Origin of the sequence: Methylobacterium sp. NPDC097929 (assembly GCF_049543375.1) — a bacterium.
Classification (GTDB): domain Bacteria; phylum Pseudomonadota; class Alphaproteobacteria; order Rhizobiales; family Beijerinckiaceae; genus Methylobacterium.
Window position 1 is genome coordinate 1 of record NZ_JBMVEP010000019.1, and the last position, 52,617, is coordinate 52,617.

General features: G+C 70.0%; 47 protein-coding genes and 1 pseudogene. 27 read left to right on the top strand and 21 right to left on the bottom strand.

All coding sequences use genetic code 11. The features are described from left to right. A pseudogene (locus ACPCJR_RS24505) lies at nucleotides 1-83 on the top strand (IS5/IS1182 family transposase); the annotation flags it as partial. 45 nt (nucleotides 84-128) lie between these two features. Further along, nucleotides 129-428: a type II toxin-antitoxin system Phd/YefM family antitoxin gene (locus tag ACPCJR_RS24510; RefSeq protein WP_391515992.1), complete on the top strand. Its 300-nt coding sequence runs from the start codon at nucleotides 129-131 to the stop codon at nucleotides 426-428. A 307-nt stretch (nucleotides 429-735) separates the two neighbouring features. Here the strand turns inward: ACPCJR_RS24510 and ACPCJR_RS24515 are convergent, their stop codons facing one another. Continuing rightward, complete coding sequence (locus ACPCJR_RS24515) at nucleotides 736-2,154, bottom strand: hypothetical protein (protein WP_391515990.1); 1,419 nt, start codon at nucleotides 2,152-2,154, stop codon at nucleotides 736-738. Between the two features lie 293 nt (nucleotides 2,155-2,447). On the opposite strand from ACPCJR_RS24515, the gene ACPCJR_RS24520 reads away from it, so the two are divergent. From ACPCJR_RS24520 to ACPCJR_RS24550, 7 genes are all read left to right on the top strand, one after another. Further along, complete coding sequence (locus tag ACPCJR_RS24520; protein WP_391515988.1) at nucleotides 2,448-3,113, top strand: hypothetical protein; 666 nt, start codon at nucleotides 2,448-2,450, stop codon at nucleotides 3,111-3,113. Continuing rightward, entirely contained in the window at nucleotides 3,100-3,543 is a 444-nt protein-coding gene (locus tag ACPCJR_RS24525; protein WP_391515986.1) for a transcriptional regulator, read from the top strand. Before ACPCJR_RS24520 ends, ACPCJR_RS24525 begins: the two co-directional genes overlap by 14 nt. A gap of 89 nt (nucleotides 3,544-3,632) precedes the next feature. After that, a complete protein-coding gene (locus tag ACPCJR_RS24530; protein ID WP_391515984.1) occupies nucleotides 3,633-4,343 on the top strand; it encodes a di-trans,poly-cis-decaprenylcistransferase in 711 nt (236 codons plus the stop codon). Between the two features lie 75 nt (nucleotides 4,344-4,418). Next, nucleotides 4,419-4,949, top strand: coding sequence for an ankyrin repeat domain-containing protein (locus ACPCJR_RS24535; protein WP_391515982.1), 531 nt, complete (start codon nucleotides 4,419-4,421; stop codon nucleotides 4,947-4,949). A gap of 85 nt (nucleotides 4,950-5,034) precedes the next feature. Then, nucleotides 5,035-6,540, top strand: coding sequence for a glycerol kinase GlpK (gene glpK, locus ACPCJR_RS24540; RefSeq protein WP_391515980.1), 1,506 nt, complete (start codon nucleotides 5,035-5,037; stop codon nucleotides 6,538-6,540). Then, nucleotides 6,540-7,700, top strand: a complete 1,161-nt coding sequence (locus ACPCJR_RS24545) for an alpha/beta fold hydrolase (RefSeq protein ID WP_391515978.1) — start codon at nucleotides 6,540-6,542, stop codon at nucleotides 7,698-7,700. Before glpK ends, ACPCJR_RS24545 begins: the two co-directional genes overlap by 1 nt. Before the next feature lie 155 nt (nucleotides 7,701-7,855). Continuing rightward, nucleotides 7,856-8,119 (top strand): hypothetical protein, encoded by a 264-nt coding sequence (locus ACPCJR_RS24550; RefSeq protein WP_391515976.1) that lies wholly within the window; start codon nucleotides 7,856-7,858, stop codon nucleotides 8,117-8,119. 328 nt (nucleotides 8,120-8,447) lie between these two features. On the opposite strand, the gene ACPCJR_RS24555 is transcribed toward ACPCJR_RS24550, so the two are convergent. Together ACPCJR_RS24555 and ACPCJR_RS24560 are read right to left on the bottom strand one after the other, a co-directional pair. After that, nucleotides 8,448-9,587 carry an HPP family protein gene (locus tag ACPCJR_RS24555; protein WP_391515974.1) on the bottom strand — a complete coding sequence of 380 codons (1,140 nt, stop codon included), beginning with the start codon at nucleotides 9,585-9,587 and terminating at the stop codon, nucleotides 8,448-8,450. Nucleotides 9,588-9,758: 171 nt separating this feature from the next. Beyond that, a complete protein-coding gene (locus ACPCJR_RS24560) occupies nucleotides 9,759-10,319 on the bottom strand; it encodes a TetR/AcrR family transcriptional regulator (RefSeq protein ID WP_391515972.1) in 561 nt (186 codons plus the stop codon). A 110-nt stretch (nucleotides 10,320-10,429) separates the two neighbouring features. On the opposite strand from ACPCJR_RS24560, the gene ACPCJR_RS24565 reads away from it, so the two are divergent. Next, the gene (locus ACPCJR_RS24565) at nucleotides 10,430-11,713 is read left to right on the top strand and encodes an MFS transporter (RefSeq protein ID WP_391515970.1); all 1,284 of its coding nucleotides are present in this window, start codon (nucleotides 10,430-10,432) and stop codon (nucleotides 11,711-11,713) included. Nucleotides 11,714-11,717: 4 nt separating this feature from the next. Here the strand turns inward: ACPCJR_RS24565 and ACPCJR_RS24570 are convergent, their stop codons facing one another. The 4 genes from ACPCJR_RS24570 to ACPCJR_RS24585 all read right to left on the bottom strand — a co-directional run bounded on the left by ACPCJR_RS24570 (nucleotide 11,718) and on the right by ACPCJR_RS24585 (nucleotide 16,510). Further along, nucleotides 11,718-12,476, bottom strand: coding sequence for a glycerophosphodiester phosphodiesterase family protein (locus ACPCJR_RS24570; protein WP_391515968.1), 759 nt, complete (start codon nucleotides 12,474-12,476; stop codon nucleotides 11,718-11,720). Continuing rightward, complete coding sequence (locus ACPCJR_RS24575; protein ID WP_391515966.1) at nucleotides 12,473-12,946, bottom strand: RidA family protein; 474 nt, start codon at nucleotides 12,944-12,946, stop codon at nucleotides 12,473-12,475. The genes ACPCJR_RS24570 and ACPCJR_RS24575 overlap by 4 nt, the downstream gene beginning before the upstream one ends. A gap of 85 nt (nucleotides 12,947-13,031) precedes the next feature. After that, the gene (locus ACPCJR_RS24580; RefSeq protein WP_391515965.1) at nucleotides 13,032-15,194 is read right to left on the bottom strand and encodes a peptidase domain-containing ABC transporter; all 2,163 of its coding nucleotides are present in this window, start codon (nucleotides 15,192-15,194) and stop codon (nucleotides 13,032-13,034) included. Continuing rightward, complete coding sequence (locus ACPCJR_RS24585; protein ID WP_391515963.1) at nucleotides 15,191-16,510, bottom strand: HlyD family secretion protein; 1,320 nt, start codon at nucleotides 16,508-16,510, stop codon at nucleotides 15,191-15,193. The genes ACPCJR_RS24580 and ACPCJR_RS24585 overlap by 4 nt, the downstream gene beginning before the upstream one ends. 514 nt (nucleotides 16,511-17,024) lie before the next feature. Here ACPCJR_RS24585 and ACPCJR_RS24590 point away from each other — a divergent pair. From ACPCJR_RS24590 to ACPCJR_RS24610, 5 genes are all read left to right on the top strand, one after another. Further along, nucleotides 17,025-17,243, top strand: coding sequence for a hypothetical protein (locus ACPCJR_RS24590; RefSeq protein ID WP_391515961.1), 219 nt, complete (start codon nucleotides 17,025-17,027; stop codon nucleotides 17,241-17,243). Nucleotides 17,244-17,515: 272 nt separating this feature from the next. After that, complete coding sequence (locus ACPCJR_RS24595) at nucleotides 17,516-18,415, top strand: AraC family transcriptional regulator (RefSeq protein ID WP_391515959.1); 900 nt, start codon at nucleotides 17,516-17,518, stop codon at nucleotides 18,413-18,415. Nucleotides 18,416-18,615: 200 nt separating this feature from the next. After that, entirely contained in the window at nucleotides 18,616-19,806 is a 1,191-nt protein-coding gene (locus tag ACPCJR_RS24600; RefSeq protein ID WP_391515958.1) for an aspartate aminotransferase family protein, read from the top strand. A 28-nt stretch (nucleotides 19,807-19,834) separates the two neighbouring features. After that, complete coding sequence (gene argF, locus ACPCJR_RS24605) at nucleotides 19,835-20,785, top strand: ornithine carbamoyltransferase (RefSeq protein ID WP_391515956.1); 951 nt, start codon at nucleotides 19,835-19,837, stop codon at nucleotides 20,783-20,785. 328 nt (nucleotides 20,786-21,113) lie between these two features. Then, nucleotides 21,114-22,700, top strand: a complete 1,587-nt coding sequence (locus tag ACPCJR_RS24610) for a DNA methyltransferase (protein WP_391515954.1) — start codon at nucleotides 21,114-21,116, stop codon at nucleotides 22,698-22,700. Nucleotides 22,701-22,711: 11 nt separating this feature from the next. Here the strand turns inward: ACPCJR_RS24610 and ACPCJR_RS24615 are convergent, their stop codons facing one another. Continuing rightward, the gene (locus ACPCJR_RS24615; protein ID WP_391515952.1) at nucleotides 22,712-23,140 is read right to left on the bottom strand and encodes a VOC family protein; all 429 of its coding nucleotides are present in this window, start codon (nucleotides 23,138-23,140) and stop codon (nucleotides 22,712-22,714) included. Between the two features lie 245 nt (nucleotides 23,141-23,385). Between ACPCJR_RS24615 and ACPCJR_RS24620 the strand changes: the two genes are divergently transcribed. The 4 genes from ACPCJR_RS24620 (at nucleotide 23,386) to ACPCJR_RS24635 (ending at nucleotide 28,972) form a co-directional block, all read left to right on the top strand. Then, entirely contained in the window at nucleotides 23,386-24,192 is an 807-nt protein-coding gene (locus ACPCJR_RS24620) for an SDR family NAD(P)-dependent oxidoreductase (protein WP_391515951.1), read from the top strand. Beyond that, nucleotides 24,192-25,562, top strand: coding sequence for a dihydrolipoyl dehydrogenase (locus ACPCJR_RS24625; protein ID WP_391515950.1), 1,371 nt, complete (start codon nucleotides 24,192-24,194; stop codon nucleotides 25,560-25,562). The genes ACPCJR_RS24620 and ACPCJR_RS24625 overlap by 1 nt, the downstream gene beginning before the upstream one ends. Nucleotides 25,563-25,776: 214 nt before the next feature. Beyond that, nucleotides 25,777-28,401, top strand: coding sequence for a histidine kinase dimerization/phosphoacceptor domain -containing protein (locus ACPCJR_RS24630; protein WP_391515948.1), 2,625 nt, complete (start codon nucleotides 25,777-25,779; stop codon nucleotides 28,399-28,401). A gap of 19 nt (nucleotides 28,402-28,420) precedes the next feature. Beyond that, nucleotides 28,421-28,972: a biliverdin-producing heme oxygenase gene (locus tag ACPCJR_RS24635; RefSeq protein ID WP_391515947.1), complete on the top strand. Its 552-nt coding sequence runs from the start codon at nucleotides 28,421-28,423 to the stop codon at nucleotides 28,970-28,972. A 59-nt stretch (nucleotides 28,973-29,031) separates the two neighbouring features. Here the strand turns inward: ACPCJR_RS24635 and ACPCJR_RS24640 are convergent, their stop codons facing one another. Together ACPCJR_RS24640 and ACPCJR_RS24645 are read right to left on the bottom strand one after the other, a co-directional pair. Next, nucleotides 29,032-30,174 (bottom strand): lysylphosphatidylglycerol synthase domain-containing protein, encoded by a 1,143-nt coding sequence (locus tag ACPCJR_RS24640; protein WP_391515945.1) that lies wholly within the window; start codon nucleotides 30,172-30,174, stop codon nucleotides 29,032-29,034. Further along, nucleotides 30,167-30,538 (bottom strand): hypothetical protein, encoded by a 372-nt coding sequence (locus ACPCJR_RS24645; protein ID WP_391515943.1) that lies wholly within the window; start codon nucleotides 30,536-30,538, stop codon nucleotides 30,167-30,169. Before ACPCJR_RS24645 ends, ACPCJR_RS24640 begins: the two co-directional genes overlap by 8 nt. Before the next feature lie 263 nt (nucleotides 30,539-30,801). Here ACPCJR_RS24645 and ACPCJR_RS24650 point away from each other — a divergent pair, with 263 nt between their 5' ends. Both ACPCJR_RS24650 and ACPCJR_RS24655 read left to right on the top strand, forming a co-directional pair. Next, nucleotides 30,802-32,148, top strand: a complete 1,347-nt coding sequence (locus tag ACPCJR_RS24650; RefSeq protein ID WP_391515941.1) for a capsule biosynthesis protein — start codon at nucleotides 30,802-30,804, stop codon at nucleotides 32,146-32,148. A gap of 162 nt (nucleotides 32,149-32,310) precedes the next feature. Continuing rightward, the gene (locus ACPCJR_RS24655; RefSeq protein WP_391515940.1) at nucleotides 32,311-32,601 is read left to right on the top strand and encodes a hypothetical protein; all 291 of its coding nucleotides are present in this window, start codon (nucleotides 32,311-32,313) and stop codon (nucleotides 32,599-32,601) included. Between the two features lie 17 nt (nucleotides 32,602-32,618). Here ACPCJR_RS24655 and ACPCJR_RS24660 read toward each other — a convergent pair whose 3' ends face one another. From ACPCJR_RS24660 to ACPCJR_RS24695, 8 genes are all read right to left on the bottom strand, one after another. Beyond that, the gene (locus tag ACPCJR_RS24660; RefSeq protein ID WP_391515938.1) at nucleotides 32,619-33,992 is read right to left on the bottom strand and encodes a sigma-54-dependent transcriptional regulator; all 1,374 of its coding nucleotides are present in this window, start codon (nucleotides 33,990-33,992) and stop codon (nucleotides 32,619-32,621) included. A gap of 180 nt (nucleotides 33,993-34,172) precedes the next feature. After that, the gene (gene fliN / locus ACPCJR_RS24665; RefSeq protein ID WP_110352408.1) at nucleotides 34,173-34,520 is read right to left on the bottom strand and encodes a flagellar motor switch protein FliN; all 348 of its coding nucleotides are present in this window, start codon (nucleotides 34,518-34,520) and stop codon (nucleotides 34,173-34,175) included. 5 nt (nucleotides 34,521-34,525) lie between these two features. Next, complete coding sequence (locus ACPCJR_RS24670) at nucleotides 34,526-35,152, bottom strand: flagellar assembly protein FliH (protein ID WP_391515937.1); 627 nt, start codon at nucleotides 35,150-35,152, stop codon at nucleotides 34,526-34,528. Next, nucleotides 35,149-36,204 carry a flagellar motor switch protein FliG gene (fliG, locus tag ACPCJR_RS24675; RefSeq protein WP_391515935.1) on the bottom strand — a complete coding sequence of 352 codons (1,056 nt, stop codon included), beginning with the start codon at nucleotides 36,202-36,204 and terminating at the stop codon, nucleotides 35,149-35,151. Before fliG ends, ACPCJR_RS24670 begins: the two co-directional genes overlap by 4 nt. Nucleotides 36,205-36,246: 42 nt before the next feature. Beyond that, on the bottom strand, nucleotides 36,247-37,869 hold the full coding sequence (gene fliF / locus ACPCJR_RS24680; protein WP_391515933.1) for a flagellar basal-body MS-ring/collar protein FliF: 1,623 nt from the start codon (nucleotides 37,867-37,869) through the stop codon (nucleotides 36,247-36,249). A 235-nt stretch (nucleotides 37,870-38,104) separates the two neighbouring features. Next, nucleotides 38,105-38,380, bottom strand: a complete 276-nt coding sequence (locus tag ACPCJR_RS24685; protein ID WP_009865968.1) for a DUF1153 domain-containing protein — start codon at nucleotides 38,378-38,380, stop codon at nucleotides 38,105-38,107. 141 nt (nucleotides 38,381-38,521) lie between these two features. Continuing rightward, entirely contained in the window at nucleotides 38,522-39,193 is a 672-nt protein-coding gene (locus ACPCJR_RS24690) for a flagellar hook assembly protein FlgD (RefSeq protein ID WP_391515931.1), read from the bottom strand. Between the two features lie 109 nt (nucleotides 39,194-39,302). Then, nucleotides 39,303-39,965 (bottom strand): flagellar hook-length control protein FliK, encoded by a 663-nt coding sequence (locus tag ACPCJR_RS24695; protein WP_391515930.1) that lies wholly within the window; start codon nucleotides 39,963-39,965, stop codon nucleotides 39,303-39,305. A gap of 1,111 nt (nucleotides 39,966-41,076) precedes the next feature. Here ACPCJR_RS24695 and mnmA point away from each other — a divergent pair. From mnmA to ACPCJR_RS24715, 4 genes are all read left to right on the top strand, one after another. Further along, nucleotides 41,077-42,234, top strand: coding sequence for a tRNA 2-thiouridine(34) synthase MnmA (mnmA, locus tag ACPCJR_RS24700; RefSeq protein WP_391515928.1), 1,158 nt, complete (start codon nucleotides 41,077-41,079; stop codon nucleotides 42,232-42,234). 132 nt (nucleotides 42,235-42,366) lie between these two features. After that, nucleotides 42,367-43,023, top strand: a complete 657-nt coding sequence (locus ACPCJR_RS24705) for a class I SAM-dependent methyltransferase (protein ID WP_391515926.1) — start codon at nucleotides 42,367-42,369, stop codon at nucleotides 43,021-43,023. A 53-nt stretch (nucleotides 43,024-43,076) separates the two neighbouring features. After that, nucleotides 43,077-43,910, top strand: a complete 834-nt coding sequence (locus ACPCJR_RS24710) for a TVP38/TMEM64 family protein (RefSeq protein WP_391515924.1) — start codon at nucleotides 43,077-43,079, stop codon at nucleotides 43,908-43,910. 123 nt (nucleotides 43,911-44,033) lie between these two features. Continuing rightward, entirely contained in the window at nucleotides 44,034-45,578 is a 1,545-nt protein-coding gene (locus ACPCJR_RS24715) for an ATP-binding protein (protein WP_391515922.1), read from the top strand. A gap of 36 nt (nucleotides 45,579-45,614) precedes the next feature. On the opposite strand, the gene ACPCJR_RS24720 is transcribed toward ACPCJR_RS24715, so the two are convergent. Beyond that, the gene (locus ACPCJR_RS24720) at nucleotides 45,615-47,192 is read right to left on the bottom strand and encodes a DHA2 family efflux MFS transporter permease subunit (RefSeq protein WP_391515920.1); all 1,578 of its coding nucleotides are present in this window, start codon (nucleotides 47,190-47,192) and stop codon (nucleotides 45,615-45,617) included. A gap of 211 nt (nucleotides 47,193-47,403) precedes the next feature. After that, on the bottom strand, nucleotides 47,404-48,612 hold the full coding sequence (locus ACPCJR_RS24725; protein ID WP_391515919.1) for an HlyD family secretion protein: 1,209 nt from the start codon (nucleotides 48,610-48,612) through the stop codon (nucleotides 47,404-47,406). Nucleotides 48,613-48,746: 134 nt separating this feature from the next. On the opposite strand from ACPCJR_RS24725, the gene ACPCJR_RS24730 reads away from it, so the two are divergent. Beyond that, nucleotides 48,747-49,409 (top strand): TetR/AcrR family transcriptional regulator, encoded by a 663-nt coding sequence (locus tag ACPCJR_RS24730; RefSeq protein ID WP_391515996.1) that lies wholly within the window; start codon nucleotides 48,747-48,749, stop codon nucleotides 49,407-49,409. Between the two features lie 4 nt (nucleotides 49,410-49,413). On the opposite strand, the gene ACPCJR_RS24735 is transcribed toward ACPCJR_RS24730, so the two are convergent. After that, a complete protein-coding gene (locus tag ACPCJR_RS24735; RefSeq protein ID WP_391515918.1) occupies nucleotides 49,414-51,177 on the bottom strand; it encodes an acyl-CoA dehydrogenase in 1,764 nt (587 codons plus the stop codon). A gap of 107 nt (nucleotides 51,178-51,284) precedes the next feature. Here ACPCJR_RS24735 and ACPCJR_RS24740 point away from each other — a divergent pair, with 107 nt between their 5' ends. After that, nucleotides 51,285-52,274 carry an L-threonylcarbamoyladenylate synthase gene (locus ACPCJR_RS24740; RefSeq protein ID WP_391515994.1) on the top strand — a complete coding sequence of 330 codons (990 nt, stop codon included), beginning with the start codon at nucleotides 51,285-51,287 and terminating at the stop codon, nucleotides 52,272-52,274. The last annotated feature ends 343 nt before the right edge of the window (nucleotides 52,275-52,617 follow it).

A 52,617-nucleotide genomic window follows, 5' to 3' on the forward strand; every position in this document is an offset into this window, starting at 1 on the left:
CCGTCGCCACACGCTACGAGAAGACCGCCGTCAGCTTCGCCGGTGTCCTCTGCCTCGCCGCAACGCTCGATTGGCTCAAGTGACAACAGGCCCTAGCTTCAGCACGTTTTCAGAGCAGGGAGACCGTCATGAAAACGGTCAGCCTCCGCGAGGCCGAGGCGGATCTGTCGCGGCTGATCGAGGCGGCGTCGCGCGGCGAGCCGTTCGTGATCGCCGAAAATGGTCGGCCTCTGGTGCGGGTCGTGTCCGCGGACGTCGAGTCGCCGCGCACGCGACGTATCGGATTCCTCGCCGGACAGATCTCGGTGCCGGACGACTTCGACACGATGTTTCAGGACGAGATCATCCGGTTGTTCGAGGGCGAAGAGGCGGTAGCCCATAGTCCCAAGCCGTTTCGCCCGCGAACCTTCCGCCAAAAATTGACGTAGGCACAAGTCCTGGCTAGCGACGTAAGAGCGTGAACCAGCGGGATTGGGCAGTTGCGCGCCGAGATTGAGGGCAACGAGGCTATCGACTCATATATTTTAAGTGCCTCACAAAACTCCCGGTCACTGATGCCTCTCGCTGTGGCGGCGGAAGCGCGGCGGGAGTTTTGTAAGAGACACTTAAAAGAACATCATCATTAAATTTTTTTACAGTACGCCAGCAGGATTGTTATCTGCCCGAGCCTAGAAACTACGAGATATTTTAGCCTTATTATTTTATATTGATTGCGCAACCAGAGCATCAAGTTTTTCAATGAATTTTTTCTGACTTTTCTCCTAGCGTGTCAGAATTCTGCATAACAATAGAAGGAGTGTTCTTGATCAGATCGGCCTCAAAAACATCTCTGAATGCAGATATAAATCTTTCGTCTTTCCTCATTTCACGAAATACGGGCCATATTCTATAATTCTCTGCATCGATTTCTTTGCTGTTAGGGCCAATATGCCTAATCAGCCTTGCAACCTCATCGATGTCTCCGCGGGCCGATGCCGCGCAAATTTTAAAATTATCGCCGACCGCAGACCAATCCTCATTATCAATTACTTTATGAGCTTCGGCAGCCCGGCCTTGGAGCCTAATTGCAGTCGCAAGATTGACAACCATCATACGACGAGTTCGATCCGCACCTCCTTTTTTCAACACCTGAACACTAAATGTCAAAATTGCTTCAGCAATTGAATAGGCGCCATTGAATATCAAATCGAAGCACATCTCATTCAAAACAGTATCCGCCCGCCGACTTTCATCTTTCAAAAATTTTCTCCACATAACATAACACAATTTAATTCCAAGCTCATAAACTACTTCCACGCTTTCGGAAAAATATTTTGGATTTATTTTTACCTTGCTTCCGACCGCAGAATCTGAGATAGAGCATTTATGGGTCATGCAGTTTTTTATATATTGCTGTGAGATGACGCCGCCTGTATGCGTCAACAAATTTCGTCGTTCGCACAATTCAATGAATGCGGGCCATATTTTTAGGCCTTCTTTTAGCTTTATATCTAGATTTTTTTCCATCCAAGCAAATTGGTCATGATGGCTTTGTCTTATAACGTTCTCAACTTCTTTGTCTATAAGATATGATCGCGCATCGTCGATTGTTGAAAAAGCGGATATTTCCGTATATGGTATGTTCTTTTCAGATTTGAATATAATTTCATCATGGTTTTTGAAAATAACCCTGAGTAAATTTGATAGAAACGCGTCGTATGAGCTTATTAATCCAATAATCATTACCTCAGGTATGTGACTTACGCCGCGGGCTGCAGCTACTATTTCGCCCTGATACATTGTAAATTCTCTGAAGTGTCCGATATTTACCTCATAAATAGTTTTATTTTCATCAGAGTAGTCGTCAATGATTGTTCCATTTCTCGCTGCAAATTTTTCTATTTTCTTTCCGCTTACAGTCGATACTATAGTAGGGGCAAGGCTAAGTGTAATTGGTATGAAGCTTCTATAAGTTTCCATCATAGATGTGTATGCTCGAAATACACTTTCAAAGTCTAGATTCGCGTGAATGTTATTTTTTGATTCATCTTTGGCTAAATCTACACCACCTTCAGTCTTTGATGCATCTTCGGCCGTGGCTGCGCTTGAGTGTCCAATAATCTCCTCATCTTCTTTAAAAATACCAACGTAAAATTTCCGCCCGTTTCCGCTCATATCTCCTCCTTTTTCAATTTTTCTATTACGCAAGCTTGGGCGTAAGAGCGTCCTGCATCAAAAAAAATTTCAAAATATTATACAATTGCAGCTCGTTCCTCCCTTTAGGCCGACCTAGGTTTATCAGCGCAAGCCTGTGCGGTCCAGCAAGCCTCTGTAACTCTAGGCGATAGGCTCGCTTTAGATATGTTTGTTTTTCGAGTCAGGTGAGGGGCGGGCGTCACACTTGACGGCTCTGCATCCGCGTGTACTTTGCAGCGCAAAGCACGCTTCGACGCGGGAAGCTGAACCCCATGCGTGAGACCCCAGGCGACCTCGACCGGGCGCTCGCCGATATCGTGGCGATCCGGATGCAGATCGCCCGGGACACGGCCTTTCGCGGCCTCGGCGCGGCGACGCTGGCCGCCACCGGCATCCTCGCCCTCGTCGTCGCGGGCGGCCAGGCCCTGCTCTTCGACGACCCAACGGCCCGGCCGGTCGCCTTCTTCGGACTGTGGATCGCCGCCGCCGTCACCGCCTGCCTCCTGATCGGCTTCGAGGCGGTGCGCCGCTCGCGCCGGGTCCATTCGGGCCTTGCCGACGCCATGGTGTTCAACGCCATCGAGAGCTTTCTGCCCGCGGGCGGGGCGGGATTGTGCCTGGGGCTCGTCTTCGCCCGCTTCGCGCCGGACCAGCTCTGGATGCTGCCCGGCCTCTGGCAGGTGCTGGTCGGGCTCGGCCTGTTCGCCTCCGCCCGCATCCTGCCCCGCACCGTTCCGCTGGCCGCCGCGTGGTACCTGCTCGCCGGGCTGGCGGTGCTGGCGCTCGCCAGCGAGACGCGCCACCTCTCGCCGTGGCTGATGGGCCTGCCCTTCGCGGTCGGCCAGGGGCTGCTCGCCATCCTCATCCACCGTCAGTCGGGTCACGGCGAGGGCGTCGCCGACGGGTGCACCGATGGAGACGCCGATGCCGACCGCTGAGCGGCCCGAGGCCCGCTTCTCCTACGAGGGGCTCGACCGGATCATCCACGAGCGGGCGCGGCTCTCGGTGCTGACCTCCCTGGTCTCGCATCCCCGCGGCCTCGCCTTCCCCGACCTCAAGCGCCTGTGCGGGCTCACCGACGGCAATCTCAGCCGCCACCTCGCGGTGCTGCAGGAGGCCGACCTCGTCAGCCTGGAGAAGGGCTACGACCAGAACCGCCCGCAGACCCTCTGCCGCCTGACGCCCTCCGGGCGCACCCGCTTCCTCGATTATCTCGGGGTGCTGGAGCAGGTGGTGCGCGACGCCGCCAAGGCCGCGGGCCGGCCGGAGAAGAACGCGGGCGCGCAGAACCCGGCCGGCCGAAGCCAGCCGGCCGAGGGCGACCGTCCCACCGGCCACAATCGATCCGGACTCGCCGAACCCGCCTGACGGGCGGCGAGAGACATTTCGAAACCGGCCCCGCCGACTTCCTCCCACCATCCTCATCCCAGCGCCTTCCGCCGTCCGGAGACTTTACGATGCAAAGCCCTCTCGATCGCAGATCCGGTCTGCACGCGGCGATCATCATGGACGGCAACGGCCGCTGGGCCGGCGGCCGCGGCCTGCCCCGGAGCGCGGGTCACCGGGCCGGAGTCAAGACGATCCAGCGGGTGGCCGAGGCCGCGCCCGATCTCGGCATCGGCACGCTCACCCTCTACGCCTTCTCCAGCGACAACTGGCGCCGCCCGGCCGAGGAAGTCGGCGGGCTGATGCGGCTGCTGCGGGCCTATCTGCGCGGCGAGACCGAGCGGCTCGCCCGCACCGGCACGCGGCTCACGGTGATCGGCCGCCGCGACCGGCTGCCGGCGGGCATCCCGGAGGCGATGGCCCGCGCCGAGGCCGCCACCGCCTCCGGCGAGCGCCTGCACCTGCGCATCGCCGTCGATTACTCCTCGCGCGACGCCATCCTCGCGGCCGCCGCCCGCCTCGGCCCGGATGGCCTCAGCCGCGAGGGCCTGACCGGCGCCCTGGGGGCGGACGGGGACGTGGACCTGCTGATCCGCACGGGCGGCGAGAAGCGCCTCTCCGACTTCCTGCTCTGGGAGGCGGCCTATGCGGAGCTGCACTTCACCGACCGGATGTGGCCGGATTTCAGCGCCGCCGACCTTGCCGCGGCGGTCGGCGACTTTGCCGCCCGCGACCGGCGCTTCGGGGGCCTGAATCGGCCCGGCCTGCCCGAAGCCGCCTGAGGCCACCGCTGGACGAAGCCCCGGACGGCGCCACATGCACGGGTTCGACCCCGCCACGAAGCCTCGAAAAGCACCATGCAGGCCGATCCGAACGCCGCACCGCCCGCTCTCGACGACGAGACCCTCGCCTTCGCCGCCCGCGTCTTCCAGTATGCCCGGATGGGCCATGCCGACGAGCTGGCCGAGTTGTTCGGCCAGGGCCTGCCGGCGAACCTGCGCAACGACAAGGGCGACAGCCTCTTGATGCTCGCCGCCTATAACGGCCAGGAGGCGGCCACCCGCGTCATCCTGGAGGCAGGGGGCGATCCCGAACTCGCCAACGACCGGGGGCAGACGCCGCTCGCCGGGGCGGCCTTCAAGGGCGACGCGTCCATCGTGCGGCTGCTGCTGGAGCGCGGCGCGCAGGTCGACGGGGCGGGCGACGGCAGCCGCACGGCGCTGATGGTGGCGGCGATGTTCGACCGCACCGAGATCGTCGAGCTGCTGCTCGCCCACGGCGCCGACACGGGCAAACGCGACGCCTCCGGGATGAGCGCGGCCGACATGGCCCGGCAGATGGGGGCGAAAGACACCCCGAGCCAGTTGGAACGGGCGCAAGGGGGCTGACCGGTTCCGGCGGAGACCGCCTCGTGTAGGATCGAAGCGCGCGCCGGGTGCGAGTCCCGGGCGCGAAAAAGCCGGGAGGAACGCCATGCCGGAGGCGGTCGGGGCGATCGACCAGGGCACGACGAGCACGCGCTTCATCGTGTTCGACCGGCGCGGGACGATCCTCGCGCAGGCCCAGCGCGAGCACGAGCAGATCTTTCCCCGTCCCGGCTGGGTCGAGCACGATGCGCGGGAGATCTGGCGCAACACCCACGCGGTGATGCGCGAGGGGCTGGCCCGGGCCGGGCTCGCGCCGGCGGATCTGGCCGCCATCGGCATCACCAACCAGCGCGAGACCGCCGTGCTGTGGGACCGGCACACCGGCGAGCCGCTGCACAACGCCCTCGTCTGGCAGGACACCCGCACCGACCGGCACGTGGCCGCGCTCGCCCGCGACGGCGGCCGCGACCGCTTCCGCGCCGTCACCGGCCTGCCGCTGGCGAGCTACTTTTCGGCCTCCAAGCTCGCGTGGCTGCTCGACCGTGTTCCGGGCGCGCGGGCCAGGGCCGAGGAGGGCGATGCCCTGTTCGGCACGATCGATTCCTGGCTCGTCTGGAACCTCACCGGCGGCCCGCAGGGCGGCCTGCACGTCACCGACGTGACGAATGCCAGCCGCACGCAGCTGATGTCGCTCGAAAGCCTCGACTGGGACGAGGCCATGCTCGGCGTGTTCCGCATTCCCCGGGTGGTGCTGCCGCGGATCGTCTCCTCCAGCGGCGTTCTGGGCGAGGCCCGCGACCCGTTTCCCGGCGTACCCGTCGCCGGCATCCTCGGCGACCAGCAGGCGGCCCTGTTCGGGCAGACCTGCTTTGCCGCGGGCGAGGCCAAGAACACCTACGGCACCGGCTGCTTCGCCCTGATGAACACCGGGCCTCAGCCCGTCGCCTCGACGGCCGGGCTCGTCACCACGGTCGCCTACCGGCTCGCGGACCAAGCGCCCGCCTACGCGCTGGAAGGCTCCATCGCCATCACCGGGGCCCTGGTACAGTGGCTGCGCGACAATCTCGGGCTGATCGGCGCCTCGAACGAGATCGAGGGGCTGGCCCGCAGCGTCGAGGACAATGGCGGCGTCTACGTGGTGCCGGCCTTCTCCGGCCTCTACGCCCCGCACTGGCGCGACGACGCACGCGGCCTCATCATCGGGCTCACCCGCTACGCCAACCGGGGCCACATCGCCCGCGCCTGCCTGGAGGCGACCGCCTACCAGACCTGCGAGGTGCTGGAGGCGATGGAGCGCGATTCCGGCATTCCGGTCGCGGAGCTGCGCTGCGACGGCGGTATGACGGTCAACGACCTGCTGATGCAGTTCCAGGCCGACATCCTCGACCGGCCGACCCTGCGCCCCAAGGTTTCGGAGACGACGGCTTTGGGCGCGGCCTATGCGGCCGGCTTGGCGACAGGTTTCTGGCGCACCCTCGAAGATCTCAGGGACAACTGGGCGGTCGATCGGCGCTGGCATCCGCATCTCGATGCGTCCGAACGCGGCGCGTTGTATGCCGGTTGGAGCCGGGCGGTGGAACGTTCGTTCGGATGGATCGAGGAGGACGCTTGATGGGTGCTCGGATACGCTCGCTACGGACGGTTCTCCTGGCGGCCGCGATGGCGCTGCCGCCGCTCGCCGCCGGCCTCGCCCCGTCCGCGGCGATCGCCGCGCCGGCCGCCGCCTATCCCGGCCAGCGGGAGGGCGACCACGTCGTCGAGAACTTCAAATTCGCCAGCGGCGAGAGTCTGGACAAGCTCAAGCTGCACTACACCACCCTCGGCACGCCCCATCGCGGCCCGGACGGCGAGATCGACAACGCCGTGCTCGTCCTGCACGGCACCACCGGCACCGGAAAGAGCTTCCTGATCCCGACCCTCGGCCCGGAGCTGTTCGGCGAGGGCGCGCCGCTCGACGCGCGCCGCTGGTACGTGATCCTGCCCGACGGGATCGGCCGCGGCGGCTCCTCGAAGCCCTCCGACGGGCTCAAGGCGCGCTTCCCCCGCTACGGCTACGGCGACGTGGTGGAGGGCCAGTACCGGGTCGTCACCGAGGCGCTCGGGGTCAAGCACCTGCGCCTCGTGCTCGGCACCTCCATGGGCGGGATGCAGGCCTGGATGTGGGGCGAGCGCTATCCCGGCGCGATGGACCTGATGATGGCGGTGGCGAGCCAGCCGATCCCGGTGAGCGGGCGCAACGCCCTGTGGCGGCGCCTGCTGATCGAGGGCATCCGCACCGATCCCGCCTGGAAGGGCGGCGACTACACCGAGCAGCCGCGCAACTTCGAGCGCATCCTGCCGATCTTCAACATCATGACCGAGAGCGTGCTCGGCCTGCAGAAGCAGGCGCCCAGCCGCGCGGCGGCCGACAAGACCTACGACAAGATGGTCGCCGGCTACGAGAACAAGGCCGACGCCAACGACTGGCTCTACTGGTTCGATTCCTCCTACGACTACGACCCCTCGCCGGACCTGGAAAAGATCACCGCCAAGGTGCTCGCGGTGAACTTCGCCGACGACGAGTTGAACCCGCCCCAGCTCGACGTGATGAACGCGGCGATGGCCCGGGTGAAGGACGGCCGCTTCGTGCTGGTGCCGACCTCGACCGAGACGCATGGTCACCAATCCCTGCGCTTCGCCAACCTGTGGAAGACCCATCTCGCCGAGTTCCTGGGGCATCCCAAGACGGCGACGCAGGGCAAAGACTCCCCGGAGGGCCCCGGCCCGCAATAGGGCTGCGGCCGAACGGGGGGCCATCCGCGACCCCTGTCGCGGGCGGCCTGTCGCGATCGGTCGGTCATTTGGCAGGAAACGCCGCGGCCGCGGGCTGGAACACGGCCGGCGCGCCGGGTTATGTTTGTATCGGCAAAACGAAAGGGAGCGCTCGAATGCCTGACCGGTCCGCGATCGAGGCGGCGAAGGGGCGGCGTCATGCCCGCAGATCGCCGCTTCGCTCCTGGCAGAACGAGCCTTCGCAGGAGATGGTCCGGCGCGCCGCGTTCAACCGGTTTTCCTACAGCGGCGGCTATGACGGCTACGAAGGGCGCATGATGCTGACGCCGGAGGCGAAGGCCGAGGCGAGGACCCGCCCCGCCGCCCCGGACCCGATGCGGCGCGCCGAGGGCGGACGCGCGGGCGAGGCCGAGCGCTAAGTCTCAGGGGGCGGGGGCGGATCGGGCGCCCCGTCGACGAGCGGATTTCCAGCTCGACGGGTCGAGCGGAAAGCCCGGTTACGGCTTACGCAGGCGATGGACCTGCCATGTCAGCATCATGCTCGACGCCATCAGGGCGGCGTAGAGCAGCTGAAGGAGCAGCGGATTCTCGTGCATCGGCTCGGTCCTGCGGAGGCGCCCGGTAAGCCGAGGTTCCCGCAAATTCCAGGCCAACATCCACGCAACTGTGTCGAACGATCCCTCTCCGAGGGCCGGCCCACCGGCCGTGGGGCCGGCGCGCTGACGAGGCTGCGCGACCGGGCAGGCCCTACGACACCGTCGCGGCGGGCGGCGCGAAGGCCTTGGCCGAGAGCAGGCGCGTCAGGGTCGCGAGCAGGTCGGTCTGGGTGACGATCCCCAGAATGCGTCGATCCTCGGCGACGACCACGACCGCGTGGGTGCGGCCGTCGGTCAGGGCATCGGCCAAGCCGACGACCGGCTCGTCCGGCCGCGCCGTGCGGGCCTCCGACATCAGCTCCGCGATACCGCCCTCGCCCTGGAGCGTCAGTTCCCGCAGGCCGACCGTACCGAGGAGGCGCCCGGCCTCGTCGACCACCGGCAGCGTCCGGATGTTGTGGGCCATCAGGAGCTTGCGCACCTGCTCGACGCTGTCAGTGCGCCGGATGGTGACGACGTCGCGCGACATGATCTCGTCGCAGGTGAGATCGCCCTGCGTGCGCACGAGCGCCTGATGCTCGACCTGCCGGAGCAGGCGGTCGAGATCGGCGCGGTCGATGTCCAGCGTCTCGTGGAAGGCGACCAGGGCCGCGTCGACATCCTCCGCCCGGAAGCCGACCCGGAGCGGGGCGGGGAGATCCGCGGTTCCGTGCGTGTTGACCGGCGCCGGGGCCGGGACGTGCGGGTAGTTGCGGCGGGAGATCTTGTGGAAGGCGATGCCGAGCACGACGAGGATGATCGAGTTCAGGCAGACCGGGAAGAGGGGGAACGTGAACCCGGCATTGGTGACGGCCGGGCCGCCGATGAGCGCGGTCAGGGCGGCGGCGCCGCCGGGCGGGTGGAGGGACCGGGTCAGCGACATCGCCGCGATGGCGAGCGAGACGCCGACGCCGATCGCGATCACCGGATCCGGAATCAGGTGAGCGGCGAGCACCCCCATGAAGGCGGAAATCGTGTTGCCGCCGATGACCGACCAGGGCTGGGCGAGCGGGCTCGCGGGCACGGCGAAGATCAGCACCGCAGAGGCGCCCATCGGCGCGACGATCAGCGGAATGTGCGGGCCTTCCCCGAAGAACCAGCCGCAGATCAGGCCGGTGAGCGTGATCCCCGCGAGCGCGCCCAGGCAGGCGATCAGGCGCTCGCGGAGGGTCGCGCCCGCCAGGATCGGCCTGAACAGCTGGAACCTGGGCGGTTTTCCAGCGCGCTGTTCCGGACTCACGGTGTCGGGCATTCCCGGCCTGTCCTTCGCTCGATCGGGCCGCTCACGAAGCCGCGCGCTCCCTTGAGCGGAGGCTCCGCCTGCCGGCCCGAGACTCTGGTATACAAAATACAGATTGGCGGATCCGGGCCGGAATTGCAACGCGCTTAGGCACTCTGCCCGCCCGCGAGGCAAGCTCGGACGCTACGTCGTCCGGGTTGCGTCACGCTTCGTCCAGGCCGGCCGCTGGGTCGCGCGGGCCAGCAGGGTCGAGCCCACCATGGCGGCAAAGAGGCTCTGCAGGCGCTCCTCCGCCTCGGCCGTGCCGTCACCCTCCGCGCCTTCGGCGAAGGTCTCGAACAGCGTGCGCACGCCCTCGCGAAAACTGCACTGCATCGGATCGTCGGCGTTCCGGCGCGCGGCGTCGGGCGCGAAGGCGATCATCGGGCAGGTCCGGTTCGGCGGCCGGACGGTGGCGTAGTGCTCGGTGATCGCGGCCGTGGTGCTCCGGCCTTCCCGTGCCGCCTCACGCGCCACGCTCCGCCACGTCTCGGCCGCGCGCGCGAAGGCGAGGGCGCAGGCCTCCGCGGCCAGCGCATCCTTGCTCGGAAAATGACGGTAGAAGCCGCCCTGGGTCAGCCCGGCGGCCTTCATCACGTCGGCGATGCCGACCGCCTCGACGCCCCGCGCACGGAACAGGTCGCTCGCGACCTGCACGATGCGGGCGCGGTTCTCATCGGCCTGAGCCCGGCTCGATCGCCCCATCACGCTTGTCCAAAAATAGAGGTTGATAGACCGCCAAAACCATCTTAGAGGTCGATAGACCGCTATTCAAGAGCACCAGCCGCCTCGGTCGCTCCAGGGGAGCCTTCAGCATGAGCACCAACCCGAAGGCGCCCGCGCAGGGTGGCGTGTATTACGGCTGGGTCGTCGCGGCGGTGACCTTCCTGACCATGCTGGTGACCGCCGGCGCCGTCGGCGCGCCGGGCGTGCTGATCGCACCCTTCGAGCGGGAATTCGGTTGGTCGAACGCCGAGATCTCGTCGGCCCTGGCCGTCCGCCTCGTCCTGTTCGGGCTGCTCGGGCCCTTCGCGGCGGCGTTCATGAACCGCTTCGGCGTGCGGCGCGTCGCCAGCGTCGCGCTGGTGCTGATCGCGCTCGGGATCGCGGGCTCCTTCGCCATGAGCCGGGTCTGGCACCTGCTGCTGTTCTGGGGGCTCGTCGTCGGCGTCGGCACGGGGCTGACGGCGATGGTGCTCGGGGCGACGGTGGCGACCCGCTGGTTCGTGGCCCGGCGCGGCCTCGTGCTCGGCCTGCTCTCGGCCAGCACGGCCACGGGCCAGCTCGTCTTCCTTCCGCTGCTCGCCGCGCTGACCGAGCGCTACGGCTGGCGCGCAGCGCTCTCCCTGATCCTCGCCATGCTCCTTGTCGCGACGGTCGCCGTGCTGGTCCTGATGCGGGACCGGCCCTCGGATCTCGGCCTGCGCCCCTACGGCGCGACCGGCGACGCGCCGCCCCCGCCGCGGCAGGGCTTTGCCGCCATGCTCGCCTCGCCCCTGGTCGCGCTGCGGGAGGCCTCGGGCTCGGTGACCTTCTGGGTTCTGTTCGGCACGTTCTTCGTCTGCGGCGCCAGCACCAACGGGCTCGTTCAGACGCATTTCGTGTCGCTGTGCGGCGATTATGGGATCGGCACGGTCACGGCGGCGGGCCTGCTCGCCGTCATCGGGCTGTTCGATCTGGTCGGCACCATCGGCTCGGGCTGGCTCTCGGACCGCTACGACTGCCGCTGGCTGCTGTTCTGGTACTACGGCCTGCGCGGCCTCTCACTCCTCTACCTGCCCTTCTCGGACTTCAGCTTCACCGGCCTCTCCGTCTTCGCCGTGTTCTACGGGCTCGACTGGGTCGCGACGGTGCCGCCGACGGTGAAGCTCACCGCCGACCGCTTCGGCAGCAACGCCAACCTCGTCTTCGGCTGGATCTTCGCCGGCCACCAGCTCGGCGCGGCCACCGCCGCCTACGGCGCGGGCTTCAGCCGGACCGTCTACGAGACCTACCTGCCCGCCTTCTTCGCGGCCGGGGCGCTGTGCCTGTTCGCCTCGGCGGCGCTGATGCTGATCCGCGACCGCCGCCCCGTCGCCGCCGCGGCGGCCTCCGCGTGAGGCCTCAGGGCCGGAAGCCCTCGAACACCATCTGGTCGGCGTGCTCCTGCGCCAGGGCCCGCTGCGCCTCGGTGCGCACCGTCCAAGTCATCACCGGCATGTTTCCGAGCCGGCGGCAGAGATAGGGCACCGGCCCCGGCAGGTCGCCCACGCGCCAGGACAGGAAGTGCGGCCGGCTCACGTGGAGATGGAGCAGGCCCGACAGCTCGGCCCGCAGCGAGGGCGTGAGCCGGGCGTAGTGCGGATCGTCCTGGCTCGCCTCGGCGACGATTCCCCTGGGCAGGTCGGGCGCGATTTCGGCCAGCGTCGCGACGATGCCCGGATCGAAGGATTTCAGCGCGATCGGCGCGTCGAGCCCCGCGACGATCTCGGCGGTGCGGCGGGTGAGGCGCCGGTCGCCGTCGAAGCGCGACTTGATCTCGACGATCACCGGCACGCGGCCGGCGATCCGTGCCAGGAAGTCCGGAAGCGTCGGGATGCGCTCCCCCGTCTCGGCGATCGTGAGCCGGCCGAGTTCGGCGGCCGTGCGGGCCTCGACCGGGTCGGTCTCCCCGGTGAGGCGCCCGAGCGCCTCGTCGTGGAACACCATCGCCTCGCCGTCAGCGCTGAGCTGCACGTCGCACTCGATGGCGTAGCCGCCCACCACCGCGGCCTCGGCCGCCGCCAGCGTGTTCTCGGGGATGCCGGCAGCGCGATCGTGCAGGCCGCGATGGGCGATCGGACGGGCGGTGAGCCAGTCCGGCGCCCGAGGGGTCGCGCTCACGCGACCTCGAACATCGCTTCGACCTCGACCGCCGCGTCGAGGGGCAGTTCGGCGACGCCGACGGTCGAGCGGGCGTGCCGGCCGCGATCGCCCAGCACTTCGACCATCAGGTCGGAGGCGCCGTTCATGATCGGCGCCAGGCCGGCGAAGCTCGGCACGGCGTTGATGAAGCCGCCGAGCCGCACGCATTGCACCACGCCGTGGTCGAGGTCGCCCACCGCCGCTTGGACCTGGGCCAGCACGTTGAGCGCGCAGAGCCGCGCCGCCGCCACGCCCTGCTCGGGCGAGACCTCGGCGCCGAGCTTGCCCTTGTGGGCGGGATCGAGCGTGCCGTCCGGACCGAAGCAGATCTGGCCGGAGATGACCACGAGGTTGCCGGTGCGGACGTAGGGCACGTAGTTCGCCACCGGAGCCGCCGCCTTCGGCAGCTTCAGCCCGAGTGCCTCCAGACGTTCCTTGACCGTGTTCATCGCCTGATCTCCCCAAGCCTGTTCGCTGCGGGGGTCTGAGCACGGGGGCGGGGCGACTCGCAAGGGGAGGGACCGGGGCGTGCGTTCAGCCGACGATCTCCTTGAGCTGCGCCGCCGCCCGCGCCTCGGAAAAATCGTAGCGCAGATCGGCATGGGCGACCGTTGCGGGCCGGTGGGCGACGATGACCCGGGTCATCTTCAGGTCGCGGAGCGCGGCGGCGATCACCGCCTCCGTCGGCTCGTCCAGCGCGCTCGTGGCCTCATCCAGAAAAAGGATCTCCGGGCGGCGGTAGAGGGCGCGGGCGAGGATCACCCGCTGGCGCTGGCCGCCCGAGAGGGTCGAGCCCATGTCGCCCACCAGCGTCTCGAAGCCCATCGGCGTGCGGGCGATGTCGGCGAGGATCGCCGCGCGCGCCGCGCATTCGCGGATCCAGCCGGGATCGGGCCGCTCGTCGAAGCAGGCGATGTTCTCGGCGATCGAGCCGGCGAACAGGCCGTCGTCCTGCATCACCCCGGCGATGCGGGCCCGGTAGGCGGCGAGCCCCCCGGCGCGGATGTCGCGCCCGTCGACCAGCACCGCGCCCTCGGTGGCCGGCAGCAGGCCCATCAGGATCTTCATCACGGAGCTCTTGCCGCAGCCCGACGGCCCGGTGAGGGCGAGGCTCGCGCCCGGCGCCACCTCCAGGCCGAGATTGCGGAAGACCCAGGGCTCATCGTCGCCGTAGCGCAGGGACAGGCCGACCGCGCGCAGACCCGCCGCACGCGCAGGCGGACGCTCCCCGGCGGGCAGGAGGGCGGGCGCCGCGACCGGCGTCGCCCCGGCAGGCGAGGCGGCGGCCTCCTCCGGCTCGGTCATGACGATGTCCGAGAGGCGGTCGGTCTGCACGTTGAGCATCCTGAGCTCGAAGCCCGACTGGATCAGGTTGCCGATGCGGGTGGAGAACTGGTCGCGATAGGCCAGGAAGGCCACCAGCATGCCGAGCGTCATCGACTGGTCGATCACGGCCCGCGCGCCCAGCACCAGCAGGATCAGCCGGTCGGCCCCGAACAGGAACTCGTTGCCGCGCCCGAACACGAGGTCGAGCCGCTGCAGCCGCAGGCGCGCGTTCAGCGCCTGGACGAACTGGTTCATCCAGGTGCCGCGGCGGCGCTCGCGCAGATTCAGGAGCTTGACGCTCGCCATGCCGCGCACGGTCTCGATGAAGTGGCTCTGCTGGCGCGCCTCCGCGACGATCGCCTCCTCGGTGCCCTCCCGGTAGGCCTTGTAGGCGATGATCCGGAGGCCGGCGTTGAGCGCGGTGGCCGCGAGTGCCACCAGCGCCAGCCAGCCGCCGTAGAGGAACAGCATGATCAGCATGCCGACCGACATCAGCCCGTCGAGCAGGGCCTGGACGAGATCGGTGGTGATGCCCTTCTGGATCGTGGCCAGCGTGCCGAAGCGGGAGATCACGTCGCCCACATGCCGCTTCTGGAAATAGTCGAGCGGCAGCCGGGAGAGATGGTCGAACAGCGAGCCCGACCATTGATAGTTCAGCTTCGTGCCCGTGAGCATGATCGCCCAGGTGCGGGCGATGCCGAGCCCCAGTTGCAGCACGAGCAGGAGGGCGAGCCCGAGCGCGACGACCAGCAACAGGTCGAGGTCGCCGTTCACGATCACCTCGTCGATGACGATCTGCGAGGCGATCGGCATCAGGATGGCGATGAGTTCGATGCCGAGCGACAGCACCAGGATCTGCGCCATGGCCCCGCGGATGCCGGCCATGCCCCGGAACAGGTCGGACAGGGCGAGGCCCTTCTCCGCCTTCTCCCGTACGAAGCTCTGGTTGGGCGCCACCTCCAGCGCCACCCCGGTGAATTCGCGCGAGGCTTCCGCGAGGCTCAAGGTCCGCCGTCCGCGGGCGGGATCGTGGATCACGATCTCCCGGCGGCGGACCGCGGCCAGCACCACGAAGTGGTTGAGGCCCCAGTGCAGGATGCAGGGCAGGCGCAGGCGGCCGAGATCGGCCATCTCGATCCGCAGGGCCCGGGTGGTGAGGCCCATGCTCCCCGATAGGTCCATGAGGCTTCGCAGCGTCATGCCCTTGAGCGAGAGGGCGTGGCGGGCGCGCATCCCGCCGAGATCGACGTGGCGGCCGTGATAGCCGAGCACCATCGCGAGGCAGGCGATGCCGCATTCCGCGGCCTCGGCCTGGAGCAGGACGGGCAGGCGGCGCCGGAACCCGAATTGCAGATCCGACAGCAGGCTCATCGGGAGACCTCCGGGCCGCCGCCCTGCGTCACGAGATCGACGCTGCGCTTGACGTGGTAGAGGGGGTCGAGGAGCCAGCGGTAGAGCGGGCGCTTCTCCAGGGCGATGTCGGCCTCGACCCGCATCCCGGCCTCCAGCCGCCGCTGCTCGCCGTAGGCCGTGACGCTGTCGGCGTCCGGCCGCACGATGATGCGGTAGACGCCCCCGTTCCCCGCATTCTTACCCGCGCCTCTGGCGGCATCCCGCACCGCCTCCGGCTGGCCGCCACCTTCGCTCTCCAAGGGCGCGCGGGTCACCTCCGTGACGCGGCCGCCATGCAGGCCGAAGCGCTGGAAGGGGAAGGCGGCGTAGCGCAGCATCACGGCCGCCCCCGGCTCGATGAAGCCGATCGCGGAGGAATCGACGAAGAGGTTGGCCTGAAGCCGGCCCTCGCTCGGCAACAGGGTGAGCAGGCTGGCGCCCGCTGCCACGGTCTGCCCGGCCTGGGCGCGGATGGAGGTGAGGATGCCGCGCTCCGGCGCGCGCACCTCGATGGCGCGGCGCGCCTCGCTCTCGGCCCGCTGCTGTTCGAGTTGCGCGGCGGTGCGGTCGAGTTCGGCCAGATCGCGGGCCAGGGTCTCGTCGAAGGTGGCGAGCTTGGCCCGCAGGTCGCCGAGCTTGCCCTCGACCTGCAAGCCGCCCTGGCGGAACTGCGCGAGCTGCGAGGTCGCCTGGAGGTAGAGGTAGTTCTGGCTTTGGAAATCCGCGGCGCGGGCAAAGCCCCGGGTCACGAGGTCGGCGAGTTCGTCGGCCCGGGCTTTCAACGGGGGCACGAGCTTTTCCTGAAGCGCGAGTTGCTCCTCGATCTTGGCGCGCTGCGCCTCCAGATTGGCGACCTGCTCGCGCAGGCCCTCCTTCTCGGCGGTGGCCATGGCCGCGCGGGCGGCGCGCTGGCGCTCCACGCTCTCGCGCTGGCGGCCGAGCTGGGCGATCACCCGCTCCTGCGTCGGACCGCTCGCCGAGACCGCATCGAGGTCGATCGTGAAAAGGAGCTGGCCGCGCTCGACCCGCTCGCCCTCCCGGACGCCCGAGGCGCTAACCCGGCCGGCCAGCGGACTCGCCACGGTGATCAGGCCGATATCGGGCGCGAGCAGGCCCTCGGCATGGATGCGGCGCGTGTAGCTGCCGAGCCAAGCGTAGAGGCCGACCAGGGCCACGAAGGCGAGGCAGAGCCCGCCCACCACGCGGATCGGCAGGGGCTGCACCACCTGGGCCTCGCCGAGCCACGCGCTCTTGCGGGCCTCGGCGACCTCACGACGGAACAGGGGGGCGTTCACGAAAAAAGCCTTCTCGGATGCTGCGACGGGCGGCGCGGTTCGGGCTGCGGCGACCGGCCCACCTGCGTTGTTCTGACGCAGGTGCGTCATAATCCGCAACGGAATCAGTTTTTTAGGCCAGCTGCCGTAGCGGCCGGCTCCGTCGCGCCGGCCTGCGTCAATTTTTGTCCCCCGATCCGATGCAACCGGCTCCGACCCACCCGGACCGAGGACGCGCCGTCCCGACTCCGGCTCCCGAGGCACGCGAGAAGAAGCGGAGACAGCGGACGGCTGCGCTTCGGCCCCGGCCTCGCGGCGCGGATGCCACCATCGGTCGTGATTGGGGAGAGCAAGATATGTCCATCCATCGGTTTCCGTCTCGATCCGTGAGGAGCGTATATCGCGGCCCGGGTTGCCTGCTGAGATAATATCCGTACCTTATCCAACAGAGCAGCGCATCGCCGCGGCTCTTATTCCATAGGAAGACAGAAATACAGAACGTTCTTCCAGTATCGCTCGGACTAAGGAGAAAGCCATGCAGCAGAACATCGACACCGTGCGCGAGCTCAACGCGGCGGAGCTGGATCAGGTCGGCGGCGGGTTGTCTCTCGGCCTCGGTCTCGAACTGGACCTGAGCAACGAGCTGGGCGCCGTCTCCGGCACTGTCGATCAGGTGGGCGGCCTCGTGGGCGGCACGCTCGACAGCGTGCTCGGTGCCGTCGGCGGCCTGCTGGGCGGCGTGCTCGGCAAGTAAGCGGATTTCCCGGCCCGGTCGGCTTCGAGCCGGCTGTGCCGTCCTGCGGAAGCGGTCGACCCCGCCGCTTCCGCGGGACCCTTGCCGTTCGCAGGTGCCCGCCGCGTTCGGAATGCGGGCGGCCTTTGAGCGGTCGACCTTGGAACGGCCCTCCGAGGCGGGTCGTTCATCCGCGTCGGGGCGCAAGCTCCGCCCGCCGTCCCACGGGGACGGAAAGAAGAAGACGTCGTCCGCCCGAAGCGCGGCAAAAACCCGGGAGAACGAAGCGGCCGATGAGCGTTCCGTTCGTCAACGCATCCGTGCAGGGCGACCTCAGCGCCCCGCCCGACCAGATCTTCGGCCAGATCCCCGCGAGCGGCCTCGACGGCATCGCCTTCCTCGACTTCGCCTACGAGTCGGAGGGCTGCAGCACGCACCGCGTCGACGGCCTCCTCGTCGGAACGTGGCAAGGAACCTTGCGCGGCGGCAGGCGCACCCGCCTCGCCTTCAGCGGCAGTGCGACGGATGAGCGGTCCGACGAGCGGGCGGGCGAGGCATTCGTGCTGCGCGGCCCCGGCTATGCCGGCACCACCTGCTGGAGCGGAGCCTGCCGGGGGCGCTACCTCGCCTTCATGCCGGCGGCGGTCGAGCGGATGACGGGGGCGCCGCTCTGCCAGACCCGGATCGATTCGCTCACCTGCGACCTCGCCGAGCGCATGACCGTGTTCCACCTGCTGGCCGCCCTGGGCCAGGAGGCGGGCGGCCACGACAGCGCCGCGGACGCGCTGCTGGTCGACAGCGTGGCGCTGGCGGTGCTGCGCGCCTCCGGTGCCCTGTCGGAGCCCGCCCCGCGCAAGAGCGCGGCGCTCAGCCCCCGGCAGGCCCGGCAGGTGCGCGACCTCGTGGCCGCACGGCTCGGTACGCCGCTCTCGCTGCGGGAGATGGCCGAGGCCGCCGGGCTGAGCGAGAGCTACTTCGTGCGTGCCTTCAAAGGCTCCTTCGGGGTGACGCCCTATCAATACGTGCTGCGCGAGCGCGTGACCCTGGCCCAGTCGCTGATCCGCTCCGGTACCGTCTCGCTCAGCGAGGCGGCGGCGCGCGCCGGCTTCCCGGACGCGCGGCGCATGGGGCGGACCTTCCGCAAGATGGTCGGCCGCTCGCCGACGGGATCGACGCGGCTGCAGCGGGCCTGACCGCGAAAGGCGGGTGCCGGACGGCACCGCGGCGGGACGAATCAGGCCGATCGGGGCGCGATGCGCCGCCTCCGCGCCGCGCCGAGATTGACAGAAGCGCCTCGTTTCTTAGTAATCGCGCCCGTGCCGCCCGTCCCCCGAGGCGGCACTTTCTTTTGGCGATACTGCCCCCTGGATCGTGCCCGAGGAGACGGACCCGCGTGACCTCCGCCCTGCTGCCGACCTATGCCCGCGCCCCGATCGCCTTCGAGCGAGGCGAGGGTGCATGGCTGGTCGCCGAGGACGGCACCCGCTACCTCGATTTCGGCGCCGGCATCGCCGTCAACGCGCTCGGCCACGCGCATCCGCACTTGGTCGAGGCCCTGACCGCGCAGGCGCAAAAGCTCTGGCACACCTCGAACCTGTTCCAGATCCCGGAAGGGGAGCGGCTGGGGCGGCGGCTGGTGGACGCGACCTTCGCGGACGTGGCCTTCTTCGCCAATTCCGGCGCCGAGGCCAACGAGGCCGCCATCAAGACGGCGCGCAAGTACCACGCGGCCGGCGGCCACCCGGAGCGCTACCGCATCATCACCTTCGAGGGCGCCTTCCACGGCCGCACGCTCGCGACCATCGCGGCCGGCGGCCAGCAGAAGTACATTGAGGGCTTCGGCCCGAAGGTCGAGGGCTTCGATCAGGTGCCCGTCGGCGATTTCGCGGCGCTCGAAGCCGCGATCGGACCGGAAACCGCCGCCCTGATGATCGAGCCAATCCAGGGCGAGGGCGGCCTGCGGGTGATCGCGAGCGCGATGCTGCGGCGCCTGCGCGACCTGTGCGACGCGCACGGCCTGCTCCTCATCATGGACGAGGTTCAGACCGGCGTCGGACGGACCGGCAGGTTCTTCGCCCACGAATGGTCGGGCGTGACGCCGGACATCATGAGCGCGGCCAAGGGCATCGGCGGCGGCTTCCCGCTCGGCGTCTGCCTCGCCACGGCCGAGGCCGCCCGCGGCATGACGGCCGGCACCCACGGCACCACCTTCGGCGGCAACCCGCTCGCCATGGCGGTCGGCAACGCCGTGCTCGACGTGGTGCTGGCCCCGGGCTTCCTGGCGCATGTCGAGCGCATGGGCCTGCTGCTGACGCAGAAGCTCGCAGGCCTGATCGACCGGCACCCGCACGTCTTCGCCGAGATGCGGGGGCAGGGACTGATGCGGGGCCTGAAGCTCAACCTGCCGAACACCGAGTTCACGGCGGCCGCCCGCGCGCGGCACCTCCTGGTGATCCCGGCGGGCGACAACGTGGTCCGCCTCTTGCCGCCGCTGATCGTCGGCGAGACGGAGGTGGACGAGGCCGTGACCCGGCTCGAGGCCGCGGCGACCGATCTGGAGGCGCAGATGCGCGGGGCCGCCTGAGGGCGGTGCCGTGAGCGAAGATATTGAGATGACCACCACCCTGAACGGCAGCGGCCCGCATGTCCGCCACTTCCTCGACCTGAAGGATTTCTCGGCCGAGACCCTGCGCGGCGTCCTCGACGCCTCCGCCGCGATGAAGCGCGCGCGGGTCAAGGGCCAGCGCGCCGCGGAGCGACCGCTCACCGGCAAGATGCTGGCGATGGTGTTCGACCGGCCCTCGACCCGCACCCGCGTCTCCTTCGACGTGGCCATGCGCGAACTCGGCGGCGACACCCTGATGCTGACCGGCAAGGAGATGCAGCTCGGGCGCGGCGAGACGGTGGCCGACACCGCCCGCGTGCTCTCGCGCTTCGTCGATGCGATCGTGATCCGCACGCTGGACCACACGCTGATGGTGGAACTGGCCGAGCATGCCGAGGTGCCGGTCATCAACGCGCTGACCAAGGTCTCGCATCCGTGCCAGATCATGGCCGACGTGATGACCTTCGAGGAGCATCGCGGGCCGATCAAGGGCCGCACGGTGGCGTGGTCGGGTGACGCCAACAACGTGCTGGCGAGCTGGGTCCACGCCGCGGCCCGCTTCGACTTCACCCTCAACGTCGCTGCTCCGAACGAGCTGGCGATGCCGCCGGCCCTCATCGCCTGGGCCGAGCGCGAGGGCGCCCGCGTCAACGCCACCACCGACGCCTACGCGGCGGTCGAGGGGGCGGACGCGGTGGTGACCGATTGCTGGGTCTCCATGGGCGACGACGACGAGCACTTCCGCCACAACCTGCTCTCGCCCTACCGCGTGGACGCGGCGCTGATGGCGGCCGCGGCGAAGGACGCGATCTTCCTGCACTGCCTGCCCGCGCATCGCGGCGAGGAGGTTACGGCCGAGGTCATCGACGGACCGCAATCGGTGGTGTTCGACGAGGCCGAGAACCGTCTGCACGCGCAGAAGGGCATTCTCGCGTGGTGCCTGGGCGAGGCGGCGTAGCCCGCTTTCGCGCCCAATCGGCAACCTCGAGTTCGTCACGACGCACCCGGACGCGAACCACGTTCCGTCCGGGCGCAGCGGACCCGTCGTCGGAGACGCCCGAACGTGTGGCCGCGTCGCGCACGCGACGGGCGGCAGCCGGCCGAAGCCATTTCCTTCCCATAAGAGCCGCATGAAGCGTGACGGGCGGACAGGCGATCCTCGCCTCGACCGTTGATACAACCTATGTTCGCTTTTTGTTCAGATTACAAGCAAACTCTAGGTATTATAATTTCCTCCAAGTTGCGCAGGCTGTTCGGCCATTTGAAGCGTGGCGATATGGGGCCTCATGTCGGGGACACTTTATTTCGGCGACAATCTGGACATTCTCAGAAATCACATCGATTCCGGTAGTGTAGACCTCGTCTACCTCGACCCTCCATTCAATTCCAAAGCCTCCTATGCCGTCCTCTTCGAGTCTCCGGATGGCTCGAAAAGCTCGTCTCAAATCCAGGCCTTCGAGGACACATGGACTTGGAACGATACCTCCCAGACCGCTTTCGAAGACACGCTCCGCAGTGGGCACACCGCGGTGGCCGACGTGCTGCGGTCCCTTCGCCAATTTCTGGGAGAGAACGATGTCATGGCTTACCTGGCCATGATGTCCGTCAGGATCGTTGAGCTGCGCCGCGTGCTCAAGGAGACAGGCTCGATCTATCTGCACTGCGATCCGACGGCGAGTCACTACCTCAAGATCATCCTCGACGCCGCCTTTGGCATCAAACAATTCCGAAACGAGATCATCTGGAAGAGAACCAGAGGGCACTACGACAAAAAGCTATCCAAATTCGGAAGTGTGCACGACACCATATTCTACTACGCCAGATCCGAAAATCGAAAGTTCAATCTGATCGCGAGCGAGCGCGATCGGAATGCGCCGAAGACCCACGATCTGTACGTCCACACCGACGGCAAGACCTACCGTAAGGACAATTGCAGGGCACCGGGCGACCGGGGGCCGCTCTACGAGTGGAACGGCCATACCTTCCACTGGCGCTACGCCCCGGCGGAGCGGGACCGGCTGATCGCGGAGGGACGGATCGTCTACACGAAAAACGGCATGCCGCGCGTCCTGAGGCCCGTCGAGCCCCTGAAGGGAATCCCGCTGCAGGATGTCTGGACGGACATCGATGCTCTGAACGCGGGCTCCAACGAGATCCTGGGCTACCCGACGCAGAAGCCGGTGGCGCTCCTGGAACGGATCATCGCCGCCTCGACCGATCCGGGCGACATCGTGCTCGATCCCTTCTGCGGGTGTGGGACGGCCGTGCACGCGGCCCAAAGACTTCGTCGGCGCTGGCTCGGGATCGATGTCACACCGCTCGCCATCAACCTCATCGGCCGGCGCCTGAACGACGCCTTTCCGGAGATCGCTTTCAACGTTCGCGGCATTCCTCGCGACATGGACGGGGCGAGGGAGTTGGCCTTGCGGGACAAACACCTCTTCCAGCTCTGGTGCGTCGATCTGGTCGACGCGCAACCCTTCAGGAACGGACAGAAGGGCGCCGATGGCGGGATCGACGGGTTGATCTACTTCAAGGCGAACGACAAGGACACGAAGGCCGCGATCGTATCGGTCAAAGGCGGCCTGAATGTCGGCGTCGCTCAGATCAAGGATCTGCGCGCCACCATGGAGCGCACCGGCGAACCGCTCGGCGTCTTCCTGACCCTCACGCCGCCCACGCGACCCATGGAGAAGGAAGCGGCCAGCGCCGGAACGTACGAAACAGGCCATCACCGCATTCCGCGCATCCAGATCCTGACGATCGAGCAGCTTCTTGCGGGGCGAAGACCACGCATTCCCTTCGGACACACGGTCAGTTACCGGCGCACGCGGCGCGAGACGAGCCGCGAGACGCAAACCTCGCTTCTCTGATCCCCGACGGCTCAGCCCGCCCGCTTGGCCTGGTTCATCGCCCAGATCACGCCGAACGGGTCGCGCAGCTGCCCGTAGAGGTCGCCCCAGAACATTTCCTGATAGGGCATCACCACCTCCGCGCCCGCCGCCACCGCCCGTTCCCACCACGCCGCGATATCCTCGACCGGCAGGAGCAGGCTGAAGGCCTGCGGCGCCTGGAGCGGGTGGCCGTATTCGGGGAAGGCGTCGGAGAGCATCACCGAGGTGCCGTTCACGCACAGATGCACGTGCATGGTCCGGCCCTGCTCGTCCGGCGGGACGCTGGCCAGGATCTCGGCGCCGAAGGCCTTCTCGTAGAAGGCGGCGGCCCGCAGGGCGCCGTCGAGCGAGAGGTAGGCGACCACGCCGCCCCGCGGGGGCACGGCCGGCCCCGGCTGGATCGTCTCGGTCTCGCTCATCGCCAAGGATCTCCGCGCGATTCGAATCGCCCGAAGGGTGCCGCTCACTGCGGGTGCCGCCAAGCGGTTTCGTGACGTTCGGCGCTGCGATTCCATCCGGCCCGCCCACCGGTCGGATCGCCGCAGCCCACGGCCCGGCTGGAACGATCCGGCACGCCTCCCGTTGGCCCGCGGCTTTAACAAACGTTCTCAGCGCCGGCCTTCGAGCGCGCGGACCGGACGCCGATCACGGGAAGGGTCGTCACATGGATCTCGGCATCAGCGGCCGCGTCGCGGTGATCACGGGCGGTGATTCCGGCATGGGCTACGTGAGCGCGGAATACCTTCTGCGCGAGGGCGTCAGGATCGTCCTCTCCGACCTGAAGGAGCGGGAATTGCAGGAGGCGGCCGAGCGCCTGTCGGCGCTGGGACCGGTCAAGGCGTGCCAAGCCGATTTGTCGGACGATGCGGGCGCGCGCAAGCTGCGCGAATTCGCGGACACCGCGTTCGAGACCAAGCCCACCATCCTCATCAACGGCGCGGGCATCACCGGCGCCACGGGCGACTTCCTGGAGATCGACGACGCGGGCTGGATGGAGACGATCCAGGCCGACCTGATGTCGGCGGTGCGGGTCGCGCGCGCCTTCATCCCGGGGATGCGCGCGGCGGGCTGGGGCCGGATCGTGTTCTTCACCTCCGAGGACGCGGTCCAGCCCTATGTCGAGGAACTGCCCTACTGCGCCGCCAAGGCCGGCCTGATGAACCTGACCAAGGGCCTCTCCAAAGCCTACGGGCCGGACGGCGTGCTGGTGAATTCCGTGGCGCCGGCCTTCGTCGCCACGCCGATGACCGACGCGATGATGGAGAAGCGCGCCGGGGAACTCGGCGTCTCCTTCGACGAGGCGGTCGAGAGCTTCCTCACGGAGAAGCGTCCCGGCATCGTCTCCAAGCGCCGGGGCCGGCCCGAGGAGGTCGCCGCGGCGGTGGCCTTCCTCTGCTCCGAGCAGGCGAGCTACATCACCGGCGAGAACCTGCGCGTCGACGGCGGCGCCGTCCTGACCATGGCGTCCTGATGCGTGAACTCACCTGCGACGTCGCGGTGATCGGCGCCGGCACCGCCGGCATCGCCGCCCACCGGGCCGCCCTCGACGCGGGGGTGAAGTCGATCCTGATCGAGCAGGGTCCCGGCGGCACCACCTGCGCGCGGGTGGGCTGCATGCCTTCCAAGCTGCTGATCACCGCCGCGAACGCCGCCCACGGCGCGCGCGAGGCGCACCGCCTCGGCATCCGCGTCGGCGAGGTTGCCGTGGACGCCCCCGCCGTGCTCGCCCGGATGCGGCACTGGCGCGACCGCTTCGTGGCCTCCGTGTTCGAGGGGCTCGACCGGCTGCCGGCAGAGACCCGCCTGTCGGGCCGTGCCGTGTTCGAGGGCCCGGACCGGCTGCGGATCGACGATCACACCCGCTTGCACTTCAAGGCCGCCGTGCTGGCGACAGGCTCCAGCCCGAGCGTGCCCGATCCGCTGCAGGATCTCGGGCACCGTCTGCTGACCACCGACACCGTGTTCGACATCGAGGACCTGCCCGCCTCGCTCGCCGTGCTCGGCGCCGGCCCGGTCGGGCTCGAACTCGCGCAGGCCATGGCCCGGCTCGGCGTCGAGACGCAGGTCTTCGATCCTGGCGACAGCCTCGGCGGCCTGAGCGATCCGGACCTCAAGGCGGCGGCGCGGGAGATCTTCTCGCAGGCCTTCACCCTGCATCTCGGCACGAAGGTCGAGCGGGGCAGGGCGGATGACGACGGTGCACGCCTGGGCTGGGACGGGGGCGAGACCCGCGTCGAGCGGGTGCTGGCCGCCGCGGGCCGCCCGCCGAACGTGCGGGGCATCGGCCTCGAGCAGACCGGCGCCCGCCTCGACGATCGGGGCAGCCCGGCCCACGATCCCCGCTCGCTGCTCTGCGAGGGCGCCACCATCCTGATCGCCGGAGACGCCAACGCGGACCGCCCGGTGCTGCACGAGGCGAGCCGCCAGGGCCGCATCGCCGGCCGCAACGCCGCGCGGATCGCGGCCGGGGAGAGCGCCGAGCGGCCCGTGCGCTGGGTAGCGCTCGCCATGGTGTTCAGCGAGCCGCAGATCGCCGTGATCGGCGGCGGCTTCGACGCAGACGCCGACCGTCTCGTCGGCCGCGCCGATTTCTGCGACCAGGGCCGGGCGCAGGTCATGGACGAGGCGCAGGGCGGCCTCCGGCTCTATGCCGAGCCCGATGGGCGCCTCGCCGCCGCCGAGCTGATCGGTCCCGGGGCGGAGCATCTCGGCCACATCCTCGCCCACGCGGTGCAGGACGGATTGGACGTGCGGCGCCTGCGCGAGCGTCCCTTCTACCATCCCACCCTGGAGGAAGGGCTCGACACGGCGCTCTCCGAGCTCGCGGACCAGCTGCGCTGAGACCCGGTCCCGCGCCTGCTCCGAACAGGCGTCGACACCGCTCGCCCGGAGGAGATCCGGAAGAGCGCTGCGCCGTGTCGCGGCCATTGTATCGTTTTAGACAAAGTCGGGATCCGACAGATACTTGGCGCCGATGCGCCGCAGTTTGCATCGGGCCGCGCAACCCTGCCCGGCATTGCGCAACCGGCCCGCGGCAGGCATATCGACAGGCACAATGGTCGATCCGTCGCAGATGCACGCCCAGGGGCCTCACGACGGCCCGGTCGATTCCCGGGTCGATATCGAGAGCCTCACTCCCGCGCAGCGGGACGCGCTGGAGGCGGGCGTCCTGGCGCTCGATTCCGCCGGGATCGTGCTCGCCTGCAACCGGGCGGCGGAGACCCTGTGCGGGATGCCACGCGAGGCGATGCTCGGCCGCAGCTTCTTCCGCGAGCTGGTGCCGAGCGCCCACGTGCCCGGCTTCTACGGGCGTTTCCTCGCGGGCGTGCGCCGGGGCCGGGGCGACCAGTCCTTCGAATTCGTGTTCGGCCGCATCCCGGCTCCCCTGAGAGCGCGCATCGGCCTGCGGGCCGGCGCGGACGGGCGGATCTGGCTGACCATCAGCCCCCTGGAGCAGATCGCCGCCGGCCCCTCCCGCGAGGCCGTGCTCGCCGCGATCGCCCAGCGCAGCCGGGCCGAGCCGGTCGATCCGAGCCTGTGCGAGCGGGAGCCGATCCACATTCCCGGCTCGATCCAGCCGAACGCGGTGATGCTCGCCGCCGACGCGGCGAGCCTGGAGATCGTGGCCTTCAGCGCCAACGCCGCCGACGTGCTCGCGCCCGCGCTTTTTCCCCCGAACGGCCTCAGCCTGGAGGCGGTGCTGCCGGCCGAGATCGTCTCGGCGATCCGCAACGGCATGGCCGCCCACACCTTGACCGACGGGCGGCTCCTGCGCCGCTCGCTGACCCTGCCCCCGCGCGACGAACGCTTTCACCTCTTGGCGCATGTCCATCTGGGGCGCGTCATCGTCGAGCTGGAACTGGCGCCCGAGCGGCCGGAGGACTTTCTCACGGCGAGCCCCCTCGACGCCGAGACCGCCATGGTACGGCTGCGCGCCGCCGAGACCCTGGCCGAGGCCGCGCAGATCGCCGCCCTCGAGATCCGCGCCATGACCGGTTTCGAATCGGTGCTGGTCTACCGCTTCGACACCGACTGGAACGGCGAGGCCATCGCCGAGGACATGGTGCCGGATTGGCAGCGTCCCCTGATCGGCCTGCGCTTCCCCGCCTCCGACATCCCAGCCCAGGCGCGCGCCCTCTACACCAAGGCCAAGAGCCGCTTCGTGATCGACCGGGACTGCGTGCCGGTGCCGCTGATGGCCGACCGGGCGGCGGGCAACGCGCCGATCGACCTCACCTTCGCGCAGCACCGCACCCTCTCGCCGATCCACCTCGAATATCAGCGCAACCTCGGCGTCGACGGCTCGATGTCGATCTCGATCATGGTCGAGAACCGGCTCTGGGGCCTGATGATCGGCCATCACCGCCGGCCGCACTACGTCGCCCCGGAGACCCGCGCCGCGGCCACCGTGCTCACCGACGCCTTCGCCATGCGCGTGCAGGAGATCGAGGGCAAGGCGCTCTGGAGCGAGCGGCAGCGCCACCTCGACGTGCAGGGCCGGCTGGTGCGCGGGCTGACCCGCTCGGACGACTTCGTGGTCTCGCTGACCCAGGGCGACCCGACCCTGCTCGACCTGTTCGAGGCGACGGGCGCCGGCATCGTCTCGGACGAGGCCGTCTGCCTCGTCGGCGCCACCCCGGCGGAACCGGCGGTGCGGGCGCTCGCCGACTGGCTGCGCGAGAGCCTCCCCCCCGGCGAGACCACCTTCGTCACCGACACGCTGGTGCTGCACCACGCGCCGGCCGCCGACTACACCGAGATCGCCAGCGGCCTGCTCGCGGCCTTCGTCGGCACCTCGCGCCAGCACCTCCTGCTGTGGTTCAAACCGGAGGTGCCCAGCACCGTCACCTGGGGCGGCGATCCGAGGAAGCCCGTGCTGCCGGGCAGCGGGCCGGTCGCGGTGCTGCCGCGGCGCTCCTTCGAGCGCTGGGTCGAGGAGCGGCGCGGCCATTCCACCCCTTGGGCCGCCTGGAAGGTCGCGCTGGCCGCGCAGCTCGCCGACGCGGTCGAGGGCGTGGTGCTGCGCCAGCGCCGCAAGATCGACGAACTGACGGGCCTGCTCGCCGACAAGGAGCGCCTGCTGGAGCAGAAGGATCTGCTCACCCGCGAGATCGACCACCGGGTGAAGAACTCGCTGCAGATCGTGACGGCCTTCCTGCACATGCAGCGCCGCCAGATCGCCGACCCCGCCGCCCGCCAGGCCTTCTCCGAGACCTCGGCGCGGGTGATGAGCGTGGCGAGGGTGCATGACAGCCTCTACCAGGGCGAGAGCCTCGAACAGGTCGATCTCGGCCAGACCATCCAGACCCTGTGCAACGACCTCGCCGGCATGGCGGGCGACGAGCACAGCGTCGAGATGACCGCCGAGCCCGGCCTGATGGTGCCCTACCGGCACGCGGTGGCGCTCTCGCTCATCACCACCGAACTCGTCACCAACGCCTTCAAATATGCCGGCCGCCCCGAGAAGGGCGCGCGGGTCAGCGTCACCGTGGCGGGCGGGGAGGGTGCCGTGCGCCTCAAGGTCTGCGACGACGGGGTGGGCATGCCGGCGGGCTGGGAGAATGCGCGGGCGCAGGGCACCGGCCTCGGCATGAAGCTGATCCGCGCCATGCTCGACCAGATCGGTGCCCGCATCGACGTCGAGAACGCCGACGGCGCCTGCTTCACCGTCCACGCCTGACATCCCTGCCGAGCCGAACGTGAGCGACAGCCTGCACGCCCGCCTGCGGCATGCCACCGCCGAGGCGCATGCCGCGCTGGAGCGCGACCTCGACTGGGAGGCGCGGGTGGCAACGCTGTCCGGCTACCGCGACCTGCTCGCGCGCCTGCGCGGCTTCCATGCCGTGTACGAGCCGGCCATCGGCGCGGCCTTAGCGGATGCGGCCTTCTTCGATCCCCGCCGCCGGCTCGCGTTCCTCGACGCGGATCTCGCGGGCCTCTCGGGGGCGGCGCCCGCCTCGTCGCCCGCGCCGCCGTGCCTGGACGGGGCCGGCGGCGCGCTGGGCGCGCTCTACGTGCTGGAGGGCTCGACGCTCGGCGGCGCCGTGATCGGCCGCCACGTGGCCCGCCTCCACGGGGAAGAGGTGCCGCTGGCCTATTACAGCGGCCGCGGTCGTGCGGCCGGGCCGCTCTGGCGGGCCTTCCGCGAGCGCCTCGACGCCCTGCCGGAAGCGCAGGCCGCGGCCGCCTTCACGGCGGGCATCGCCACCTTCGAGGCGATGCGGCGCTGGCTCGTTTCGGGCGAAGGCTGAGCCGAACCGAAAGCATCGGCTTCTTCTGAGAGCCGGCGGCCACCTTTCGGGACGATGCTCTAACCCGGCGGGGCCAGCACCTGCGTGCGCCGCGCCTCCAGGGTCTGCCAGACCACCAGCGAGGGCAGGCCGAGCACCACGTCGGGCACGCGCTTGGCGAGCGACAGGGCGATGGCGGTGCCGGCATCGAGCCCGAACAGGGCGCCCACCACCACGAAGCTGCCCTCCTGCACGCCGAGCCCGCTCGGCACGGGAAAGGCCGCCGACTTGATCGCCTGGGAGAGGGATTCGAGCACGAGCACCTCGGTCAGGCTGACCTCGACCCCGATGCAGGCCAGCGCGATCCAGATCTCCGCCGCCCCGAGCCCCCAGGCCGCGAAGTGCAGGACCAGCGACTGGGCGATGCGCCCGCGCCGTCCCCGGGCCCAGACGGCGTCGAGGGCGTCCTGCACGGTGAGGCCGGGCTCGGACGGCGCCGCCGTCCCCGCCGCATCCGGCGCCGCCATCCGCAGAACCCGGCGGCCGAAGCCGGTCAGGCGCCGCTCCAGGGCGCGGGCGGGCCCGAGGGTCTGGAGCGCGAAGAAGGCCGCCACCACCGCCACCGCCACCGCGGCGGCCTGCGTCGTCCAGCGCGCGAGGGAGGCGGCGGCCTCGCCCGGCAGGCGCCAGAGCAGCCCGGTCCCGAGGAGGGTGAAGGCCACCTGCGTGGCGACCTGGATCAGCATGTCGGCGAGCAGCGAGGCCGCGGCGAGGCTGCCCGCCACGCCCCAGAAGGTCAGCAGGCGCCCGCCCACCACCTCGCCGCCCACGGAGGCGACGGGCAACAGGACGTTCACGCCCTCGCGCACGAAGCGCAGGATCACGAAGGCGCCGGTCTCGACCGGAGGCTGCGCCGCGCCCCCCGCACGGCCCGAGGGCGGGATGCCGGACAGGATCCGCGCCCAGGCCAAGCCGCAGAGCAGGACGATGACGGCCCGCACCAGAACGATGGCGGCAAGCCCCGCCAGGCCGATCCGCCCGAAGGCCGCACCGATCGCGCCGAGGTCGTTGGTGGCTACGAGCCAGACGCCGAGCGCCAAGCCGGCCAGGGTGCCGACGAGCGGAAGCCGGCGCAGCAGCCGGCCCAGGAACCGGCGCGGGCGCGGCCTGCCGCCGGCGGCCGTCCCGGAATCCTTCGCGGCGCGGGCCGGCGCTTCAGACATCGCCGTCTCCCGCGGGCGGCGCCGGGACGGGGGAGGGCTGCGCCGGAACGAGGCCCAGCGCCTCGGGACCGAGGGCGTCGAGCGAGGGATCGATCAAGAGGACGCGGCGGCGCGCCAGGGATTGCGCGGTGGCGAGCGTCAGCATCCGCTTGGGGCAGGGGCCGAGACAGCCCGTCTCGACGACCCGCACCTTGCCGGCGCCGCGCTCGCGGGCGGTCTCCCGGTAGGCGCGCTTGAGCGCCCGGCCGAGTCGCTTGCGGTCGACCTCCTGGCGCTTGGCGCATTTGCGGCAGACCAGCACGACGTCCGAGAAACCCGCCTTGGCCGTGCGGGCCGCCCCGCCCGGTTCCTGCAGCCGTCCCACGACGCCTCCCGCCCGGCTCCCTGGTCCGAGCCGTCTGATGTGTCTCGGGGCGGTATCGCAGCAGCAGCGCCCGCGGCGCAATCCCGACGGATCGCCGCGCCTTAAAAAGGGCCGAAAAGAACGTGACCTGAGCGACGGACGGGACGCTGCCCCGGGCGCCATCCGGGGCGCCCTGCCGACGAGCCTTGCCCACGCCTCGTGCGGGTGGCAGGACCCGGGCGCGGGCGCGATCCCGGCGGCGGTTCCGCGAGGGCTCCCTTTCGATGAATTCCGACGAGGTCAAGCAGGAGACCCGAGTCCGGACGGGTTCGAGCGTGCAGTCGCTCATGGACCTCGCCCGGCGCTCCGTGCCGGATCTGCGGCGCAACGCCGAGACGATCGAACCGATTTCGCCGGGGCGGGGGCGGGGCCTGCCGGTCGGTCCCCTGCTCGAACGGGCGCGCCGCAGCCTCGAATGGACCCGGCTGCCCGGCCTGCGGTCCCGCGAGGCGCGCCCGCCGGAGGGCCTCGCCAAGCGCCTGTTCCGCAGCTACGGCCTGTTCGTGCTGGCGCCGACGGCCCTCATCGGCCTCTACGTCTTCGCCATCGCCACCCCGCAATACGTGGTCGAATCGCAGTTCGCGGTACGCGGCAACGTCGAGCCGATGGCCAGCGCCGAACTCGGCCTCTACGCGGACCTGATCCAGAAGCACAACAGCCAGGACAGCTTCATCCTGCGCGACTACATCGGCAGCCGGCCGATGGTGGAGGCCGTCGACGCCAAGCTCGGCGTCGAGCGGATGTTCTCGAAGGACGGGATCGACTTCTGGGCCCGCTACCGGGATGGCCAACCGGTCGAGAAGCTGGTGCGCTACTGGGGCCGGCACGTGAATGCGCATATCGACGCCATCTCCGGCGTGATCCGCCTGAGCGTGCGCGCCTTCGAGCCCGAGGATGCGGTCGCGATCTCCAAGGAGGTGATCGCCCGGTCCGAGGCCCTGATCAACGACATCTCCCGGCGCGCCCAGGCCGACATGATCGCCCAGTCGATGAAGGAGGTGGAGCAGACGAAGGAGCGGCTCAAGCAGGCGCGGGTGGCCCTGCAGGAGTTCCGCAACCGCTGGGGCATCATCGATCCCGTCAAGTCGGCCGAGGCCGCCGTGACCACGATCGAGATGCTGCGCAAGGACAAGATCAAGGCCGAGAACGACCTGCGCGTGCTGCGCGACTCCCGGCTCGACGAAAAGACCCGCGGCATCCAGGTGCTGGTGGCGACCGTCGGTGCCCTCGACGGGCAGATCAAGGATCTGCAGAACCGCCTCACGACCGACGGCATCGTTTCCAGTTCCGAGCACAACCTCACGCAGGCCCTGCTGGAATACGAGAGCTTGATGGTCGAGCAGACGGTCGCGGAGAAGCTCAACGCCTCGATGCAGCTGATCCTCGACCGGGCCCGGGTCGCGGCGGCCAAGCAGCAGATCTATCTCTCGACCTTCGTGCCCCCGCTGCTCCCGACCTACTCGCTCTACCCGGCGCCGTTCTACACGCTGTTCGCGGCCCTGTTCTGCTTCACCGTGCTCTGGAGTTCGATCTCCCTGGTCACGGCGGCGGTGAACGACAACCGGCTCTAAGGCGGCCCTCCGAGGCCGCACGGCCCGGGGACGCTCCCAGGTCCCGCGGGCGCCCACTCGCGCAGGGTCGCCCCGATGCTCTAAGACGATCCCGCGGCCTGCGCCCCGAACCTCCCAGGGACGGGGCCGCCCGACGCCTCCCCATCCTCCTCTTCGGCTTCCATGGCGGATTTCACAGACCTCATCGCCCGCGCCGTCACCCCGTCGATGGGCCGGGACGAGCGCGAACAGGTCTACACGGTGGTGCGTCAGGCCGTGCAGCGGCTCCAGGACCGCGAGAACCTCGCCCCGGACGATCCGCGCATCCTGCTCCAGCGCCACCTGATCGAGGAGACGATCCGCGACGTCGAGTTCGACATCATCCGCTTCCTGACCCTGCGCAAGATCGAGCAGGCGCGGATGGCGCAGAACGCGGAATACGAGGCGCAGTTCACCCGGAGCAAGAAGCGCTGAGGCCCCCTCGGGCGGCCTCAGCCATAGGCCGCCACCGCCCGCACGCCGCCGGGCTCGGCCACGCTCACGCCCGCCTCGACATACTCGTTGAGCTTGTTGCGCAGCGTCCGGATCGAGATGCCGAGGATGCGCGCGGCGTGGGTGCGGTTGCCGAGGCAATGATCGAGGGTGTCGAGGATCAGGTCGCGCTCGACATCCGCCACGGTGCGCCCGACGAGGCCGCGGGTGGCCGCGCCCGCCGCGCTCGCCGCCCGCTCGGCCGGACCCGCCGCGGCGGCGGGCGCGGCGAAGGCGTCGCCCTCCGGGCTCAGGATCGCCTCAGGGCCGATCTCCGCCCCCTGCGCCAGCAGCACCGCACGGTGGATCGTGTTCTCCAATTCGCGCACGTTGCCGGGCCAGGGGTTGCGGGCGACGAGGGTCTGGGCCTCCCGGGCGAGGGCGCGCACCGGCACGCCGTTCAGCTCGGCGTATTTGCGGGCGAAGTGGGCGGCGAGTTCGAGGATGTCGGCGTGGCGCTCCCGCAGCGGCGGCACGCGCAGATGCACGACGTTCAGGCGGTAGAACAGGTCCTCGCGGAACGTGCCCTTCTTCACCTCCTCTGCGAGGTTGCGGTTGGAGGTGGCGAGCACGCGGATATCGACCTTGACGGGCGCCGCGCCCCCGACCCGGTCGATCACCCGCTCCTGGAGCGCGCGCAGGAGCTTGGATTGCAGCCGCACGTCCATCTCCGAGATCTCGTCGAGGAGCAGCGTGCCGCCATTGGCTTCCTCGAACCGGCCGATGCGGCGGGCGACCGCGCCGGTGAAGGCGCCCTTCTCGTGGCCGAACAGCTCGGATTCGAGCAGCGCCTCGGGGATTGCCGCGCAATTGACCGAGACGAAGGGGCGGGCGCCCCGGTTCGACTTGGCGTGGACGTGGCGGGCCAGCACCTCCTTGCCGGTGCCGCTCTCGCCGGTGATGAGCACGGAGGCCTCCGAGCGGGCGACCTGCTCGGCGAGCCGGACGACGCGCTCCATGGAGGTGTCGCGCCAGACGAAGCTGCGGGCATCGGCCGCCACCGCCTCCAACACCGCCGCGATCAGCTCGGGATCGGGGGGGAGGGGGATGTACTCCTTGGCGCCCGCCTGGATCGCCGCCACCGCCGCGCGGGCGTCCGAGGCGATGCCGCAGGCCACCACGGGCGTACGGATGCGCTCGTCGGCCAGCGCCCGCACCATCCGGGCGATGTCGAGCCCGACATCGACCATGACGAGGTCGCCGCCCTTGGCACGCAGGGCCGCGAGACCCTGGTCGATCCCGTCGGCATGGGTGACCGAGGCGCCCCGGTTCATGGCGATCTTGGAGGCGGTGACGAGTTCGCCCGAGAGCCGTCCGACGATGAGCAGCCGCATGGGGTGGTTTCTCCGAAAAGGTTTGCCGTCCGACCCGTCTCGCCCACCCGCCACCTCATCCTGAGGTGCCGCGAAGCGGCCTCGAAGGATCCTCCAGAGCTCGCGCGATCCCTGGAGGATCCTTCGAGGCCTCCGCTTCGCTGCGGCACCTCAGGATGAGGGCGAGGGTGGGACAGAGGATCAGTGGTCGTTCTTGATGATCTCGGTCATGGTGACGCCGAGGCGCTCCTCGACCAGCACGACCTCGCCGCGGGCGACGAGGCGGTTGTTGACGAAGATGTCGATGGCCTCGCCGACCTTGCGGTCGAGTTCGAGCACGGCGCCGGGGCCGAGCCGCAGCAGGTCGCCGATCGGCATGCGCGAGGAGCCCAGCACCGCCGAGACGACCACGGGCACGTCGAAGACCTGTTCGAGGTCCGCCGCGCTCTTGGGGCTCGTCGGCGCGTCGCGCACGGAAGCCGGGCCGCCCTCCTCGTAGGAGAGATCGCCCTCGCTGAGCTGGGGCAGGCTGAAATCGTCGCTCGACATCGGCTTTAGGCCTCGGCGGGATCGGAACAGGGGGAAAGGGCGGCCTCGACGGCGGCGGCGATGCGGGCGCGCTCGCGCACGATGCCGCCATCGGCCCATTCGAGGCGGGCGTCGCCGGGCGCCATGTCGGGTTCGCCGAGCACCACTAGGCGGCCCTCGAAGCCGTGCTCGCGGGACAGGCGCCGCATCAGGGTTTCGGCCTCGTCGACGATGGTCTCGCTCACCCGCAGGACGAGGTGGGGCACGCCGCGCAGGTGCCGCAGCGCCGCGCGGGCCGCCTCCTCGACCCCGGCGAGGGGACGGGCGGCGAGGGCCTCGCCCGCGAGCCGCTGCGCCAGCGCTCCCGCGAAATCGAGGGCCTGCGCCTCGCGCTCCGCATCGCGGGCGTCGGACTGGTTGAGGAGCGCGGCCGCGGCGAGGCCGACCCGGGTGAGGGCGTCGGCGAGCCGGGCCTGCCCCTGGGCCGCGGCCTCCGCCCGGCCGGCCTGGAGGCCGCGGGCATGGGCCGCCGCCTCAAGGGCGGCGCGCTCGGCCTCGGTGCGCGCGGCGGCCTCCGCATCGGCGGGGGAGGGCCCGCGCGGACGACCGAAATCGGTGTCGAACAGGAAGGGGCGGGAGCCGCGGGCACTCAATAGACCAACTCCTCCTCGCCGCCGTTCTTGGCGATCATGATCTCGCCCTTCTCGGCCAGGTCCTTGGCGAGTTCCGTCATCTTGGCCTGCGCCTCATCGACCTCCTTGAGGCGGATCGGCCCCATCGAGCCCATCTCGTCGGTGAGGTTCTTGGCGGCGCGGGTCGACATCTGCCGCATGAAGAAGGCGCGCACCCGCTCGTCCGCGCCCTTGAGCGCCCGGCACAGGGTGTCGTTGTCGACCTTGCGCATGAGGGTCTGGACCGAGCCCGGATCGAGCTTCAGCAGATCCTCGAAGGTGAACATGAGCTGGCGGATCTTCTTGGCCGAGCCGCGGTTGGCCTGGTCGATCGCCGCGAGGAAGCGGGTCTCGGTCTGCCGGTCGAAGGCGTTGAAGACCTCGGCCATGAGTTCGTGCGCGTCGCGCCGGGTGGTCTGGGCGATGGTCGAGACGAACTCCGTGCGCAGGGTCTCCTCAATGTGGCGCAGAGCCTCCTTCTGCACCGTCTCCATGCGCAGCATCCGGTTGAGCACGTCGATGGCGAACTCCTCCGGCAGGATGGTGAGCACCTTGGCGGCGTAGTCGGCCCGCACCTTCGAGAGCACCACCGCGACGGTCTGCGGGTACTCGTTGCGCAGGAAGTTCGCGAGGATCTCGGGATCGATCTGGGTCAGGCTCGCCCAAACGCGCTTGCCCGACGCGCCCTTGATCTCCGCCATGATCGAGGAGACCTGCTCGGGGGGAAAGATCTTGAGCAGGAGCGACTCGGTGCGCTCGAAGTTCGAGGTCATGCCCCCGCCCGAGGACAGGCGCGAGACGAAATCGACGATCAGCCGCTCGACCGTGCCGGCTTCGAGCGAGCCGAGCTGCACCATCGCGTGGCTGACGAGCTTGACCTCGTCCTCGTCGAGGCGCTGCCAGATCGGCGCGCCCTCCTCCTCGCCGAGCAGCAGCAGCAGGGCGGCGGCGCGGTGGGGACCGGGCATCGTGGCGAAGGCGGACGACGAGTCCACGCTCTCCATGGCTGCGTTGAAGTTTACGCCCGCGACCACCGACCCACTCCCTTCTCGCGATCCCGCCTCATCTCAAGCCTCTCAGGAATCGTGGATCCAGTTGCGCAGCACCTCGACGGTCTCGTTCGGGCTCGCCCGCACCATGTCGACCACGCGTTCCACCGTCTCAGCCTGGATCTGTCCGGTCAGCTTGGCCGATTCGAGGAACCGGTTGGTGCTGTTGTCGCGGATCGCCATCTCGGCCGGCACCTCGCCCCCGGCCCCGGCCAGAGCGAGCGCGCCGGCCGGGCCGGCGAGGGAGGCCACCGGCGCCTCGGCTTCCAGCACGCGCCGCAGGAGCGGGCGCACCACCGCCATCAGCACGATCAGGGTGAGCAGGCTGAGAACCGCGAGTTCCACCAGCCGCATCACCTCGTCCTTGGTCGGGCTCAGGAGCGACTGGACCAGGCCGGGCTCGACGAAGTCGGGGGCGGCCGGCGCCTCGGCGAAGCGCAGGTTGACCACCTCGACCTGATCGCCGCGGGCCTTGTCGTAGCCGACCGCCGTGCGCACCAGGGCGGCGATGCGCGCGATCTCGGCATCCGAGCGCGGCTGGTAGGCCGGCTTGCCGTCGGCGCCGGGGGCGTAGACCCCGTCCACCAGCACGGCCACCGAGAGGCGCTTGAGGCGCCCGCCCTCCAGGGTCTCGACCTTGGTGACGCGGGAGATCTCGTAATTCGTGGTCTCCTCGTTCTTCTGCGTCGAATCCTTCTGCGCGGGCGGGGCCGGGTTCTGATTGGCGCCGGGCAGTTCGTTGCCGACGCTGACCTGCCCCTCGGCGCCGCCGGTGAGAGAATTCTCCGTGCGGGTCTGGGTCGAGCGGGCCACGCGGCTCTCGGGATCGAAGCTCTCCGAGCGGCTCTCGACCCGGTTGAGGTCGAGTTCGGCGGCGACCTGCACCCGGGCCCGGCCCTGGCCGACGATGCCCGCCACGATCTCCTCGATCTGCCCCCGCAGGCGCCGCTCGATGCCGGCCTGCCGCTCCTCCAGGGCGCCCGCCCCGTCGGCTTCCGCGCCGCGGGCGCCGTCGGCGAGCAGCCGCCCGCGCTCGTCGACGATCGAGACGCGCTCGGGCTTCAGGCCCTCGACCGCGGAGGCCGCCAGATGCCGGATCGCCCGCACTTGGCTCGCATCGAGGTCGCCCATGAGCTTGACGACGATGGCGGCCGAGGGCGCCTCGCGGTCGCGCTCGAACAGGCGCCGCTCGGGCATGACGAGGTGGACGCGGGCGGCCTGGACGCGGCCGATGGCGCGGATGGAGCGGGCGAGCTCGCCCTCCATCGCCCGCAGATGGTTCACGTTCTGGACGAAGCTCGTGGAGGAGAAGGCGTCGCCCTTGTCGAAGATCTCGTAGCCGACGCCGCCCTGGCTCGGCAGGCCCTTGCCGGCCAGATCCATGCGCAGCTTGGCGAGGTCGGCCCGGGGCGCGAGCAGGGTCTGGCCCATCTCGCCCTTGGTCTCGTAGACGATGCCGCGCGCGTCCAGTTCGCGGATGACGGCGGAGGAATCCTGGAGCGAGAGGTCGGAGAACAGCACCCCCATGTCGGGGCGCGAGACCCGCAGGATCACGAAGGCGAAGAAGCCGACGAGCGTCAGCGTCACCGCCGCCATCGCGGCGAGGCGCGCGGGCCCGAGCTTCGTCACCAGTTCCAGGATGGGTTTCACGGCCGAGCACGCCCACGACGCGAGTGCGGCCGCGAGGGATCGCGGTCCGCCCGGCAAGAATTGCCCGGTGCGTGGTTAGCGAGGCGTTAACGCCGGCCCGATCCCGTTCACGAACGGCCGCCCGCGTCCCGCGAAAGGGTGGGCCGGAAACAACGAGAGCCGCCCCGGCTTCCGGTGGCGGCTCCTCCTGCGCTGCGCGAGGCTCGGCGCGCAACGGTCTGTGGGAACTGATGAATCAGTGCCGGTAGTGCTGGATGCGGGTGGTGCGAAGCCCCGCCAGCCCGTGCTGGTCGATGGAATACTGCCAGCTCAGGAACTCTTCCGTCGTCAGGGTATAGCGCTGGCAGGCCTCCTCCAGGCTGAGAAGGCCGCCGCGGACGGCGGCGACGACCTCGGCCTTGCGGCGGATGACCCAGCGGCGAGTCGTGACGGGAGGAAGATCGGCGATCGTCAGAGGACTGCCGTCGGGGCCGATCACATACTTCACGCGCGGCCGGGGTGTTTCGGTCATGATACGCTCTACACTCGACTGACCTGTCGACCTCCAAGCTACTTGCGCCCGCTTAAAAGTTCTTGAAGTCGGTCGCTCGAATGCGATTCGTCCGCTGTGCGCGGGTGTGGACAAATCGTTCGATGGCGACCTCGACATGCGTCAAGAGCCTGATGTCGTGAGGCTTTTGACGCTGGAGGCCGGCACGCGCGCCGAGCCGATCGTCAGCACCGGTTCAGAGCCGCTGAGGTCGACGCCGTCCACGACGCCCGACACCTTGGTGTCGACGGCGACCTTCGCGCCGGTCGCGTCGAGGGCATCGACGGTGATCGTGTACTTTCCGGCCGCGGCCGAGAGGCCGGAGGTCGAAGTGCCGTCCCAGTCGAAGGCCTGCGCGCCGGCCTTGAGCGTCGTCGTCTTGGTGGCGACGATCGTGCCGTCCGTCCCCTTGATGGTGACGATCGCCCGGGCCGCCGCCCGCTGAGGCGTCAGGGTCCAGTTGGCCTTGCCGTCGATGAGGTCCGTGGTGGCGCCGTCCGCGGTCACCGTCTTGCCGATCAGGCCGGAGGCGGAGGCGGTGGCCGAGGCCTTGGCGTTGGTGAGGATCGAGCCCAGGGAGTCGTTGGTCTTGAGTTGCTGCTCGACGCCGGCGAACTGCACGAGTTGCTGCGTGAACTGGTTGGTGTCCAGCGGGTCGAGAGGGTTCTGGTTCTTCAGCTGCGTGGTGAGCAGGGTGAGGAACTGCGTGAAATTGCCCGCGATCGACTTGGCGTCGGTGGTCGAGGCGGCGCTGGCGCCGGTGATGCTGGTGCTGCTCGCGATGCCGGAGGCCATGGCGTCATCCTGAGGCGGGAGCGGGCGCGAAAGCCGCCGGCTCGCTGGAAAAGTCTGAAGGCGTCGTGACGTGGAGCCTCGTCTTCATCCGGAACGGAAGGACGAGGCTCTAGATGCGGATGTCGAGGGCGCCCAGCGCCCGCAGCGGTCGCAGGGGAACGAGGTCGAGGGCGGAGAGCTCGTCCCGCCCGCCCGGCAGGCCCTCGGGGCGGCCGCGGGCGGAGGGCTCGCCCTGCCGGCCACCACCACCCTCGCCGCGCAGCGACAGGTCGATCCCGCTGCCGCCCGCGTCGGAGGCGAGGTCGAAGCCCGCCTGCGCCAGGGCCTGCTGCAGGGAGCCCGCGTCGCGCTGGAGCAGGGCCAGGGTCTCGGGACGATCCACGACGAGGTGCGCGCGGGCGCGCCCACTCGCCGTGTCGAGATCGAGCGACACGTCGATGCGGCCGAGTTCGACCGGATCGAGGCGGATCGCGAAACGGTTCATCCCCGCGAGCGAGCGGAGCCCGATCGTCATGGCCACGGCCCCGAGCGGAACCGGCGGCGTCGCGGGCGCGGCGGGCTGCGGCGCACTCGTCTGCGCGCCCTGCGTAGGCGCAGCCCCCTGCGTGGGCGCCGCCCCCTGCATTCCCGCCGTCCCGGACGGGGCGGCCACGGGGCTCGTCGGCGTCGGGGCGGCGTCCGTGCCCGCCTGCATTCCGGCCAGCAGGGCGTCGAAGCCCGCCTTGCCCTCCGCCGGAGCGGTGGGCACCGCTTGCGCGTCCGCTCCGGCCACGGACTCCGTCTGCGCCTTGTGCGCCTCGGCCGGGAGCGATCCCGGCTCGGCTTGGCTCGCGGCGGCGACAGCGGGAGAGGCGATCGGCCCAAGCGCTCCGGCGGCTGGCGAAGCGACGGCAGCCGGCGCTCCCGCGGAGGCGGACGCCGCCGCTCCCGCCGGGACAGCCGAGGCCGCGACGGACACGGACGGAGGCGGCGCGGAGAGTGGTGGGGCGAGGAGGAGGGCGGGCTCGGCCGCCGCGGCCTCCTCGTCCGAGGCGGGCGGCGTCTCCTCCGACTCCGAGGCGGCTTCCGTATCGGAGATCATTGCGGCGGCGACTTCCTGCGAAGCGGCTTCCTGAGCCAGCTTTCCCTGCAGCGCTTCGCCGTCTTCGGGGCGCGCCCGCTCGGAGGCGGAAGCGGAGGGTGTCGCCGGGTCGGCCATCGCCTGGGCCGAGGCGCGCTCCGACCCTGCCGCAGGGCGGTCGCGCCGCGTGCTCAACTGAGCGGGGGAACCCGGTTCGGGAGCTGCTTGCGCCGCGCCCGCGGGCTTGGGCCGGTCGGACGACGGGCTCCGGACCTGCCGGCTCTCGGCCGCGGCAGTTTCCCGAGTCCGGTCCGGGGCGGGAGCAGGGGTCGTGCGGCGGAGGGAAGCGGCCGCAGCCGCGGGCTTGCGCGCCTCGGCCTCCAGCGCGAAGCGCGGGCTCTCGGCTCCGCGCGCGGGAGCAGCCGGCAGTCGCGCGGCCTGCCTGAGAACACTCTCCATCCTGTACGCGCGCCAGACCGCCATACCGCCCATTCCTTGTCAGGCCGAAGCCCGCCTTGCCGGAGCAAGCCGCGCACCAGACGGCACGCACCGCCAAGCCTCTGAAAAAGCAGTGGAAAGGTGAACCGCCCGCGATCCGTCCCCGCGCGGCGGCGGCCGGATCTGCCGGCCACCCGGCAGGATCTGCCGAGCCCGGGCGCGGCCCGATCCGCCCTTCGCCACCGGAAATCGGCTCATCGCGCGCCCATGCCTGGAAAGTCGGGGCCGGGATCGCTATAGACGCGGGGTGCGCCCGCGCTCCGCCGAGCCCGGCGTGCGCCCGAAGGCTCCGCCACCGGCCGGCAGACGGCCCCAATCACCGGCCATGAACTCGCTGGATCTTCCGAAGCCCCCGCACGAGACGCGCGTCGTCGTCGCCATGTCGGGCGGCGTCGATTCCTCTGTGGTGGCCGGGCTGTTGAAGCGCGAGGGCTACGACGTCGTCGGCGTCACGCTCCAGCTCTACGACCACGGCGCGGCGACCCACCGCAAGGGCGCCTGCTGCGCCGGCCGCGACATCCACGACGCGCGCAACGTGGCCGAGACGCTGGGCATCCCCCATTACGTCCTCGACTACGAGGATCGCTTCCGCGAATCGGTCATCGACCGCTTCGCCGAGAGCTACCTCTCGGGCGAGACGCCGATTCCGTGCGTCGAGTGCAACCGCTCGGTCAAGTTCCGCGACCTGCTCGGGCTCGCCCGCGATCTCGGCGCCGAGGCGCTGGCGACCGGCCACTACGTGGCGAGCCGGCCGCTCGCGAACGGAGGGCGCGCCCTCTACCGCGCCCTCGATCCGGCCCGGGACCAGAGCTACTTCCTCTACGCCACCACGCCCGAGCAGCTCGCCTACCTGCGCTTTCCTCTCGGCGAGCGGCCCAAGGACGAGACCCGCGCGCTCGCCCGCGACCTGGGGCTGGCGGTGGCCGACAAGGCCGACAGCCAGGACATCTGCTTCGTGCCCCAGGGCGGCTACGCCGACGTGATCGCCAAGCTCCGGCCCGAGGCGACCCGGCCCGGTGAGATCGTCGATCTCGACGGCCGCCGGCTCGGCCAGCACGAGGGCATCATCCACTACACGGTGGGCCAGCGCCGCGGCCTCAAGCTCTCCGTCGGCGAGCCGCTCTACGTGGTGCGGCTCGAGCCCGAGACCGCCCGCGTCGTCGTCGGCCCCCGCGCGGCGCTCGCCACCCGCCGCATCCGCCTGACCGATCTCAACTGGCTCGGGGAGGGCGCGCCGGAAGCGATCGGGGATCGGCCCGTGGCCGTGCGGGTGCGTTCGACCCGCGAGCCGCGGCCCGCGCGCCTGTCCTGGAACGCGGCCGAGGCCTGCGCCGAGATCGAACTGGTCGCGCCCGAGGACGGCGTCTCGCCGGGTCAGGCCTGCGTGATCTACGCCGACGACGGCCCCCGGGCGCAGGTGCTCGGCGGCGGCACCATCCGGCGCATCGGCGCGTTGCAGGCAGGCGCCGCCGAGGCCGCCTGATGGGGTCGCTTCACGCCGTGCGGATTCAGGTTTTTCCAAGTTTCACTGACGTTCACGCGCTCCGGGCCGCGTACGGGCCCGTGCCCGAGCCGGCAAGCGTCGTGAGCCGCGATCGGAGAGGGTGACGGTTATATGCTGAGCGAGCGGGCGCCCGAGGCCGGGCCGACCACCGAGCTGATGCGCAAGGCCTATGCCCGCTGGGCGCCGGTCTACGACGTCGTCTACGACAAGCTGACCGAGCCCGCCGCCCGCGCCGCCGTCGAGGCGGCCGTCGCCCACGGGCCGCGGGTGCTGGAGGCCGGCGTCGGCACCGGCCTGTCGCTCGGCTACTACCCCCGCGACAGCTTCGTCTGCGGCGTCGATCTCTCCGAGGACATGCTCAAACGCGCTCGGGGCAAGGTCCGCCGCAAGGGCCTGAGCCACGTGAAGGGCCTCCAGGTCATGGATGTCTGCCGCCTCGGCTACGCCGATGCGAGCTTCGACGCGGTGGTGGCGCAGTTCCTGATCACCCTGGTACCGAACCCGGAAGCCGCCCTGTCGGAGTTCCTGCGGGTGGTGCGGCCGGGCGGCGGCATCGTCCTCGCCAACCATTTTGGCCAGTCCGCCGGACCGGTCGCCCGGGTCGAGGAGATCGTCGCGCCGCTCTGCACCAAGATCGGCTGGTCCTCGGACTTCAAGTCCACCCGCATCGAGGCCTGGGCCGAGCGCAACGGCGTCGAGGTCGTCGGCCTCAAGCCGACCTTCCCCGGAGGCTTCTTCAAGATCCTGCGGATGCGCAAGAAGACGTGAGGAAGACCTGAGGCGAGAGCGCCCGGGATGGGCCGGCGGCGGGGGAAGGCCGGATGACGACAGGGAGCCCGCCGCGCGACGGGACAGGGGACAGGAACGGCCCGGAGGGCGTGCCCGAACCCTCGGGCCCGCGCCGCCCCTGGCTGCGCTGGCTGCCTCTGGCGGCGCTCGCGGCGCTCTCGGTGGGCATCCTCGCCTCCGGCGGCACGCACTTTCTCGACCTCGACCGCCTCTCCGAGGCGCGGGTCGGGCTCCAGGCGCTGATCGCCGAGGACCGGATACGGGCGATCGCGCTCGCCTGCCTCACCTATATCGGCTCGGTGGTGGTTTCGCTGCCCGCGACCCTCGTGCTGACCGTGCTGGCGGGCCTGCTGTTCGGCCCGATCACGGGCGCGCTCATCGCCATCGGCTCCTCGACGACGGGCGCGGCGATCGTCTTCTCGGTCGGACGCTTCGCCGCGGGCGACCTGATCCGGCGCAAGGCCGGCCCGCGGATCTGGCGCTTCGCGGAAGGGTTCCGCCGCGACGGGTTCGGCTACATCCTGATCCTGCGGCTGCTGCCGATCTTCCCCTACTGGATCACCAACCTCGCCCCGGCCGCCTTCGGCGTCCGGCTTCGCACCTTCGCGCTCGCCACCCTGCTCGGCCTGACGCCGGGGGCGTTCATATATGCCGGCCTCGGGGCCGGCCTCGAAGACCTCCTCTCCGCCCGGGACGCGGCCAAGGCGACCTGCCTCGCCGCCGGGGGAACCGACTGCGCCGAGAGCATCGACCTGCGCGCACTCGTCACACCTGGCATGGTGGCCGCTCTGGGAGCGCTGGCGGGATTCGCGCTCCTGTCGGTTTATCTGCGCCGACGGCTTGAGCGGCGGACGCTCCGCGCATAAGACTTGCGCACAAGCGAATGGTGCGTGACACCGGCTGCCCGCGCAACCTGTGCGATCGATGGCGGTGCCGGGAGCCGAGCGTACCCTTCGACCGCGATGGAACGACACAACGACGGGTGACGCGTGAGACGGCCCCGCCTACCGACTTCCGGCCGGCCGACCGAACCGGGAGAAGCGGCGCAGAACAGACCGGCGGCTCTCGCTGCCCTACCCTGGCATATCGAGGCATCGGCCGGGTCCGCGCAGACGCTGCGTCCGCGCCTGCGGCTCGGCCTGTCGGGCCGGCTGTTCCTGCTCACGGTCGCCTTCGTCGTGCTGGCGGAGATCCTGATCTACCTGCCGGTCGTGGCCAGCTACCGGCTGTCGCGGATCTCGGACCGGGTCGCGGCCGCGCGCGTCGCCGCCCTGGTCCTGCATGCGGCCCCCGAGGGGAACGTCTCGGAGGACACCACCCGGCGCCTGCTCACGGACATCCGCGCCCGCGCCATCATCGTGCGCGAGGGCGCGAGCGCGCGCGTCCTCTCGCTCGGGCCGATGCCGGAGGCGGTCGCCGAGACGGTGGACCTGCGCGACCGGAACTGGGCCGCCGCGATCGGCGGCGCCTTCCGAACCCTGTTCCACCCGGCCGAGGCGCCGCTCCGCGCCGTCGGCGCGGGGCAGGGGAACTTCGACGTGGTCGAGGTGCTGCTCGACGAGGCCCCCCTGCGCGCGGCCCTCACGGAATTCTCGCTGCGGCTGCTGCTGATCTGCCTCGTCATCGCCGTGCTCGCGGCGGGGCTCGTGTTCTTCGTGCTCCAGCGGGCGATCGTGCGGCCCGTGGTCCGGCTCGCCCGCGACATCGCCGCCTTCGCCGACGACCCGGAATGCACCGATCGGGTGGCGCGGCTCTCGGCGCGCACCGACGAGATCGGCCAAGCCGAGACCGCGCTGGCGCGGATGCAGGTCGCACTCGGCGGCGAGTTGCGCCAGCGGCGGCGGCTGGCCGAACTCGGCCTCTCGGTCAGCAAGATCAATCACGAGCTGCGCAACCTGCTCACCACGGCCCAGCTTTTGGGCGACCGGCTGGAGGGCGTCTCCGATCCCCTGGTACAGCGTATCGCGCCGCGCCTCGTGGCGACCCTCGACCGGGCGATCCGCTTCTGCGAGGCGACGCTCGCCTATGGCCGCGCCACCGAGCCGACCCCGCAGCGGCGCAGGGTGGCGCTCGGCCCCCTCCTCGATGAGCTGACCGACCTCGCCGACCTGATGCCCGCCGCCCGCATCCGCGTGGAGGTGCGCGCGCCGCAGGATCTGGAGATCGATGTCGATCCCGAGCAGCTCCTGCGGGCGCTCACCAATCTCGTGCGCAACGCGGTGCAGGCCCATGCCGCCGCCCGGACCGAGGACGGCGCGGTGCTGATCGAAGGCTACCGCAGCGGCCCGGCGGGCGCGGGCAGCGTCACCGTCCTCGTGGTCGACAACGGACCCGGCGTGCCCCAGCGGGCCAGGGCCAACCTGTTCGCCGCCTTCCAGGGCTCCACCCGGGCCGGCGGCAGCGGGCTCGGCCTCGCCATCGCCTCGGAGCTGGTCCGCCTCAACGGCGGCAGCCTCAGCCTCGACGAGACGACGAGTGGGGCAAGCTTCCGCATCGTCATCCCGGATCGGGCCGCGGGCGCCAAGGCGGCGTGAGGAAGAACGACGCGACGACCGGCCGCCTCGCTGGCCTCAATGCCCCGCGCCAGCCGGCGCCGCCCCGCGCGGGCGGCGGATCAGCGGCGTGCCGCAGGCCATGGCGAGAAACAGCACGGTGAGGACGAGAAACACGTCCTCGAAGCCCATCACCAAGCCTTGGATCCGCACGGTGTTGTTCAGTGCCTTCAGCGCCATGCCGTTGGCGTCACCCCCGAACACCTCGAACTGGCGCCGCATCGCGTCGAGGCGCTCCAGCGCAGCGCTGTTGGCCCAGGTGAAGCGCTCGTGCAGGCGCGCGAGGTGGAGGTCCCAGCGGGCGTTCAGGATCGTGTTGATCAGGGCGAGGCCGACCGCGCCGCCGAGGTTGCGCGTGAGGTTGAACAGGCCGGACGCGTTCTTCATCCGCTCCGGGGGCAGGGTGCCGAGCGCGATGTTGTTGATCGGGATCATGCACAGCATCAGGGAGCAGCCGCGCAGCACCTGGGGCCAGAGCAGCTCGTAGAAGTCCCAGTCCTTGGTCAGCCCGGTGACGATCCAGGTGCCGACGGCAAAGCCCGAGAATCCCATCGCCATCATGATCCGCGGGTCGAGCTTGGCCGAGAGCTTGCCGGCGATCGGCGCGGTGGCGAACATGCAAAGCCCTGAGACGAACATCGTCTCGCCGATCTGCAGGGCCGAGTAGCCGCGCACCCGGGCGAGGTAGACCGGGTAGAGGTAGGTCAGGCCGTAGAGGCCGATGCCCATCACGAAGCTGAAGACGCAGCCGGCGGCGAAGTTGCGGTCCGAGAAGGCGCGCAGGTCGACGATCGGCTGGCGCGCGGTGAACACGCGGGCGAAGAACAGGACCGCCGACACCGCGCAGACGAGGGCGCAGACGAACACCGCCTCGTCCTGCAGCCAGTCGTGGTTCGGGCCCTCCTCCAGCACGTATTCGAGGCAGCCGAGGAAGCCCGCCATGAAGGCGAGTCCGGCCCAGTCGAAAGATTTCAGCAGGTCGAGGTTCGGCCGGTCGAAATCGATCAGGAGGAAGGTCGAGACCGTGACGAAGATGCCCGGCACGATGTTGATGAGGAACAGCCAGTGCCAGGAGAACAGGTCGGTCAGGTAGCCGCCGATCGTCGGCCCGATGGTCGGCGCCAGCGTCGCCACGAGGCCGATCATCGGCGAGACGATCGAGCGCTTGGAGGGCGGAAAGATCGTGAAGGCCGCAGCGAACACGGTCGGGATCATGCCGCCGCCGATGAAGCCTTGAGCGGCGCGCCAGACGATCATCTCGCCGATCGACGAGGCCGTAGCGCACATCAGGCTCATCAGCGTGAAGCCGGCGGCCGAGATCGAGAACATCCAGCGCGTCGAGAGCACCCGCGACAGGGTGCCCGAGAGCGGGATCGAGATCACCTCGGCGATGAGGTAGCTCGTCTGCACCCAGGGAATCTCGTCGCCCGAGGCCGAGAGACCGGCCTGGATCTCGTTGAGCGAGGCCGAGACGATCTGGATGTCCAGGATCGCCATGAACATCCCGAACACCATGCACAGGAACGCCACCATGCGGCGGCGGTCGATCGGCGGGTCGGCGGCAGGGCTTGCGGCGAGGGTCGCGCTGGCGGCCATGGGGCGCCTCGGTGACGGTTCGGGGATGAGTTCCACCCCGCACCCTCATCCTGAGGTGCCCGCGAAGCGGGCCTCGAAGGATCCTCCAGGGATCGCGCGGGATCTGGATGATCCTTCGAGGCCTTCGCTTTCGCTCCGGCACCTCAGGATGAGGGTGCGAACGGGATGAGCGGCTGGGTCGGCCCGGTCCTGTGCGGGGCGAAAAAAAATCTCAGCGTTGGGCGGCGAGCCGCTGGACCGGGGCGTCGGCCCCGTCGCGGGTATCGACCCGCACCACCACCGAGAGGCCGGGACGCAGCAGACCCTCGCGGGCGACGTCCTCCGGCACGTGGACGCGCACGGGCAGGCGCTGCACGATCTTGGTGAAGTTGCCGGTGGCGTTGTCGGGCGGCAGCAGGCTGAAGACCGAGCCGGAGGCCGGCGAGAGCGATTCCACCGTGCCGACGATGTCGCGGTCCGGGTAGGCGTCCACGTGGATATGGACCTCCTGACCCGGCCGGACGCGGCCGAGCTGGGTCTCCTTGAAATTCGCGTCGATCCGCACGCTCTTCAGCGGCACCAGGGCGGCGACCCGCGAGCCGGGGGAGACGTAGGCGCCGGCCTCGACCGCCTTGTTGCCGACGACGCCGTCGAAGGGCGCGCGGATCACCGCGAAGTCGAGGTCGCGCCGCGCCCGGTCGACCGCCGTGCGCAGCTCCGCCGCGAGGCTCTCGGCCTCCCGCTTCTGCGCCTGCAGCACGTCGACATTGGCCCGCGCCGCCGCGAGCGCGGCCTCGGCCGACTTCACTGCGGCCTCGGTGCGGTCGCGGTCGGCCTTGGCCTGATCGAGGCGGGATTTCGCGACGTAATCGGCCTGCATCTGCGTCGCGCGGCCGTAATCCGCGCTGGCCCGCACGGCGTCGGCCCGCGCCGCGTCGATCTGGGCCGCGCTCTGCAGCACCTGAGCCTGCGCCGCCTCGGATTGCCGGCCGATCCGGGCGATGGTGCTCTCCTGCGTGGCGACCTTGTCCTGCGCCGCCTTCAGGGCGAGGCGGTAATCGCCGTCGTCGAGGCGGGCGATCACCGCGCCGCGCCGGACCGCCTGCCCGTTCACCACGGGGACGGCCTCCAGGTAGCCGGAGACCTTGGCGGCGAGCACCGAGATGTCGGCCTGCACGTAGGCGTCGTCTGTGCTCACGAAGAAACGCCCGACCGTCCACCAGTCCCAGCCGGCATAGGCGCCGCCGCCGAGTGCCGCGCAGAGCACGAGGCCCAGCACCGCCCGCCGCAGCGGACGCCGGGGCTTGGCGGCAGCGGTCGGCGGCACCGGCTCGGCGACGGGGGTCGGGCGCAGGGCCGGGGGACGACCGCCCTCGGCCCGCTCCTCCTCGACGCTGTCCAGGGCCGTCTCCGACCGGCCGGAATCCTCACGAAGCGACATGGCTGAAGTCCCAGACATCCATTGACCGAACCGTTCGGTCACTCGGCGGGTCAGGTTGACGCCGTCGGCAATCGAGAGATAATTATCACTGACTGAACGGTTCGGTCAACGCGGTTGAGCGGCGAGTGAGTGCGATGGCGGGCGCGGCGACACAGGAGCGGGGGCAGACGGCCCCGCAAGCAGCCTCATCGGGCGAGAGCGACAAGCGCCGGCAGATCCTGGAGGGCGCGCGCCAGGTCTTCATGGCCTCCGGCTTCGATGGCGCCAGCATGGGCGAGATCGCCAAGACCGCGAACGTCTCGAAAGGCACGCTCTACGTCTACTTCGACAGCAAGGAGGCGCTGTTCGAGGCCCTGACCACCGAGGCGAAGGCGGGGCTGGCCGAGAACCTGTTCCGGCTCGATGCCGACGACCCCGACGTGCGCATGGTGCTGACGCGGCTCGGCACGAGCTATCTCACGATGATGGCGCGGCCGGAGCACGTCTCGATCATCCGCATGGTGATCGGCGCCTGCGAGAAATTCCCCCGGTTCGGGCAGGCCTTCTACGAGGCCGGCCCGGCCTGTGGGGTCGAGCGGCTCAAGGCCTATCTCGATGCCCAGGTCTCGGCCGGGCGCCTGCGCACCGGGGATACGGACCTCGCCGCCAAGCACTTCCTGCAGCTCTGCCAAGCCGGGATGCTGACGCGCCTGCTGTTCAATGCCGGCGCGGCGCCGGACGAGGCCGAGATCCGTCACCGGGTCTCGGAAGCGGTGCGGGTCTTCTGGGCGGGTTACGGACCGTCCGCGGTGGCGTGACCCGTCACCCCGCGAGGGCGAAGGCGGGGTCGTCGGCGAAGTCGCCCCCGGACAGTACCGCCTGTTCCAGACCGCCGGCCGCCGGCAACAGGTTCTCGGCGAAGAAGCGGGCGAGCGCGATGCGCGCGGCATGGGCCGGATCGGTCTCGCCGGCCTTGAGCGCGGCGCTCGCGGCGAGCCCCGCGGTCGCGAGGCAGGCCGCGCCCTGCACCAGCCCGAACAGGCGCAGGTAGGGCGTCGCGCCGGGCAGCGCCGCCTGCGGGCGGTTGGAGGCCGACGCCTTCAGCAGGAAACTTGTCGCCCGGTCGAGGCTGCCGATGCCCTCGCGCAGGCGCGCCGCCGCGTGGCCGAAACCGGGAGCGCCGTCCTTGAGCAGCGCTTCCGCCACCCGCCGCAGCGAGGCGATCTGAGCGCCCACCGTCGCCCCGCCGTTCAGCGGCAGCTTGCGGGTGACGAGATCAATCGCCTGGATGCCGTTGGTGCCCTCGTAGATGCCGAGAATCCGCGCGTCGCGCATGAGTTGGGCCGCGCCCGTCTCCTCCACGAAGCCCATGCCGCCATGCACCTGCACGCCGAGCGAGGTCACCTCGTTGGCGATGTCGGTGGAGAAGGCCTTCGCCACCGGCGTCAGCAGCGAGGCGCGGTCATGCGCCGGCTTGCCCTCGGGGCCGTGCGCCGCGTCGAGTCCCTGGGCGGTGAGGTAGCAGATGCCGCGGGCCGCCGCCGTGTAGGCCTTCATGGTCAGCAGCATGCGCTGCACGTCCGCATGGGCGACGATGGCGCTGACCGGCTCGGTCGCGCCGGGGGCACGGCCCTGGCGGCGCTCGCGGGCATAGTCGAGCGCTTTCTGGAACGCGGCCTCGGCCACGCCGACGCCCTGCAGGCCGACATTGAGCCGGGCCGAGTTCATCATCGTGAACATGCAGGCCAGCCCCCGGTTCTCCTCGCCGATGAGCCAGCCGGTGGCGCCGCCGTTGTCGCCGAAGGCCATGGAGCAGGTCGGCGAGGCGTGGATGCCGAGCTTGTGCTCGATCCCGGAGCAGCGCAGGTCGTTGCGGGTTCCGTCCGGCAGCACCTTCGGCACGAGGAAGAGCGAGATGCCGCGGGTGCCCGCGGGCGCATCCTTGAGCCGGGCCAGCACGAGGTGGCAGATGTTGTCGGCAAGATCGTGCTCGCCGTAGGTGATGTAGATCTTGGCCCCGGTGATCCGGTAGCGGCCGTCGCCCTGGGCTTCCGCGCGCGTGCGCAGGGCGGAGAGGTCCGAGCCCGCCTGCGGCTCGGTCAGGTTCATGGTCGCGGTCCACTCGCCCGAGACGAGCTTTGCGAGGTAGCGCTCCTTCAATGCGTCGGAGCCGTGGGCGGCCAGCGCCTCGATGCCGCCGGCGGTGAGCAGCGGGCAGAGGCCGAAGGCGAGGTTCGCCCCGTTCCACATCTCGGTGCAGGCGGCGGCGATGAGGTGGGGCAGGCCCTGGCCGCCGTAGTCGGGCGCGGCGAGCACGCCGTTCCAGCCACCCTCGACGAAGGCGCGGTAGGCCGACACCCAGCCCGGCGCGGTGGTCACGACGCCGTCGGCGAAGGGGGTGCCGTGGCGGTCGCCCGGGCGGTTCAGGGGCGCGATCACGTCGCCGGCGAGCCGGCCCGCCTCTTCGAGGATGGCGGGCACGTCCTCGGGTGCGAGTTCGGCGCTGCTCCGCGCCAGCACAGCATCGAGCCCCGCCACGTGGCGCAGCGTGAAGGCCATGTCCTCGACCGGCGCGCGATAGCTCATGGTCTCCTCACCGCTCCTCCCACCGCCCGTGAAGGCGGCGATCCCGTTTGACGGCCTGCGGCCCGAGGGTCTACGGCCGGCCCTTCTTCTTCCATCTCCACTCCGACATGGACGCCAGACCGTCAACCGCCACGACGCTGCGCCTGAGCCCCGACGCCGACGGGCTCGCGCGGGCGGCCGACCTGCTTCGGGCGGGGCGCCTCGTCGCACTGCCGACGGAGACCGTCTACGGGCTCGGAGCCGACGCCACGGACCCGGAGGCCGTGGCCGCGATCTATGCCGCCAAGGGCCGCCCGCGCTTCAACCCTCTCATCGCCCACGTCGCGTCGCTCCAGGCCGCCCGGGCCCAGGGCCTGTTCGACGCCGCCGCCCTTCGGCTGGCGGAAGCCTTCTGGCCCGGCCCGCTGACCCTGGTGGTGCCGGCGGCACCCACCGGAACGGTCTGCGACCTCGCCCGGGCCGGGCTCGACAGCGTGGCCCTGCGCGTCCCCGCTCACGCCGTCGCCCGCGACCTCCTGGCCGCCACCGGCCGGCCGGTGGCGGCGCCCTCGGCGAACCGCTCGGGACGGGTGAGCCCCACCTGCGCCTCCCATGTCCTGGCCGATCTCGATCACCGCATCGACGCGGTGCTCGACGGGGGCGAATGCCCGGTCGGCGTGGAATCGAGCGTGGTCGCCTGCCTCGGCGGCCGACCCCGTCTGCTGCGCCCCGGCGGCGTCACGCGGGCGGCCCTCGCGGGGGCGCTCGGCTTCGATCCGGAGGCGGCCGGCGATCCGGGATCGCGCCCGGCGGGACCGGGCCTGCTCGCCTCGCACTACGCCCCCCGGGCGGGGGTGCGGCTCGAGGCGCGAACCGTCGAACCCGGCGAGGCGGTGCTGCTGTTCGGCTCCTTTCGTCCGGCCGGCCTGAAGCGGGCGGCGGCGGTCGAGTCCTTGAGCGCGCGCGGCGATCCGGCAGAGGCCGCCGCCCGCCTGTTCGGAGCCCTGCGCCGCCTCGACGCCTCCGGCGCGCCCGTGATCGCCGTGGTGCCGGTGCCGGAAGACGGGCTCGGCGAGGCGATCAACGACCGGCTGCGCCGGGCGGCCGCGCCGCGCTAGACCAACGTGCCGGATATCGTATCTGGCACGATGTTCCAGCCTCTTGTTTCGCATCGTCTTTTTCCGAAAGCCGGCGGCCACCTTTCGGGACGATGCTCTAGTGCTCTGTCGCGCTTGCGGTGTGGGCTTGTTGGCGCGAGCCTGCTGCCGGTTGATGGCAGGAGGCAGCGATGCACAAGCGCTACCGAGTGACGCTGACGGCTGAGGAGCGGACTGAACTGGATCGCCTGATTTCGCGGGGCAAAGCTGCGGCGCGCACGCTGGGCCATGCGCGCATGCTGCTGCTGACGGATGCGGCAGAGGGCGGACCCGGCTGGACCGACGCGCAGGTGGCCGAGGCCGT

Bases quoted from the DNA above. Each gene is read 5' to 3' on its own strand.
- ACPCJR_RS24625 (WP_391515950.1), top strand. From the start codon at position 24,192: ATGCGTGAACTCACCTGCGACGTCGCGGTGATCGGCGCCGGCACCGCC.
- ACPCJR_RS24610 (WP_391515954.1), top strand. From the start codon at position 21,114: ATGTCGGGGACACTTTATTTCGGCGACAATCTGGACATTCTCAGAAAT.
- ACPCJR_RS24730 (WP_391515996.1), top strand. From the start codon at position 48,747: ATGGCGGGCGCGGCGACACAGGAGCGGGGGCAGACGGCCCCGCAAGCA.
- glpK (WP_391515980.1), top strand. From the start codon at position 5,035: ATGCCGGAGGCGGTCGGGGCGATCGACCAGGGCACGACGAGCACGCGC.
- ACPCJR_RS24720 (WP_391515920.1), bottom strand. From the start codon at position 47,192: ATGGCCGCCAGCGCGACCCTCGCCGCAAGCCCTGCCGCCGACCCGCCG.
- ACPCJR_RS24620 (WP_391515951.1), top strand. From the start codon at position 23,386: ATGGATCTCGGCATCAGCGGCCGCGTCGCGGTGATCACGGGCGGTGAT.
- ACPCJR_RS24530 (WP_391515984.1), top strand. From the start codon at position 3,633: ATGCAAAGCCCTCTCGATCGCAGATCCGGTCTGCACGCGGCGATCATC.
- ACPCJR_RS24655 (WP_391515940.1), top strand. From the start codon at position 32,311: ATGGCGGATTTCACAGACCTCATCGCCCGCGCCGTCACCCCGTCGATG.
- ACPCJR_RS24735 (WP_391515918.1), bottom strand. From the start codon at position 51,177: ATGAGCTATCGCGCGCCGGTCGAGGACATGGCCTTCACGCTGCGCCAC.
- ACPCJR_RS24515 (WP_391515990.1), bottom strand. From the start codon at position 2,154: ATGAGCGGAAACGGGCGGAAATTTTACGTTGGTATTTTTAAAGAAGAT.
- ACPCJR_RS24650 (WP_391515941.1), top strand. From the start codon at position 30,802: ATGAATTCCGACGAGGTCAAGCAGGAGACCCGAGTCCGGACGGGTTCG.
- ACPCJR_RS24545 (WP_391515978.1), top strand. From the start codon at position 6,540: ATGGGTGCTCGGATACGCTCGCTACGGACGGTTCTCCTGGCGGCCGCG.
- ACPCJR_RS24725 (WP_391515919.1), bottom strand. From the start codon at position 48,612: ATGTCGCTTCGTGAGGATTCCGGCCGGTCGGAGACGGCCCTGGACAGC.
- ACPCJR_RS24510 (WP_391515992.1), top strand. From the start codon at position 129: ATGAAAACGGTCAGCCTCCGCGAGGCCGAGGCGGATCTGTCGCGGCTG.
- ACPCJR_RS24550 (WP_391515976.1), top strand. From the start codon at position 7,856: ATGCCTGACCGGTCCGCGATCGAGGCGGCGAAGGGGCGGCGTCATGCC.
- ACPCJR_RS24660 (WP_391515938.1), bottom strand. From the start codon at position 33,992: ATGCGGCTGCTCATCGTCGGACGGCTCTCGGGCGAACTCGTCACCGCC.
- ACPCJR_RS24690 (WP_391515931.1), bottom strand. From the start codon at position 39,193: ATGGCCTCCGGCATCGCGAGCAGCACCAGCATCACCGGCGCCAGCGCC.
- fliN (WP_110352408.1), bottom strand. From the start codon at position 34,520: ATGTCGAGCGACGATTTCAGCCTGCCCCAGCTCAGCGAGGGCGATCTC.
- ACPCJR_RS24640 (WP_391515945.1), bottom strand. From the start codon at position 30,174: ATGTCTGAAGCGCCGGCCCGCGCCGCGAAGGATTCCGGGACGGCCGCC.
- ACPCJR_RS24565 (WP_391515970.1), top strand. From the start codon at position 10,430: ATGAGCACCAACCCGAAGGCGCCCGCGCAGGGTGGCGTGTATTACGGC.
- ACPCJR_RS24710 (WP_391515924.1), top strand. From the start codon at position 43,077: ATGACGACAGGGAGCCCGCCGCGCGACGGGACAGGGGACAGGAACGGC.
- ACPCJR_RS24705 (WP_391515926.1), top strand. From the start codon at position 42,367: ATGCTGAGCGAGCGGGCGCCCGAGGCCGGGCCGACCACCGAGCTGATG.
- ACPCJR_RS24590 (WP_391515961.1), top strand. From the start codon at position 17,025: ATGCAGCAGAACATCGACACCGTGCGCGAGCTCAACGCGGCGGAGCTG.
- ACPCJR_RS24595 (WP_391515959.1), top strand. From the start codon at position 17,516: ATGAGCGTTCCGTTCGTCAACGCATCCGTGCAGGGCGACCTCAGCGCC.
- ACPCJR_RS24535 (WP_391515982.1), top strand. From the start codon at position 4,419: ATGCAGGCCGATCCGAACGCCGCACCGCCCGCTCTCGACGACGAGACC.
- ACPCJR_RS24560 (WP_391515972.1), bottom strand. From the start codon at position 10,319: ATGGGGCGATCGAGCCGGGCTCAGGCCGATGAGAACCGCGCCCGCATC.
- ACPCJR_RS24575 (WP_391515966.1), bottom strand. From the start codon at position 12,946: ATGAACACGGTCAAGGAACGTCTGGAGGCACTCGGGCTGAAGCTGCCG.
- ACPCJR_RS24685 (WP_009865968.1), bottom strand. From the start codon at position 38,380: ATGACCGAAACACCCCGGCCGCGCGTGAAGTATGTGATCGGCCCCGAC.
- ACPCJR_RS24555 (WP_391515974.1), bottom strand. From the start codon at position 9,587: ATGCCCGACACCGTGAGTCCGGAACAGCGCGCTGGAAAACCGCCCAGG.
- ACPCJR_RS24740 (WP_391515994.1), top strand. From the start codon at position 51,285: ATGGACGCCAGACCGTCAACCGCCACGACGCTGCGCCTGAGCCCCGAC.
- ACPCJR_RS24630 (WP_391515948.1), top strand. From the start codon at position 25,777: ATGGTCGATCCGTCGCAGATGCACGCCCAGGGGCCTCACGACGGCCCG.
- ACPCJR_RS24615 (WP_391515952.1), bottom strand. From the start codon at position 23,140: ATGAGCGAGACCGAGACGATCCAGCCGGGGCCGGCCGTGCCCCCGCGG.
- argF (WP_391515956.1), top strand. From the start codon at position 19,835: ATGACCACCACCCTGAACGGCAGCGGCCCGCATGTCCGCCACTTCCTC.
- ACPCJR_RS24520 (WP_391515988.1), top strand. From the start codon at position 2,448: ATGCGTGAGACCCCAGGCGACCTCGACCGGGCGCTCGCCGATATCGTG.
- mnmA (WP_391515928.1), top strand. From the start codon at position 41,077: ATGAACTCGCTGGATCTTCCGAAGCCCCCGCACGAGACGCGCGTCGTC.
- ACPCJR_RS24525 (WP_391515986.1), top strand. From the start codon at position 3,100: ATGCCGACCGCTGAGCGGCCCGAGGCCCGCTTCTCCTACGAGGGGCTC.
- ACPCJR_RS24580 (WP_391515965.1), bottom strand. From the start codon at position 15,194: ATGAGCCTGCTGTCGGATCTGCAATTCGGGTTCCGGCGCCGCCTGCCC.